At 58.5% G+C, this 57,671-nt stretch carries 51 protein-coding genes (1 of these 51 running past the window's edge); 21 read left to right on the plus strand and 30 right to left on the minus strand.

Going from position 1 to position 57,671, the window contains the following annotated elements:
* Positions 1-65: 65 nt before the first annotated feature.
* Together ACYJRZ_RS10535 and ACYJRZ_RS10540 are read right to left on the minus strand one after the other, a co-directional pair.
* Positions 66-917, minus strand: a complete 852-nt coding sequence (locus ACYJRZ_RS10535) for a D-alanyl-D-alanine carboxypeptidase family protein (protein ID WP_459458766.1) — start codon at positions 915-917, stop codon at positions 66-68.
* Positions 918-1,185: 268 nt separating this feature from the next.
* On the minus strand, positions 1,186-1,413 hold the full coding sequence (locus ACYJRZ_RS10540; protein WP_459458768.1) for a DUF1127 domain-containing protein: 228 nt from the start codon (positions 1,411-1,413) through the stop codon (positions 1,186-1,188).
* Between the two features lie 102 nt (positions 1,414-1,515).
* Here ACYJRZ_RS10540 and ACYJRZ_RS10545 point away from each other — a divergent pair, with 102 nt between their 5' ends.
* Positions 1,516-2,406, plus strand: coding sequence for a LysR family transcriptional regulator (locus tag ACYJRZ_RS10545; protein ID WP_459458770.1), 891 nt, complete (start codon positions 1,516-1,518; stop codon positions 2,404-2,406).
* A 36-nt stretch (positions 2,407-2,442) separates the two neighbouring features.
* On the opposite strand, the gene ACYJRZ_RS10550 is transcribed toward ACYJRZ_RS10545, so the two are convergent.
* Entirely contained in the window at positions 2,443-3,099 is a 657-nt protein-coding gene (locus ACYJRZ_RS10550) for a dihydrofolate reductase family protein (RefSeq protein ID WP_459458772.1), read from the minus strand.
* A 227-nt stretch (positions 3,100-3,326) separates the two neighbouring features.
* On the opposite strand from ACYJRZ_RS10550, the gene ACYJRZ_RS10555 reads away from it, so the two are divergent.
* From ACYJRZ_RS10555 to ACYJRZ_RS10565, 3 genes are read left to right on the plus strand one after another with little or no spacing between them, the layout of a single operon-like run.
* Entirely contained in the window at positions 3,327-5,219 is a 1,893-nt protein-coding gene (locus tag ACYJRZ_RS10555) for an ABC transporter ATP-binding protein (RefSeq protein WP_459458774.1), read from the plus strand.
* 2 nt (positions 5,220-5,221) lie between these two features.
* On the plus strand, positions 5,222-7,123 hold the full coding sequence (locus tag ACYJRZ_RS10560) for an ABC transporter ATP-binding protein (protein WP_459458776.1): 1,902 nt from the start codon (positions 5,222-5,224) through the stop codon (positions 7,121-7,123).
* 35 nt (positions 7,124-7,158) lie between these two features.
* On the plus strand, positions 7,159-7,749 hold the full coding sequence (locus ACYJRZ_RS10565) for an NADPH-dependent FMN reductase (RefSeq protein WP_459458778.1): 591 nt from the start codon (positions 7,159-7,161) through the stop codon (positions 7,747-7,749).
* A 20-nt stretch (positions 7,750-7,769) separates the two neighbouring features.
* Here ACYJRZ_RS10565 and ACYJRZ_RS10570 read toward each other — a convergent pair whose 3' ends face one another.
* Positions 7,770-8,261, minus strand: coding sequence for a GNAT family N-acetyltransferase (locus tag ACYJRZ_RS10570; protein ID WP_459458780.1), 492 nt, complete (start codon positions 8,259-8,261; stop codon positions 7,770-7,772).
* Between the two features lie 188 nt (positions 8,262-8,449).
* On the opposite strand from ACYJRZ_RS10570, the gene ACYJRZ_RS10575 reads away from it, so the two are divergent.
* From ACYJRZ_RS10575 to ACYJRZ_RS10585, 3 genes are read left to right on the plus strand one after another with little or no spacing between them, the layout of a single operon-like run.
* Positions 8,450-8,956 carry a winged helix-turn-helix transcriptional regulator gene (locus tag ACYJRZ_RS10575; RefSeq protein ID WP_459459577.1) on the plus strand — a complete coding sequence of 169 codons (507 nt, stop codon included), beginning with the start codon at positions 8,450-8,452 and terminating at the stop codon, positions 8,954-8,956.
* 18 nt (positions 8,957-8,974) lie between these two features.
* The gene (fabF, locus tag ACYJRZ_RS10580) at positions 8,975-10,240 is read left to right on the plus strand and encodes a beta-ketoacyl-ACP synthase II (RefSeq protein WP_459458782.1); all 1,266 of its coding nucleotides are present in this window, start codon (positions 8,975-8,977) and stop codon (positions 10,238-10,240) included.
* 57 nt (positions 10,241-10,297) lie between these two features.
* A complete protein-coding gene (locus tag ACYJRZ_RS10585) occupies positions 10,298-10,720 on the plus strand; it encodes a DUF4864 domain-containing protein (RefSeq protein ID WP_459458784.1) in 423 nt (140 codons plus the stop codon).
* A gap of 77 nt (positions 10,721-10,797) precedes the next feature.
* Here the strand turns inward: ACYJRZ_RS10585 and ACYJRZ_RS10590 are convergent, their stop codons facing one another.
* The 6 genes from ACYJRZ_RS10590 to coaD all read right to left on the minus strand — a co-directional run bounded on the left by ACYJRZ_RS10590 (position 10,798) and on the right by coaD (position 16,060).
* Positions 10,798-11,688: a cell wall hydrolase gene (locus ACYJRZ_RS10590; RefSeq protein WP_459458786.1), complete on the minus strand. Its 891-nt coding sequence runs from the start codon at positions 11,686-11,688 to the stop codon at positions 10,798-10,800.
* Positions 11,689-12,019: 331 nt separating this feature from the next.
* Complete coding sequence (tgt, locus tag ACYJRZ_RS10595) at positions 12,020-13,150, minus strand: tRNA guanosine(34) transglycosylase Tgt (protein WP_459458788.1); 1,131 nt, start codon at positions 13,148-13,150, stop codon at positions 12,020-12,022.
* A gap of 6 nt (positions 13,151-13,156) precedes the next feature.
* On the minus strand, positions 13,157-14,242 hold the full coding sequence (gene queA / locus ACYJRZ_RS10600; RefSeq protein WP_459458790.1) for a tRNA preQ1(34) S-adenosylmethionine ribosyltransferase-isomerase QueA: 1,086 nt from the start codon (positions 14,240-14,242) through the stop codon (positions 13,157-13,159).
* Positions 14,243-14,330: 88 nt separating this feature from the next.
* Positions 14,331-14,831 (minus strand): peptidylprolyl isomerase, encoded by a 501-nt coding sequence (locus tag ACYJRZ_RS10605; RefSeq protein WP_015339890.1) that lies wholly within the window; start codon positions 14,829-14,831, stop codon positions 14,331-14,333.
* A gap of 114 nt (positions 14,832-14,945) precedes the next feature.
* Complete coding sequence (locus tag ACYJRZ_RS10610; RefSeq protein ID WP_459458792.1) at positions 14,946-15,518, minus strand: peptidylprolyl isomerase; 573 nt, start codon at positions 15,516-15,518, stop codon at positions 14,946-14,948.
* A 29-nt stretch (positions 15,519-15,547) separates the two neighbouring features.
* Positions 15,548-16,060: a pantetheine-phosphate adenylyltransferase gene (gene coaD, locus ACYJRZ_RS10615; protein ID WP_459458794.1), complete on the minus strand. Its 513-nt coding sequence runs from the start codon at positions 16,058-16,060 to the stop codon at positions 15,548-15,550.
* A gap of 127 nt (positions 16,061-16,187) precedes the next feature.
* Between coaD and ACYJRZ_RS10620 the strand changes: the two genes are divergently transcribed.
* The 4 genes from ACYJRZ_RS10620 to ACYJRZ_RS10635 all read left to right on the plus strand — a co-directional run bounded on the left by ACYJRZ_RS10620 (position 16,188) and on the right by ACYJRZ_RS10635 (position 18,017).
* Positions 16,188-16,487 (plus strand): hypothetical protein, encoded by a 300-nt coding sequence (locus ACYJRZ_RS10620; RefSeq protein WP_459458796.1) that lies wholly within the window; start codon positions 16,188-16,190, stop codon positions 16,485-16,487.
* Positions 16,488-16,578: 91 nt separating this feature from the next.
* Positions 16,579-16,737 carry a hypothetical protein gene (locus ACYJRZ_RS10625; protein ID WP_015339886.1) on the plus strand — a complete coding sequence of 53 codons (159 nt, stop codon included), beginning with the start codon at positions 16,579-16,581 and terminating at the stop codon, positions 16,735-16,737.
* A gap of 39 nt (positions 16,738-16,776) precedes the next feature.
* Complete coding sequence (locus ACYJRZ_RS10630) at positions 16,777-16,911, plus strand: hypothetical protein (protein ID WP_257713997.1); 135 nt, start codon at positions 16,777-16,779, stop codon at positions 16,909-16,911.
* Between the two features lie 215 nt (positions 16,912-17,126).
* Complete coding sequence (locus ACYJRZ_RS10635; protein ID WP_459458798.1) at positions 17,127-18,017, plus strand: NAD-dependent epimerase/dehydratase family protein; 891 nt, start codon at positions 17,127-17,129, stop codon at positions 18,015-18,017.
* 138 nt (positions 18,018-18,155) lie between these two features.
* On the opposite strand, the gene gyrA is transcribed toward ACYJRZ_RS10635, so the two are convergent.
* Positions 18,156-20,948 (minus strand): DNA gyrase subunit A, encoded by a 2,793-nt coding sequence (gene gyrA, locus ACYJRZ_RS10640; RefSeq protein WP_459458800.1) that lies wholly within the window; start codon positions 20,946-20,948, stop codon positions 18,156-18,158.
* A gap of 224 nt (positions 20,949-21,172) precedes the next feature.
* Between gyrA and ACYJRZ_RS10645 the strand changes: the two genes are divergently transcribed.
* Positions 21,173-21,805 (plus strand): MarC family protein, encoded by a 633-nt coding sequence (locus ACYJRZ_RS10645; protein WP_069612164.1) that lies wholly within the window; start codon positions 21,173-21,175, stop codon positions 21,803-21,805.
* A 51-nt stretch (positions 21,806-21,856) separates the two neighbouring features.
* On the opposite strand, the gene ACYJRZ_RS10650 is transcribed toward ACYJRZ_RS10645, so the two are convergent.
* Entirely contained in the window at positions 21,857-22,417 is a 561-nt protein-coding gene (locus ACYJRZ_RS10650) for a single-stranded DNA-binding protein (RefSeq protein WP_459459579.1), read from the minus strand.
* Positions 22,418-22,689: 272 nt separating this feature from the next.
* Between ACYJRZ_RS10650 and uvrA the strand changes: the two genes are divergently transcribed.
* Entirely contained in the window at positions 22,690-25,611 is a 2,922-nt protein-coding gene (gene uvrA, locus ACYJRZ_RS10655; RefSeq protein ID WP_459458803.1) for an excinuclease ABC subunit UvrA, read from the plus strand.
* A 33-nt stretch (positions 25,612-25,644) separates the two neighbouring features.
* Entirely contained in the window at positions 25,645-26,451 is an 807-nt protein-coding gene (locus tag ACYJRZ_RS10660; RefSeq protein WP_459458805.1) for a DUF72 domain-containing protein, read from the plus strand.
* 2 nt (positions 26,452-26,453) lie between these two features.
* Here ACYJRZ_RS10660 and ACYJRZ_RS10665 read toward each other — a convergent pair whose 3' ends face one another.
* Positions 26,454-27,929, minus strand: coding sequence for an NAD(P)H-hydrate dehydratase (locus tag ACYJRZ_RS10665; protein WP_459458807.1), 1,476 nt, complete (start codon positions 27,927-27,929; stop codon positions 26,454-26,456).
* Positions 27,930-28,276: 347 nt separating this feature from the next.
* Between ACYJRZ_RS10665 and ACYJRZ_RS10670 the strand changes: the two genes are divergently transcribed.
* The 3 genes from ACYJRZ_RS10670 (at position 28,277) to hspQ (ending at position 30,624) form a co-directional block, all read left to right on the plus strand.
* Positions 28,277-28,615 (plus strand): P-II family nitrogen regulator, encoded by a 339-nt coding sequence (locus ACYJRZ_RS10670; protein WP_015339877.1) that lies wholly within the window; start codon positions 28,277-28,279, stop codon positions 28,613-28,615.
* A 62-nt stretch (positions 28,616-28,677) separates the two neighbouring features.
* Positions 28,678-30,087: a type I glutamate--ammonia ligase gene (gene glnA, locus ACYJRZ_RS10675; RefSeq protein WP_459458810.1), complete on the plus strand. Its 1,410-nt coding sequence runs from the start codon at positions 28,678-28,680 to the stop codon at positions 30,085-30,087.
* Between the two features lie 207 nt (positions 30,088-30,294).
* Positions 30,295-30,624, plus strand: a complete 330-nt coding sequence (hspQ, locus tag ACYJRZ_RS10680) for a heat shock protein HspQ (protein WP_459458812.1) — start codon at positions 30,295-30,297, stop codon at positions 30,622-30,624.
* Positions 30,625-30,773: 149 nt separating this feature from the next.
* Here hspQ and ACYJRZ_RS10685 read toward each other — a convergent pair whose 3' ends face one another.
* Positions 30,774-31,433 (minus strand): invasion associated locus B family protein, encoded by a 660-nt coding sequence (locus ACYJRZ_RS10685; RefSeq protein ID WP_092715437.1) that lies wholly within the window; start codon positions 31,431-31,433, stop codon positions 30,774-30,776.
* Positions 31,434-31,697: 264 nt separating this feature from the next.
* Here ACYJRZ_RS10685 and ACYJRZ_RS10690 point away from each other — a divergent pair, with 264 nt between their 5' ends.
* Positions 31,698-33,509, plus strand: coding sequence for an extracellular solute-binding protein (locus ACYJRZ_RS10690; protein WP_459458814.1), 1,812 nt, complete (start codon positions 31,698-31,700; stop codon positions 33,507-33,509).
* A 92-nt stretch (positions 33,510-33,601) separates the two neighbouring features.
* Positions 33,602-34,273: a DsbA family oxidoreductase gene (locus tag ACYJRZ_RS10695; RefSeq protein ID WP_459458816.1), complete on the plus strand. Its 672-nt coding sequence runs from the start codon at positions 33,602-33,604 to the stop codon at positions 34,271-34,273.
* 81 nt (positions 34,274-34,354) lie between these two features.
* On the opposite strand, the gene ACYJRZ_RS10700 is transcribed toward ACYJRZ_RS10695, so the two are convergent.
* Complete coding sequence (locus tag ACYJRZ_RS10700; RefSeq protein WP_459458818.1) at positions 34,355-34,942, minus strand: TetR/AcrR family transcriptional regulator; 588 nt, start codon at positions 34,940-34,942, stop codon at positions 34,355-34,357.
* A gap of 168 nt (positions 34,943-35,110) precedes the next feature.
* Here ACYJRZ_RS10700 and ACYJRZ_RS10705 point away from each other — a divergent pair, with 168 nt between their 5' ends.
* Positions 35,111-35,533 (plus strand): RidA family protein, encoded by a 423-nt coding sequence (locus ACYJRZ_RS10705; protein WP_459458820.1) that lies wholly within the window; start codon positions 35,111-35,113, stop codon positions 35,531-35,533.
* A 69-nt stretch (positions 35,534-35,602) separates the two neighbouring features.
* Here ACYJRZ_RS10705 and mfd read toward each other — a convergent pair whose 3' ends face one another.
* Together mfd and ACYJRZ_RS10715 are read right to left on the minus strand one after the other, a co-directional pair.
* Positions 35,603-39,103 carry a transcription-repair coupling factor gene (gene mfd / locus ACYJRZ_RS10710; protein ID WP_459458822.1) on the minus strand — a complete coding sequence of 1,167 codons (3,501 nt, stop codon included), beginning with the start codon at positions 39,101-39,103 and terminating at the stop codon, positions 35,603-35,605.
* On the minus strand, positions 39,100-39,414 hold the full coding sequence (locus tag ACYJRZ_RS10715; RefSeq protein ID WP_459458824.1) for an FAD assembly factor SdhE: 315 nt from the start codon (positions 39,412-39,414) through the stop codon (positions 39,100-39,102). The genes mfd and ACYJRZ_RS10715 overlap by 4 nt, the downstream gene beginning before the upstream one ends.
* A 173-nt stretch (positions 39,415-39,587) precedes the next feature.
* On the opposite strand from ACYJRZ_RS10715, the gene recG reads away from it, so the two are divergent.
* Positions 39,588-41,693: an ATP-dependent DNA helicase RecG gene (gene recG, locus ACYJRZ_RS10720; protein WP_459458826.1), complete on the plus strand. Its 2,106-nt coding sequence runs from the start codon at positions 39,588-39,590 to the stop codon at positions 41,691-41,693.
* 42 nt (positions 41,694-41,735) lie between these two features.
* On the opposite strand, the gene ACYJRZ_RS10725 is transcribed toward recG, so the two are convergent.
* From ACYJRZ_RS10725 to ACYJRZ_RS10785, 13 genes are all read right to left on the minus strand, one after another.
* The gene (locus ACYJRZ_RS10725; protein ID WP_459459581.1) at positions 41,736-43,223 is read right to left on the minus strand and encodes an esterase-like activity of phytase family protein; all 1,488 of its coding nucleotides are present in this window, start codon (positions 43,221-43,223) and stop codon (positions 41,736-41,738) included.
* Positions 43,224-43,460: 237 nt separating this feature from the next.
* Entirely contained in the window at positions 43,461-44,159 is a 699-nt protein-coding gene (locus ACYJRZ_RS10730) for a DUF502 domain-containing protein (RefSeq protein ID WP_459458828.1), read from the minus strand.
* A 176-nt stretch (positions 44,160-44,335) separates the two neighbouring features.
* Positions 44,336-46,162, minus strand: a complete 1,827-nt coding sequence (gene glmS / locus ACYJRZ_RS10735) for a glutamine--fructose-6-phosphate transaminase (isomerizing) (protein WP_459458830.1) — start codon at positions 46,160-46,162, stop codon at positions 44,336-44,338.
* 113 nt (positions 46,163-46,275) lie between these two features.
* The gene (gene glmU, locus ACYJRZ_RS10740) at positions 46,276-47,637 is read right to left on the minus strand and encodes a bifunctional UDP-N-acetylglucosamine diphosphorylase/glucosamine-1-phosphate N-acetyltransferase GlmU (RefSeq protein WP_459458832.1); all 1,362 of its coding nucleotides are present in this window, start codon (positions 47,635-47,637) and stop codon (positions 46,276-46,278) included.
* Between the two features lie 101 nt (positions 47,638-47,738).
* The gene (locus tag ACYJRZ_RS10745) at positions 47,739-48,485 is read right to left on the minus strand and encodes a FadR/GntR family transcriptional regulator (RefSeq protein WP_459458834.1); all 747 of its coding nucleotides are present in this window, start codon (positions 48,483-48,485) and stop codon (positions 47,739-47,741) included.
* 16 nt (positions 48,486-48,501) lie between these two features.
* Positions 48,502-49,470: a galactofuranose ABC transporter, permease protein YjfF gene (gene yjfF, locus ACYJRZ_RS10750; protein WP_459458836.1), complete on the minus strand. Its 969-nt coding sequence runs from the start codon at positions 49,468-49,470 to the stop codon at positions 48,502-48,504.
* Entirely contained in the window at positions 49,467-50,495 is a 1,029-nt protein-coding gene (locus ACYJRZ_RS10755) for an ABC transporter permease (protein WP_459458838.1), read from the minus strand. The genes yjfF and ACYJRZ_RS10755 overlap by 4 nt, the downstream gene beginning before the upstream one ends.
* Positions 50,492-52,015 (minus strand): galactofuranose ABC transporter, ATP-binding protein YtfR, encoded by a 1,524-nt coding sequence (ytfR, locus tag ACYJRZ_RS10760; RefSeq protein ID WP_459458840.1) that lies wholly within the window; start codon positions 52,013-52,015, stop codon positions 50,492-50,494. Before ytfR ends, ACYJRZ_RS10755 begins: the two co-directional genes overlap by 4 nt.
* A 131-nt stretch (positions 52,016-52,146) precedes the next feature.
* A complete protein-coding gene (ytfQ, locus tag ACYJRZ_RS10765; protein ID WP_459458842.1) occupies positions 52,147-53,109 on the minus strand; it encodes a galactofuranose ABC transporter, galactofuranose-binding protein YtfQ in 963 nt (320 codons plus the stop codon).
* A gap of 143 nt (positions 53,110-53,252) precedes the next feature.
* Positions 53,253-54,329: a BMP family ABC transporter substrate-binding protein gene (locus ACYJRZ_RS10770; RefSeq protein ID WP_459458844.1), complete on the minus strand. Its 1,077-nt coding sequence runs from the start codon at positions 54,327-54,329 to the stop codon at positions 53,253-53,255.
* Between the two features lie 53 nt (positions 54,330-54,382).
* Positions 54,383-55,303 (minus strand): ABC transporter permease, encoded by a 921-nt coding sequence (locus ACYJRZ_RS10775; protein ID WP_459458846.1) that lies wholly within the window; start codon positions 55,301-55,303, stop codon positions 54,383-54,385.
* Positions 55,300-56,385 carry an ABC transporter permease gene (locus tag ACYJRZ_RS10780; protein WP_459458848.1) on the minus strand — a complete coding sequence of 362 codons (1,086 nt, stop codon included), beginning with the start codon at positions 56,383-56,385 and terminating at the stop codon, positions 55,300-55,302. Before ACYJRZ_RS10780 ends, ACYJRZ_RS10775 begins: the two co-directional genes overlap by 4 nt.
* On the minus strand, positions 56,375-57,671 hold the 3' portion of the coding sequence (locus ACYJRZ_RS10785; protein ID WP_459458850.1) for an ABC transporter ATP-binding protein. Its footprint extends 278 nt past the window's final position; 1,297 of the gene's 1,575 nt are visible here — the last part of the coding sequence; its start codon lies beyond the right edge, outside the window — the gene reads right to left on this strand; the stop codon is at positions 56,375-56,377. The genes ACYJRZ_RS10780 and ACYJRZ_RS10785 overlap by 11 nt, the downstream gene beginning before the upstream one ends.

The raw sequence follows: 57,671 nt of genomic DNA on the forward strand, positions 1-57,671 counted from the left end.
TGGTGTGGTGTGTGGGTGGGTTCAAGGATGAAGTGCGACTTGCCTCCACCCTCCATGCGCCAAAATCAGTTGGTGGTGCTCTGCTTGATTGTCACTGTCGAACCTGTAGCGACGGCTGCTGTCGGCACATAGGCGTCAAGAAGGCTCGCCATCTTGTCGTCGCGAATCTGCGCCGTCTTTTCGCCCATCACGACGCCGACGATCCGGCGGCCGTTTTTCGAGGCTGACGTCACGAGATTGTAGCCGGAGGCGTCGGTATAGCCGGTCTTAATGCCGTCGGCGCCTGCGTAGCGATACATCAGATTGTTATGGCCCCGCAGCTTCATGCCGCGGAACTTCATGCCGCGTAGCGAGAAGAGTTTGAACTCCTCGGGAAAGTCGCGCATCAGCGCGACGCCGAGTGTTGCCATGTCGTGCGCAGTCGTGACCTGTTCGGGATCCGGCAGACCAGAGGGATTTTTGAAGACGGTCCTGCTCATGCCAAGCTCATGCGCCTTCGCAGTCATGAGCTTGCCGAAGCTCTCCTCCGAGCCGCCAAGCTGCTCGGCAATCGCGACAGCCGCATCATTGGCCGACAGGACGACGATACCTTCGACAGCCTCGCGCACCGTCACCTTGCGGCCAGCACCGATCGCGAATTTGAAGGGTTCCTTGCTTTCGGCATTTTCCGACATAGTCAGCTTCTGATCCCATTTCAGACGACCGTCATGCAACGCTCCGAAGGCGAGATAGAGCGTCATCATCTTGGTGAGCGAGGCTGGATAATTCAGCTCGTTCTCATTCGACGCTTCGAGCACCTGGCCGCTATGAGCATCCACGAGATAACTTGCTTGCCCAGCCTCCGCTACCGAAGCTGCACCGAGAAGCGATAGGGTCGAAATCGCCGCGGCGAGGAGCAGGGATTTTGTCGTGGGCATAAATTTGCGGTCTCGTACTTGGATGTTCTGGGTGAAACAGCACGCACCGAGGAAACAGGTGGCTTGCTTTCGAGCGGAAGGGATCGGGCAAATCTGTGGCGGAAAAAAGAACAACGGAATGAAAAAGGGGCGATTGGAAAATAGTCCCCAGCCCATTTTGCCCGCCCTTACCCGAACGGCCAAGCTTTCAGCCGCCCTCCGCTATCAATCGCGTTCAGAACACAGCTATTCGACGTGTGAGGCCGTTAGTCGAACGCCTTCCAGAGGCTTATCCCCAGAACCACGACTTATTGACCTCGATACGCGCTTGGGCGCGCGTCATCCCGATGTCGCGAAGCTGATCATCGGTCAGTTCGCGCAGGCTCCATCTTGTCTCGCGCTTTTCCAGGTAGCTCAGAAATCTCTGCAGCGCCTTTCGCCAAAATCCCCGCTTTCCCCGACCTCTGCCTGCTACGGTGGCCGCTCTTAACATTAGTCTATCGATATCGGTCGTCATTTTCCTGCTCCTCAAGCTCGTATGAACATGGGCTTAGGATGCACTGGCGCGGATAATGAATGAAGCTTATGGTGTTTATACAAACTATAAGGAATTCTTTTATTGCTCAACTTGGATCAGCTAGCCGCCTTTGTCAGTGTTGTCGATCTTGGCAGCTTTACGGCCGCTGCCGATAAGGTCGGGCTGACTCAGCCGGCCATCAGTTTGCAGGTGAAACTTCTGGAGCAGCGTCTCGGGGTAAAGCTGATCGAGCGCGTCGGACGGCGGGCGCAGCCCTCGCCGGCCGGACTTGACCTGCTTCCGCATGCCCGCCGCATCATCGAAGCCTGCTCCATAGCAGAGGAGGCGATGACACCTTTTCGGGAGGGATCAGTCGGGCGCGTGCGGATCGGCAGCGGTGGCACCGCTTCGATTCATCTACTGCCGCGCGCCATCGCCATAGCAAAGAGGCGCATGCCCGATCTCGAGATCATCGTCCGTGTCGGCAATATCGACGAGATTTTGCGCGACCTCGAAATCAATACGTTGGATCTCGCGGTCGTTGCCCTGCCCGCCTCCGGCCGTTCGCTCGAAGTCGAGCCATTCCATGAAGACGAGCTTCTGGCCGTGGCTCCCAATGGAAGCGTGATGCCGGAGGGCGGGCCGGATGTGGAATTCATGAAAACCAAGACGATGCTGCTTTACGAAGGCGGCAACACGCGTCGCGCCACGAACGAATGGTTCGAGGCTGGCGGGGTTCACCCCGAGCCGGCCATGGAATTTGGCAGCGTCGAGGCGATTAAGGAGTTGGTCGCCGCCGGCCTCGGATGGTCCATCCTTCCCGACATGGCTCTGAGACGGGATAGGTCGGACCAACTAGTTACCTCGCCGCTCAAGCCGAGACTCGTTCGGCAGCTCGGCATGGTGTTGCGCCGAGACAAGCATCTTACGAGAGGTCTTCGCGAAGTCATGAAAGCGCTGCGGGATTTTCAAACGTCGGAACATGCGATGTAAGCCTTGGCAGGACACCACACAGCGTCCCACGGCGACCTATTCGAGCCACCTACGGCGCTCCATCTCCTCTTCGGAGGGTTTCTGCCCGACGAAGGAGCCCGTCTTCACCGGTCCATCGGGTTCGTAGGTCGCAAAGATGACACCGGTCGGAGAGGTTTTGCTGTGCAGCAGCTTCATTGCGCCGGGCACTGTGCCGCCGGCAAACAACTTCTTGCCACCGCCCAGCACCAGCGGAAAGATCACCAGATTGTATTCGTCGATCAGACCGTAGCGGAGCAGGGTCTGAATGAAATCGCCGCTGCCCTGGATCAGCAGATCCGGCCCCTCACCCGCCTTCAATTCTTTGATCGCGGCAACGACATCCTTGCCGAGCGATCGGCTCTTGTTCCATTTCAATTCGGCATTGCCGCGCGTCGCCACATATTTGGTAACGCCGTTGAATTTATTGGCAATTGGATTGTCCTCATCGATATAGGGCCAATAGGCTGCGAAAATCTCGTATGTCTTACGACCGAGCAGCAGATCGAACGGTTTTTCGAACAGTTCGAAGAGCGTCTTGCCGGTTTCTTCGTCAGAGTGCGGGAAAACCCAGCCGCCATACTTGAAACCGCCGGTCGGATCCTCGTTCGGACCACCTGGTGCCTGCATGACGCCGTCGAGGCTGATGAATGTCGCTGCGATAACCTTGCGCATGATGCCCTCCTTCTCTGGCATGGTGTCCGAAGGACGCCCGATCGAGTCCAATTCCGACATATCGTCTGCAATTTTTTGAACACGCAATCTAACGTTCGCGTGTGACTTGTGACCGATTGACTCTTGAACGTCGCCATGGAATCGGCAAAATTCATCCTATCAATACTTTCCCTGAGATACGAACCCGTCAGCGGGCCCGCCTCGTTCAAACATGCCTGGATAAAAGCGTGAGCAGCGATTCAATAGGAAGCGCGGCGAAGCCATTGGCCTCGCGCGCGCATATCAATGCGGTCGGGTGGGGCCAAGGCCTGTCGACGATCGTTCGTATCACCCATATGACGCTGCGCCATCCCTGGCAGACAAGCTTGGCTATAGGGGCAACATTCGTAGCTGCAACGTTTCAGTTGACGATCCCGCGCCTGCTGGGTCGCGCGGTCGATCAGACACAGACGGCGGTAGCAGGCGGTGCCGCCGGCCAGATCGCCGAAAATGCTTTGATGACGACAGCTCTGCTGCTGCTTGTCGTCAGCATCCTGCGCGGTCTGTTCACAATGGTGCAGAACTATTACAGCGAGTCCGTCGGCCATCATATGGGCTACGAACTCCGCCTCGCCTGCTACGAGAAAATCCAGCAACTCTCCTTCAGCTTCCACGATAAGGTCCATTCCGGCGATCTCATTACCGTCGGCTTGCTCGATCTCGAAGGCGTGCGCATGTATTTCTCGACCGCGCTGGTGCGTATGGTGCTGCTCACCATGCTGATTGGTGTCGGCGCCTACATGCTGCTTACGACGGATGTAACACTCGGCCTCCTGGCCTTGAGCTTCGTGCCCTTCGTCGCCTGGCGCTCCTCCGTCACCCAGTTGCGGCTGCGTTCGACATGGCTCGAGCTGCAGGAACGGCTCTCGGTGCTGACACGCGTCATGGAGGAAAATCTCGGCGGCATCCGTGTCGTCCGTGCTTTTGCCGCACAGGCGCATGAAATCCTCAAATTCGATCGCGCCTCGCACAATGCGCTTTCCCTTGCCCATAAGCGCGTCGGCATCCGCGTCATTAATACCAGCGCGATGAATCTCTCCTTCTTCGTATCGATGGGGCTCGTGCTCTGGCTGGGTGGTCTCAAGGTCATTGCGGGCGAGATCAGCGTCGGCACGCTGGCCTCGTTCCTGACCTTCATGACCATCCTGCAGATGCCTGTGCGTCAGCTTGGCCTTATGGTGAATGCCTTCGCCCGCGCATCGACCTGCGGCTCGCGCCTGTTTGCGCTGCTTGATCTGGATATCCCCATCAAGGATGCCCCGGACGCCAAGCCGCTCGTCGTAACCGACGGTACGCTGCGTTTCGAGAATGTCGACTTCAGCTATCCAGGCGCTGAGGAGCGCCCGGTGCTGAAGAACATCTGTTTCGAGGCAAGACGCGGTCAAACGATCGGTATTGTCGGCCCGCCTGGCAGCGGTAAGTCCACCATCGCGCATCTTATCCCGCGTTTCTACGATGTCACGGTCGGGCGGATCACGCTTGACGGTCAGGATATTCGCAAGGCGACACTGCAATCGCTGCGGCAAAATGTTGCCGTGGTGCAGCAGGATTCCTTCCTGTTCACGACAAGCATCGAGAACAACATCGCCTATGGCGATCCCTGGGCAAAGGAAACCCGCATCGAACGGGCCGCCGAGTCGGCACAGCTGCATAATTACATTCTCGGTCTGCCCGCCGGCTACACCACGGTTGTCGGCGAGCGCGGCGTGTCTCTTTCCGGCGGCCAGCGCCAGCGCCTGACGATCGCCCGCACCTTGATGCTGAAGCCGGCCGTGATGGTCTTCGACGATTCCACGGCGGCGATCGACGCTGCAACTGAGCAGCGCATTCGCAGCGCCATGAAGCGTTTCGCTCGGGATCGCGTCACGCTAATCATCGCCCATCGACTGAGCTCGTTGATGCATGCCGACCAGATCCTGTTCATCGAGGACGGCGAGATCGTCGAGCGCGGCACCCATGAGCAGCTTTTGGCCGCTGGAGGCCGGTACAAGGCGCTTTACGATCTGCAGGTTCGCCCGGAGGACGATGTCATCAAGACATCCAGCGGCGGCGCGCTCGAAAGGGCGAAACGGGAGGTTTGACAATGTCGGAAATCACCGAAACCGAGCGCAACGATGTGCGCGAGGATGGTCGCCGCCCTCCCCGTGCCGTGGTCGGCTCACACCGCGTCGAAGAGGAAATCTTCGGCAAGGTCTTCGACAGCAAGATCATCCGCCGCATCTGGGCCTTTGTCAGCCCCTATCGTCGGCAGATTTATATTTCAGTCGTCGCCGTTCTGCTGTTCACGGGATCGCAGATCGTCATACCGCTCGTGATCCGTCATGCGATCGACAAGGCGATGGCACCCGGCGCTATCGATTATTCTGCGCTCTGGCTGTCCCTGGCGATTTTTGCTGCGGCAATTCTCGTCAATTACGGAGCAAGCTATGTGCAGGAGACCTTTGTCGGCCAGGTCGCGGAAGAAGTGCTGTTCGACATACGCCGGGCGATGTTTGCGCATCTCCAGCGCGTCTCTTTGTCCTTCATGGACAAAACAGAAGTCGGACGTTTGATGTCGCGCTTGCAAGGCGACGTGAACTCCATGCAGGAATTCCTTGAAACTTCGGTGCTTTCCGTCGGCGATATAGCTCTGCTTTTCGGCATCGTCATCGTCATGCTGTCGCTCGATTTCCGGCTCGGTCTGCTGACGCTCTCCGTCATGCCGATCCTCTTCATCGTGCGGCTATTCTGGCTGCCGAAGGCGCGCGTCGCCTTTATGAACGCGCATGAGACCAACTCCGTTACCAATGGAGCGCTGGCAGAGGCGATCCATGGCGTGCGCGCGGTTCAGGGGATGCATCGTCAAGCTGTCAATTTTGCTCTTTTCGACGAAAAGGCGCATACCAATCTTCAGTCGCATCTGACGGCAGCACGCTACGCCCAGATCATGGTGCCGATCGTCGATACGCTGACCGGCATGGCCATGGCGATCGTCATCATCGTCGGCGGCTCGATGGTGTTGAACCATAAGCTCGATGTCGGCATCATGGTCGCCTTCCTGTTCTACATCCAGCGCTTCTTCGATCCGATCCGCTCGCTCACCATGCAATATTCGGTCATGCAGCGCGCCATGGCCTCCGGGCAGCGCCTGACGGAAGTGCTTGATGTTCCGATCGACATCAAGGATGCGCCCAATGCCAAGGAGTTGTCGCCGGACATGGACGGCTCGGTGGAATTCCGCGATGTCGTCTTCGGCTACAATCCGAAGCATCCGGTGCTGAAGCATGTCAGCTTCAGGGTCAACCCAGGAGAAACGGTGGCACTGATCGGGCCTACAGGCTCAGGCAAATCGAGCTCGATGGCGCTTATTCACCGATTCTATGACGTGCAGCAGGGCCAGGTACTTGTCGGCGGTCATGACGTGCGCTCCCTCACCCAGGATTCGCTCGGCCGCCAGATTGCCATGGTGCTGCAGGAGCCGTTCCTCTTCACCGGTACGGTGCTGGAGAATATCCGCTATAACAAGGCGGAGGCAACGCGCGAGGAAATTATAGAAGCTGCCAAGGCCGTCGGTGCGCATGAGTTCATCATGCGTCTTCCGGATGGCTACGATTCTGTTCTCGGCGAACGCGGCGGCGGTCTTTCGCTTGGCCAGCGCCAGCTCGTCAGCTTCGCCCGTGCTCTTGTCGCCGACGCCAAAATCCTCGTGCTGGACGAAGCCACTGCGAATATCGACAGCTATACCGAAATGCTGATTCAGAAGGCCTTGGTGAAGCTGCTCGAGGGCCGTACCGGTCTCGTCATCGCCCATCGCCTAGCCACTATACGCGAGGCCGATCGCATCATCGTGCTGCAGAACGGCCAGTTGCTTGAAAGCGGCAACCACAATCAGCTCATGGCGAATGGCAAACTCTATTCGAAGCTCTATAATCTCAATTACGCGTCCTTCGACGATATTCCTGAGGAGGAAGTCTCTGCTTCAGTGCCGGCGGAGTCACACACGTAGAGTATTTCGCACAAACTGTGGGGGCATAATCAACAATGGCCGACAGTATTCTCGTCCTCTACGGTTCCTACCGCTCGGATCGCGCCGGCATCCGTCTAGCGAATTATATCGTAACCGGGCTTCGTGAGCGCGGAAACGATGTTGAACTCATCGATGCCAAGGCGGTTGGCCTGCCGATGCTGGATCGGATGTACAAGGAGTACCCCAAAGGTTCCGCGCCCTCGGCAATGGAGCAGCTTGCCGAGAAAATTCGGGCTGCCGATGCCTTTGTTTTCGTCACGGGCGAATACAACTGGGGTATGCAGCCCGGGCTGAAGAACCTGACTGATCATTATCTGGAGGAATGGTTTTGGCGCCCGGCGGCGATTGCCAGCTATTCCGCCGGTCGCCTTTCCGGCGCCCATGCAGCGGTCTCCTGGCACGGCACCCTTTCCGAGATGGGAATGGTCGTTATCTCAAGCACCCTCGCGGTCGCCAATATCTCGGCGGCGTTGGACGTTGACAGTAAACCGACCGGTAGCGGAGGCGATGCCCTTGCGCGAGCGTTTCCCCGTTTTGCCGAGGATCTCACCTGGTGGACTGAGGCGGCAAAACTCCAGCGCGCCCGTAAGGCGCCTCCCTATTGAAATCTCTTCGTGATGAACAACTAGCTCGTATAGACGACTTGTTCTGCTCCAAACCGATGCAATAGTCGTAGCTCCTTCATTCCTAACCTTTCGAGCAGACGACGAGACGCGGTGTTAGCAGACTGGGTTTCCGCTATCAGCCGCTCGAGCCGCAGATCATTCAGAGCAAATTCGATGACACGCATTGCTGCTTCGGTTGCATAACCGAGGCCCCATGCATCAGGATGAAGTTGGTAAGATAGTTCATAATCCTCGCCGTCTGTGTGGCGAGAAATGCTAATCAAGCCAAGAGGATGTTGCGTCCCCCGGGTTTCCACCAGCCATGCCAACTTCCCGTCAGTGGCCGAGAGATAATCAGATATCGCCGCTTCGCGCTGAACAATCGGAACAGGACCGCCGAGAAAGCGCCGCACCTCTTCATCGCTGATCAGCTCTCCGATGAAACAGGCGTCGGAGGCAAGAATTTCGCGTAGCTGTAGCCGCTCCGTGATGAAATATGGGGTCGTTGTCATATCGCTACGCCAGCAAGTTTCTCTCTTAATATCAGTCCTATAAGAACCTGAATATCTGGATTGAAATTATCGCAAACAGATTCCGATTCATTCCATTTTGTTGCTGATACCCTCATGCAAATTCCCGCAGATGTGCGCCAACTTAGTAACTTGCATAATGATAGTTACTCATGCTATCTGCCCTACCTATGCAGAGAACCAGCTTCAGCACCTTCAAATGCCCCGCGGCCCGTGCGCTCGAAAGCGTCGGCGACTGGTGGAGCATTCTGATCTTACGCGATGCCCTGCAAGGATTGAGGCGGTTTGATGAATTCCAGAAAAGCCTTGGAATTGCACCCAATATTCTGACGCGGCGGCTCAAGCATCTGACCGATGAAGGCCTCTTTGAGCGACGGCTCTATCAAGAGCGGCCACCCCGCTATGAATATGTCTTGACTGACAAGGGCCGGGATTTCTTCCCCGTGCTGATGGCACTCTTTACCTGGGGCAATCGGCACTTGCCTGCCGAAGAGGTCGCTGTGCGACTAGCCGACGTCCATACCGGCGAAGATCGCGACCCGCTTCTCATCGACCGCGTCACCGGTCGTGCCTTCCAGCCTGAAGACACGATCCTCGTGCCAGGGCCGGCAGCCGACGACGCCGTTCACGAACGCATCGCCCAGATGAAAGCATGGTTTCTGGGCTTCGACGCCTGAAATAATAGGAGCAAGAAGATGGATCGTATCGTCGTCACTGGCATGGGGCTGGTTTCTCCCCTGGGCGTGGGTGTCAATGCAAGCTGGAAAAGGCTGATCGAAGGCCGTTCCGGCCTCCGATTACTGCCTGAGGAAATGGTAGGCGATCTCACCGCAAAGATCGGCGGTGTTGTTCCCGATATATCGGAGGACCCCGAAGCCGGCTTCGACGCCGACCGCTATGTGCCGGTCAAAGACCAGAAGAAGATGGACCGGTTCATCCTGTTCGCCATGGCGGCCGCCGAAGAGGCAATCCTGCAGGCCGGCTGGCAACCGACTGACGTCAGCGCTCTGGAACGGACGGCCACAATCATCGCATCTGGCGTCGGTGGTTTTCCCGCCATCGCCGATGCGGTTCGCATAGCAGAAACGAAAGGTGTGCGGCGTTTGTCGCCCTTCACCATCCCCTCCTTCCTCGTCAATCTTGCCGCCGGCCAAGTGAGTATCCGCTATGGGTTCAAAGGCCCGCTCGGCGCCCCGGTCACCGCCTGTGCCGCCAGCGTCCAAGCGATCGGCGATGCCGCGCGGCTGATCCGCTCCGGAGAGGCCGATGTCGCCATCTGCGGTGGCGCCGAAGCCTGCATCGACAAGGTCAGTCTTGGCGGCTTCGCTGCAGCGCGCGCGCTTTCGACAGGCTTCAGCAATCGCCCCGAGGAAGCCTCCCGTCCCTTCGACAACGGCCGTGACGGTTTCGTCATGGGTGAAGGTGCCGGCATGCTTGTCATCGAGACCCTGGAGCACGCCCTTGCGCGTGGCGCCACGCCGCTGGCCGAGCTGGTCGGTTATGGCACTGCCGCCGACGCCTATCACATGACGGCAGGGCCGGAAGATGGCGATGGCGCGCGCCGGGCCATGCTTGCAGCGCTTTCCCAGGCTCGCATTTCGCGAGCAGAGGTCAAGCATCTGAATGCGCATGCGACATCGACCCAGGTCGGCGACCGAGGCGAGATGGAAGCAATCAAGACTGTCTTTGGCCGTGACGGTGCGATTGCCGTCAGCGGTACGAAGGCGGCTACCGGCCATCTTCTGGGCGCCGCCGGGGGCATGGAAGCGATCTTCACGATTATGGCTCTGCGAGACCAGGTAGCGCCGCCGACACGTAATCTACAGGATCCGGATCCGGCGGCTGAAGGCATCGATATCGTCGGTGGCACCGCGCGACCGATGGCCATGGACTATGCGATCTCCAACGGCTTCGGCTTCGGCGGCGTCAACGCCAGCGCCCTCTTCCGCCGCTGGCAGTAATCGCTTCTGCTTGCGATCAAAGCGCGCTAAGCTTTCTCCATATGGCTGGGGACGGATATGCGTGCTTTTTCTATCGCCGCTTTTCTCTGCTGCATCGCCTTTGCACCGGTCGCTTACGCGGAAGATCCGGTGCAGACGGCACAGAGCCTTATTGAGCAGCAGATCGAAGCTTTTCTGCACGATGATGCAGCGACGGCCTATTCCTTCGCCGCGCCTGGCATCAAGGCGCTCTTTCCCGACAAGGACAGCTTCTTCGCCATGGTGAGGAAGAACTATCTGCCGGTCTACCATCCTGGCAACTACGCCTTCGGCAAAAGCCGAGCGATCGACAACGGTGCTGTCGTCTATCAGGAGGTGCTGATCACAGGCATTGATCATAAGGATTGGACGGCGATCTATCAGATAACCCGTCAGCCAGACGGTAGCTACAAGATCAACGGCGTGCAGATTCTTGCCAAAACAGCAAGCGAGGGTATTTGAACTGCGGCCATGCCCAAACAGCAAAACAGCGCGCCTCTGAGAACGAGACGCGCTGATAAGGGTTTTGGCATTTGCTGCTAGCCGCGAATTCTAAGCGAATTTCCCGCCGACGCGTTGCCGTCGAACCCCGGGCGCGGCTGCGGAACGACAACCGTCGATGCCGGCATTGGCGTATTCGTATAAGTAGTTTCGCCGCTCGAAAGCGGTCCCGAAATTGCCATGTCCGTGGGCGCGGGCGTCGGGATCGGAACCGCAGTTGGGATAACGATCGCGCTCTGCGGCATGGTCACCGTCGGGTTCGAGACCGGCGTAAACGCTGCAACGGCAGACGTCGTGGACGCCGACTGCGTTTCCGGCAGGACGAACGGAGATTGCGGCGCGCCCTGTGTAGGCACATAATTCATCGCAACCTCGTAAGCCGGAAGCGGCGCAGGCGTTTGCAATTCGCCATCGCGACCACGCTTCTCATAGAACGCGTTGCCGCCGGCATAAGCGACGTAGTGCATATTATCGTATGGGAATCTCAGCCCCTCAGTATGAAAGAACATCGCGTCCTTTACCTGGGGATGCCGCTCGCCACGCAGGATCTTCGCGGCAGCAACTTCGAGATCCGGCTTTGCCTGATCCTTGACTTCCCTGGTCATCACGCCTGGCGCGAACTGCTTTTCCTGGGCAACGACGCCGCAGATCGTGGGCGGATATGCACCAGAGGTTAGCCTGTTCATCACGACCGTACCGACCGCCATGTAACCACTCGGGTCAGAACGCTCCGATTCAAAATACATTGCACGCTCGAGACAGTCCTTGTCCTTCGTCGTGTAATTGTATGTTACTTTAGCGCCACGAATGGGCTTGGTGGTATTGCTGGGGGTGGGTGTTGCCTTCTGCGTCGTCGTGCAGCTCGTAGCGGCCAAACCGACAACCAATAGTCCCGAAAGACATGCCCCGAATTTGCGTTGCGCCCTCAACGGCAAGTGCCTCCTATTTTCGGTAGTACAGCCCTTATCGATTAAGAGAATGCGTTTTAGCCGGATTCTTTCAAAATTCCAAGCGGCCACGCAATCAAATCAGCCAATGACGTTTTTCAAAGGCGGATGGACCGTTTATTCCGATTCGCTATTTTTCCCAATGCTTTATTGTCACCACGCTCATTTCGGCACACGGCTGAAAACAGAGATTGCTCTTGGCAAGCCTGTTTCAGCCGGCTCGAAACGATGTTTCTTAAAGATAGCAAGCAATCGATAATAAAGGATTTACCAAGCCACTTAGTCGATTGAGCGCATCCTCAGCGTAACTGAATCACACCGGCTCGAGATCGCCCCTCGCCCAGTTCTCCATCGTTTCCGCCATGAAATCGGCAAAGCGGCCTTCGGCGATCGACTGGCGGATGCCCTGCATCAGTTCCTGATAGTAGGCAAGATTGTGCCAGGAGAGCAGCATGCCGCCGAGCGCTTCGTTGGCGCGGACGAGATGATGCAGATAGGCACGCGAGTAATCCCGCGAGGCCGGGCAATTGGACTGCTCGTCCAGCGGCCGCATGTCTTCGGCATGGCGGGCGTTGCGGATGTTGACCTTGCCGCGACGCGTGAAGGCCAGTCCATGACGGCCCGAGCGGGTCGGCATCACGCAATCGAACATGTCGATGCCACGGGCGACGGACTTCAGGATGTCGTCGGGCGTGCCGACACCCATCAGATAGCGCGGCTTCTCCATCGGCAGTTCGGGCAAGGTTATCTCAAGCATGCGCAGCATGACTTCCTGTGGCTCGCCGACGGCAAGACCGCCGACCGCATAGCCCTTCAGGTCCATGCCGCTCAGCGCCTGCGCCGAGCGTACGCGAAGTTCCGGCACATCGCCGCCTTGCACGATGCCGAACATCGCCTTGCCGGGCTGGTTGCCGAAAGCGACCTTGCAGCGCTCCGCCCAGCGCAGCGACATTTCCATGGCGCGCTCGATTTCCTTCGGCGTTGCCGGCAGGGCGACGCATTCGTCGAGCTGCATCTGGATATCGGAGCCGAGCAGGCCCTGGATTTCGATCGAGCGCTCCGGCGACATGTGATGCAAGCTGCCATCGACATGCGATTTGAAGGTGACGCCCTGCTCATCGAGTTTACGCAGACCGGATAGCGACATCACCTGGAAGCCGCCGGAATCGGTGAGGATCGGATGCGGCCAGCGGATCAGCTCGTGCAGGCCGCCAAGGCGGGCGACGCGCTCGGCGGTCGGACGCAGCATCAGGTGATAGGTATTGCCGAGAATGATATCAGCGCCGGTTTCGCGCACCTGATCGAGATACATCGCCTTGACGGTGCCGACGGTGCCGACGGGCATGAAGGCCGGCGTGCGGATGGTGCCGCGCGGCATGGAAACTTCGCCGAGGCGCGCGCCGCCATCGATCTTCTTCAATTGAAACTGAAAGCTCTCGCTCATTTCGTCCTAGTCTTTCCGGTAGAGCAGGCTCCCATCGCCATAGGAATAGAAGCGATAGCCCGTCTCGATAGCATGGGTATAGGCAGCGCGCATCGTATCAAGGCCGGCAAAGGCCGATACGAGCATGAACAGGGTCGAGCGCGGCAGGTGGAAATTGGTCATCAGCATGTCGACCGCCTTGAAGCGGTAGCCGGGCGTGATGAATATGCCCGTGGCGCCTTGCCAGGGCTGGATGGTGCCGTCGTCAGCGGCTGCACTTTCGATCAATCGCAGCGACGTGGTTCCGACACAGACGATGCGCCCGCCCCTCGCCTTGACGGCATTGAGCCTAGCAGCGGTTTCCGCATCGACATAGCCGATCTCGAAATGCATCTTGTGGTCATCTGTATCGTCGGCCTTGACGGGCAGAAAAGTGCCGGCGCCAACGTGCAGCGTCACGAAATGCCGCTCGACGCCGAGAGCATCGAGTGCGGCAAACAGTGATGGCGTGAAATGCAGGCCGGCGGTGGGTGCCGCGACGGCGCCCTCTTCGCGCGCGTAGATCGTCTGGTAATCGGCGCGATCGCGCTCGTCTTCCGGGCGCTTCGCCGCGATATAGGGTGGCAGGGGAATATGCCCGACCGCGGCGATCGCTTCGTCCAGCGCTGGGCCGGATAGATCGAACCGCAGAGTAATCTCGCCGCCGTCGCCCTTTTCCTCGACCGTCGCATCGAGCGAACCGAGCGCGCACACATTCTCGCCGTGGCCGAACTGGATGCGATCACCGATCTTGATGCGCTTTCCGGGCTTGGCAAAGGCCTTCCAGCGATCGGGCGCGGCACGCATATGCAGCGTCGCCGAGATCTGTTGGCCAGGGGCGCCTTCGCGATGACGAATGCCTTCCAGCTGCGCCGGTATCACCTTGGTATCGTTAAAGACCATAGCATCACCGGGGCGCAGGAAAGATGGCAGATCCCGCACCTGGTGGTCGCTTAGCGTGTGTGTACCATTGTTCGGATCGATGACGAGCAGACGCGCGCTGTCGCGCGGCTCGGCGGGCCTGAGCGCGATACGCTCCTCCGGCAGATCGAAATCGAAAAGGTCAACACGCATTCAATTGGTCCAGGCAATTCATTCAGGCAAAGCGAAACCCGCCCCTCACGCCAGCGGCGCAAGAGGCGGGTTTCAGGAATAATCACGATCAGACGTCGGCGGCAACCCGCGCGGATACGATCGAATCCGGATCCTTCACCGGCTCGCCGCGCTTGATCTGGTCGACAAATTCCATGCCGGAGATGACCTGACCCCAAACGGAGTACTGCTTGTTGAGCCACGGAGCATCCGTAAAGCAGATGAAGAACTGCGAGTTGGCCGAGTTCGGGTTCTGCGAACGGGCCATCGAGCACGTACCGCGAACGTGCGGGGTGGCGGAGAATTCAGCCTTCAGGTCGGGCTTGGACGAGCCGCCGGTGCCGGCGCGGGCGGTATTGCCGCCAACCTTGCCATGCTCGACATCACCGGTCTGGGCCATGAAGCCATCGATGACACGATGGAAAACAACGTTGTCATAAGCCTTTTCGCGCGCAAGTTCCTTGATGCGGGCAACATGCTCCGGAGCGACCTGCGGCAGAAGCTGAATGACAACCTGGCCCTTGGTGGTTTCCAGGATGAGGGTGTTTTCTGGATCCTTGATCTCAGCCATGTTCGTTTCCTTGTTCTCTCTGTTTGTGCATGATCCTCGCAGGATCACGCAACTTGCCTTGGCTTGATCTCATCCCAAAGCCGCGACGCGCCTTTTGAGATCACGCCCGTGAAATCACTTCTTGGTGACGGTGACCTTGACCATCTTGTCAGGGTTGCTCACTTCGCCGTTCTGGCCTTCGCCGCGCTTGATCTTGTCTACGAGTTCCATGCCCGAGATGACCTTGCCGACGACCGTGTACTGGCCGTTCAGGAAAGCGCCGTCGGCGAACATGATGAAGAACTGCGAGTTGGCGGAATTCGGATCCTGGGCGCGCGCCATACCGACGGTGCCGCGCGTGAACGGAACCTTGGAGAATTCGGCCGGAAGGTTCGGCAGATCGGAACCGCCAGTGCCAGCCTTGTTCGGGTCAAAACCCTTAGAGGCATTGCCATACTGGACATCGCCGGTCTGAGCCATGAACCCATCGATGACGCGATGGAAGACGACGTTGTCGTAAGCACCCTTCTTCGCCAGCGCCTCGATCTGCGCGACATGCTTCGGAGCAACTTCCGGCATCAACTGTATGACTACCGGGCCGTCCTTGAGCTGGATGGTCAAAAGATCTGCGGCTGCGGCCGAGAACGCGCTGCCTGCGAAGGCGGCAAGGCTCAGGAATCCTGCCAATGCAATATGAAAGAGTTTCATGGATGCTCCGTTCGGGATTGGATTTCGGCTCAGCTGTTGCCGCTGGCCTTATTTTTAAGTTTGCCGTTCAGCGCTTCCAGAACCGCCGACGGCACGAAGGTACTGACATCGCCGCCCATGGATGCGATCTGCCGCACCAATGTGGCGGTTATAGGCCGCGAGGCTGTGCCAGCGGGCAGAAACAGCGTCTGAATATCCGGCGCCATCTGCCTGTTCATACCGGCCATCTGCATTTCATAGTCGAGATCGGTGCCATCACGCAGGCCGCGTACGAGCAAGGTCGCGCCGTGGGCGCGGGCGGCATCGACGACCAGATTGTCAAAGGCGACGACGGAAATATCGCCCGCCTTCTGCGGCAGAGCCTCGCCAAGGGATCTGCGAATGAGCTTCGCCCGCTCCTCGAAAGAGAAAAGCGGCTTCTTGCCGGGATGAATGCCGATCGCGACGATCACCTTGGCTGCGACATTCAACGCCTGCACGAGGACATCCAGATGTCCGTTGGTCATTGGGTCGAACGACCCTGGATAGAAGGCTGTCGTCATTATCAAGCCGGCTCGTTGTTTCGACGCCTTTTGTCATGGATGAGGCCGCGTCGCAAGTGATTTGCAACCCGACGGCCGCCTCTGAACTGCAGATGAATACGCCGTTCAAGCCTGTTTCAGCTCGACAATGCTTTACTGGCATCAACATCGAAACGGGCCTAGTTCAACGGCTCGCCGATCTCGGTTTCAGGGACATCATGCCATGCTCGTGTTCATCATTGCAGGCGCCATCATCGGTTCATTTTTGGTCGAATACCTCGTTCATCTTTTCTCCGACAATTATGAGATTGAATGGGATTCCGCCTCGGAAAACGGCAAGTATATCAATTTTGCCCAAGAAATCGCCACTGCCATGCGCAAAACGCATCGCGAATCTGAACGCCAGATGAACAAGGCATTCAAGGTCGCTTCAGGCACGCATTGCTAGATAGCTCTCAATATCGGCGGAACCATTTGGAAAACGCCGCGTTAACAGTCCGAAACTCAGATTGCACATTGCGGCAAGAAGGAAGAAGAGTATGCCCGACAAGATCACCCTTATTAACGTTGTTTGGATGGCCATGATTTCGGGAATGCTTGCAGCAACCGTTGCACTTTACGATCAGAAACCCGACCAGTCGAAGATCTACGGTCCCTTTGCTTCGGCTCGTCCCTTCGTTGCCTCGAGCCAGTACTAAGGGATCTGAACGCTAGTCCCACCTGAGGAGGGAGCGATCATGTTCACTATTTTGACGCTGCTTACACTTTTCATCAGCATCATGTTTGTCGTGTCAGTCGCATCCACCATTTCGGCGCTCCACCGCGAAAGCGAAGAGAGCAAGAGACTGCATAAGCGTCACAAGACGCTCTGATCTCCGCGTACTGAGCATCTCTCCCCGCCACATATGCTCGGATGGACCCTGAACCGGACGCTCTTCCCGCCAGCGTCCGGTTTTTTATTGTGTTACAATACGAATCCTCGCCTTTCATTCCCCTGTCGTATCGACACAAAAGCATGATTTTGCGAGTTGAAGCGTACCAGGCACTTCAATCATGCTATGGTGACGAGGGTTTTCGAGGGAGCGAGATGCGCATTGTCCTGACAGGCAGCTCTGGGCGACTTGGCCGGGCAATCTTTAATGCGCTGGCGCCGAGCCACACGATAATAGGGATCGATCGCTCGCCGTTTTCGACAACGCACTTCGTCGGAGATTTTACCGATGCCGCATTGCTGCATCAGGCGCTGACGGGTGCGGATGCGGTTATCCATTGCGCGGCCTTGCACGCGCCCCATGTCGGCAAATTTTCCGACGATGAATTTCGCCGCATCAATGTGGACGGAACCCGGCAGCTTGCGGAAGCAGCGCTGGCTGCCGGCGTGAAACGACTGGTGTTCACCAGCACGACTGCACTTTATGGTCGCGCCGTCGTTCCCGGTCATTGCACATGGATCGACGAAGACACCGTGCCGCAACCGAAAAGCATCTATCACCGCACGAAACTGGAAGCCGAGCAGATCCTCAAAGGCATGGTTGGCCCGGATCTGCAGGTCCGCGTTTTGCGCATGTCGCGAAGTTTTCCGGAATCAGCCAACGTCATGGCTGTTCATCGCCTGCATCGCGGCGTCGATATCCGCGATGTCGCGGATGCCCATGTTGCAGCGCTAACGAATGGCGGCAAAGATTTTCAACGACATATCGTTTCTGCCGGCACACTGTTCAAACCGGAAGATTGCGAGGCACTTGCGATAGACGCAACCTCCGTCATCCAGATGCGCGCGCCCGGCCTTGCAGCGAAATTTGCACAGCGAAACTGGCCGCTGCCTGACAAAATCGATCGCATATACGCATCGAAATCTGCGGGCACGGTACTCGGCTGGCATTTCCGTTTCGGCTATGACGAGGTTTTCGCGCAGCTCGAGCGGGAAAGCTTGGAGGTTCTGCCACCCCTTTTGCAAAACCGCGAACGTCCGGAATAAAGATTCAAGAATAGGCCGCGAGATCCGGCGCGCTATGCTCCAAATGACAATCGCATGAGCCTGTTGCCAAGCTCATGCGATTAAGAATCTTCAGTATGGTTCTGCCGAACCATTTCCGAGTGGGCACAGCGAAAACTATTATTCGCTGCTACCCTCGCTACCGGCATCTCCTGCCTCACCAGCAACGGTGTCATCCTCGGCTGCCGAAGCATCGTCCTCGTCGCCTTCCGGCTCGCTGATACGCTCGACGGACACGACCTTCTCATCCTTCGCAGTCGAGAAGATCGTGACGCCCTTGGTGGCGCGGCTGGCGATACGGATGCCGCCGACGGGAACGCGGATCAGCTGACCGCCATCCGAGACGAGCATGATCTGATCGCCATCCTCGACCGGGAAGGCAGCGACAAGCTCGCCGATCTCGCCCGTCTTCGATGTGTCGGTGGCGCGAATACCCTTGCCACCACGACCGGAGATGCGAAAATCGTAAGAAGACGAACGCTTGCCGAAGCCTTTTTCCGAGACCGTCAAGACGAACTGCTCGAGAGCCTTGAGCTCCTCATAACGCTCATCACTGAGCTGTCCCTCTTCAGTGACTTCTTCACCCACCAGCGCGATTTCCTCATCATCGCCCGTTGCAGAGCGGCGCTCGCTGACGGACCGCTTGAGATAGGCCGCACGCTCCCATGGCTCGGCATCCACATGCCGGACGATCGTCATCGAGATGATGCGATCGCCTGGTGCAAGCGTGATGCCGCGGACGCCGATCGAGTTGCGGCCGGCGAAGACGCGCACATCCGAAACCGAGAAACGGATGCACTGGCCTAGCGCCGTCGTCATAAGCACGTCGTCATGTTCCGTGCAGGTCTCGACGGATAGGATTTCATCACCCTCCTCCTCGAGCTTCATGGCGATCTTACCGTTGCGGTTCACCTGCACGAAATCCGACAGCTTGTTGCGACGCACGGTTCCGCGCGTCGTCGTGAACATGACGTCGAGATTGTCCCAAGTGCTCTCGTCCTCCGGCAACGGCATGATCGTAGTGATGCGTTCGCCGGGCTCCAGCGGCAACATATTGATCAGGGCCTTGCCGCGCGACTGCGGCGTGCCTATCGGCAGACGCCAGACCTTTTCCTTGTAGACGATACCGCGAGAGGAGAAGAAGAGGACCGGTGTATGCGTATTGAGAACGAATAGCCGGGTAACGAAATCCTCGTCGCGGGTGGTCATTCCGGAGCGGCCCTTGCCGCCGCGGCGCTGCGCACGATAGGTGGTCAGCGGCACGCGCTTGATGTAGCCGAGATGGGAAACGGTGACGACCATATCCTCGCGGGCGATCAGATCCTCGTCGTCCATCTCGAGACCGCCATCGACGATCTCGGTGCGGCGCGGCGTTCCGAACTCGTCGCGAACCGCCGCAAGCTCTGCTTTTACAATGGCTTGAATGCGGGCGCGCGATGAGAGAATATCAAGGTAGTCCTTGATTTCCGCACCGATCTGATTGAGTTCTTCATCGATCTCGTCACGGCCGAGAGCGGTTAGACGTGCCAGACGCAGTTCGAGAATGGCGCGCGCCTGCTCTTCCGAGAGATTATAAGTGCCATCTTCGTTGATGCGATGGCGGGGATCGTCGATTAGCCGGATAAGAGATTCGACATCCGCAGCATTCCAGCGGCGCGTCATCAGCTCTTCGCGGGCCGATTGCGGATCCGGCGCCTGGCGAATGACGCGGATGACTTCATCGATATTGGCAACGGCAATCGCCAGACCGACCAAGACGTGAGCGCGATCGCGCGCCTTGCGCAGCAGATACTTTGTGCGGCGGCTGATGACTTCCTCGCGGAACGCCACGAAAGCGCGCAACATGTCCATGAGGTTCATCAGCTCGGGCTTGCCGCCGTTCAGGGCCACCATGTTGCAGCCGAAGGAGGTCTGCAGCGGCGTATAACGATAGAGCTGGTTCAGTATGACATCGGCATTGGCGTCGCGCTTGAGTTCGACGACGACGCGATAGCCCTGACGGTCGGATTCGTCGCGCAGGTCCGAGATGCCCTCAATGCGCTTCTCGCGCACGAGTTCGGCCATCTTCTCGATCATCGACGCCTTGTTCACCTGATAGGGAACCTCGGTGATAATGATCTGCTCGCGATCGCCGCGCATCGGCTCGATGGTCGCGACACCACGCATTACCACGGAGCCGCGCCCCGTCTCATAGGCGGAGCGGATGCCGGCGCGGCCGAGAATTTTCGCACCGGTCGGGAAATCCGGACCGGGGATGATCTCCATCATCTCAGGCAGCTCGATCGCGGGATTGTCGATCAGCGCAATACAGCCGTTGATGACTTCGGAGAGGTTATGCGGCGGAATGTTCGTCGCCATGCCGACCGCGATGCCGCCGGAGCCGTTGACGAGCAGGTTCGGGAAGCGTGCCGGCAGAACCTTGGGTTCTTCCGTCGTCGCGTCATAGTTTTCCTGGAAATCGACCGTTTCCTTGTCGATATCCTCGAGAAGCTCGTGGGCAACCTTTGTCAGGCGGGATTCCGTGTAACGCATTGCCGCCGGCGGATCGCCGTCGATCGAGCCGAAATTGCCCTGCCCGTCGATAAGCGGCACGCGCATCGACCAGTCCTGCGCCATGCGGACCAAGGCGTCGTAGATCGAGGCGTCGCCGTGCGGGTGATAGCTACCCATGACGTCGGCGACGGGACGGGCCGACTTCACATATTTACGGTTCCAGTGATAGCCGCTCTGATGCGCCGCATAGAGAATGCGCCGATGAACGGGCTTCAAACCATCGCGAACGTCGGGAAGCGCGCGGCTGACGATAACGCTCATGGCGTAATCGAGATACGACCGCTGCATTTCCTCCATGATGGAAATCGGCTCGATGCCTGGCGGGAGCTTCCCGCCGCCGGGTGGTGTTTGCTCAGTCAAAACAGATCACGATCTCTTTTAGAATCACTGCGAAATTTATAGCCGAAAGGCCTGGCGAGCGCCAATTTTGGCCGGTGTTTTTGAACAGGTTTTGCCCCTTTAAGCCATGGAATCGAACATTTCCATGGCGAAATTGATCGACGTCAGCGCATGACGCTTTGCGAAAGCCCGTTCCTCGCATAACAATGCTTGATAACAGCGGCAGAACAAGCTTTGGGGACTATATGGCGAGCGCGGATACGCTGATCAATGCCTTCACGACTCTGCTTGTCACTGTCGATCCGCCGGGGCTCGCGCCGCTTTTCATCGGACTTACGGCTGGCATGAACCGTTCGGAGCGCAAGCAAGTGGCGCTGCGCGGCTCGCTGATCGCCTTCTTCATCCTGGCCGCCTTCGCCCTGTTCGGCGCGAGCGTTCTTGGCGTCCTTGGCATCTCCATCGGCGCTTTCCGCATTGCCGGCGGGCTGCTGCTCTTCTGGATAGCCTTCGAGATGGTGTTCGAGCGGCGCCAAGACAGGAAAGAGAAGACGACGGAAGTCGCCATTACCAAGGATCACATCCGCAATATCGCGGTCTTCCCCCTCGCCTTGCCCTTGATCGCCGGTCCCGGCGCCATCTCGGCGACAATCCTTTTGGCAGGATCGCTGCAAACCACGCTCGACCGCGCGCAACTGATCGGCGTCATCGCCGTCAATCTGGCCCTGGTCTTTGCGGCCCTTGCCATTTCAGACCGACTTGATCGAATGCTCGGCGCCACCGGCCGCGCTATTCTCACCCGGCTGCTCGGAGTTATCCTTGCGGCGCTTGCCGCGCAGTTCGTCGTGGATGGAGCAAAGGCGGCGCTCACGCTTTCATGAAAAAGCCCACCAATGCGGCGGGCTTTAAATCAAATGCTTAGGCGGCCCATCTTAGAACGGGATGTCATCATCCAGATCACGCGAGAAGTTGCCGCTGCCCTGACTGCCGCCACGGTTCCCACCGCCGCCGCGAGATGAGCCCTGCGACGAGGACTGGCCGTAATCGTCACCGCCGCCGTAATCCCCGCCGTAGCCACCACCGAAGTCGCCACCGCCGCGACCACCACGACTTCCGCCTTCGATGGAACCGCCGCCTTCACCCCGGCCATCGAGCATGGTCAGGGTCGAATTGAAGCCCTGCAGCACGACTTCGGTCGAGTAGCGGTCCTGACCATTCTGATCCTGCCATTTGCGGGTTTGCAGCGCGCCTTCGATGTAAACCTTGGCGCCCTTCTTCAAATACTGTTCCGCGACTTTGCAGAGACCTTCATTGAAGATGACGACGCGGTGCCATTCGGTTTTTTCCTTGCGCTCGCCGGAATTGCGGTCGCGCCAGGTTTCCGAGGTGGCAATATTGAGGTTGGCGATCGGGCGGCCGTCCTGCGTGCGGCGGATTTCCGGGTCCGCCCCGAGATTTCCAACCAGAATTACCTTGTTCACACTACCGGCCATGATACCACCCTGCTTGCCGCCCATCGACGGCTTTGAAATTCAATCGGAGCACCTTACCCCATAGCAGGCATAAGGTGCTATTTATGCGGCCTTCCCGGCTCCGTTCATCCACAAAGAAATCGCCGCGATAATTTTGTTCTTTCTTTGTTCTAATTTATCCCTATGATGATGTCAACGGAATCGAAAACACGGCTCCATCCCTTCATTTCAGCCTCGACTCGCGGGCTGACATCACTAAATAAAGGCAGACCTCAAAGGACCTGCAGACGACGATGAGCGAACTGAAGACTATTTCGATACGTGGTGCGCGCGAGCACAATCTCAAGGGCATCGATCTCGACCTGCCACGCAATAAGCTGATCGTCATGACCGGCCTTTCCGGCTCCGGCAAGTCGTCGCTCGCCTTCGACACCATCTATGCCGAGGGCCAGCGCCGCTATGTCGAAAGCCTTTCGGCCTATGCGCGCCAGTTCCTCGAGATGATGCAGAAGCCTGATGTCGACCAGATCGACGGCCTCTCGCCGGCGATCTCGATCGAGCAGAAGACCACGTCGCGCAATCCACGCTCGACGGTCGGCACGGTCACGGAAATCTACGACTATATGCGCCTGCTGTTTGCGCGCGTGGGCGTCCCCTACTCGCCGGTCACCGGCCTGCCGATCGAGAGCCAGACGGTCAGCCAGATGGTGGATCGCGTGCTCGCCTATGAGGAAGGCACGAGGCTTTATATTCTCGCGCCGCTCGTGCGCGGACGTAAGGGCGAATACAAGAAGGAACTGGCGGAGCTCATGAAAAAGGGCTTCCAGCGCGTCAAGGTTGACGGGCAGTTCTACGAGATCGCCGATGTGCCCGCGCTCGATAAGAAGTACAAGCATGACATCGATGTCGTGGTCGACCGCATCGTCGTGCGTCCGGACATGGCGGCGCGTCTTGCTGATAGCTTTGAGACATCGCTGCGCCTTGCCGACGGTCTTGCGGTCGCGGAGTTTGCCGACAAGCCCTTGCCACCGGAGGAGACTGCTGCCGGCGGTTCCGCCAACAAGTCGTTGAACGAGACGCATGAGCGCGTGCTCTTCTCGGAGAAGTTCGCCTGCCCGGTTTCCGGCTTCACCATTCCGGAGATCGAACCGCGCCTCTTCTCGTTCAACAATCCTTTCGGTGCCTGCCCGTCCTGTGACGGCTTGGGTTCGCAGCAGAAGATCGATCCGGAACTGATCGTGCCGGAGCCGGAACGCACGCTGCGCGATGGCGCGATCGCTCCCTGGGCCAAGTCGACCTCGCCTTATTACAACCAGACGCTGGAAGCGCTCGGCAAGCATTACGGCTTCAAGCTCGGCAACCGCTGGAACGAGCTGTCCGACAAGGCCAAGGATGTGATCCTGAACGGCACGGAAGACAAGATCGAATTCCATTACGCCGATGGCGCGCGCTCCTATACCACGCACAAGAATTTCGAAGGCATCGTGCCGAACCTCGAACGGCGCTGGAAGGAAACGGATTCCGCCTGGGCACGCGAGGAGATCGAACGCTTCATGTCGGCCGCCCCCTGCCCGGCCTGCAACGGCTATCGCCTGAAGCCGGAGGCTCTGGCGGTCAAGATCGACAAGCTGCACATCAGCCAGGTGGCGGAGATGTCGATCCGCGTTGCTCGCGACTGGTTCGATGCGCTGCCGGGAACTTTTACCGACAAGCAGAACGAGATTGCGGTCCGCATCCTCAAGGAAATCCGCGATCGCCTGCGCTTCCTCAACGATGTCGGCCTCGAATATCTGAGCCTGTCCCGCAATTCAGGCACGCTGTCCGGCGGCGAGAGCCAGCGCATCCGGCTGGCATCGCAGATCGGTTCAGGATTGACGGGCGTTCTCTACGTTCTTGACGAGCCCTCCATCGGACTGCATCAGCGCGACAATGCCCGCCTGTTGGAAACGCTGAAGCATCTGCGAGATATCGGCAACACCGTCATCGTCGTCGAGCACGATGAGGACGCCATCCTGACAGCCGACGATGTCGTCGATATTGGGCCGGCTGCAGGCGTTCATGGTGGCCAGGTGGTGGCACACGGCACGCCGCAGGATATCATGGCGAACCCGAAGTCACTGACCGGTAAATATCTTTCCGGCGAACTCGGTGTGCCGGTTCCGGATGAGCGCCGCAAGCCCAAGAAGGGCAAGGAAATCAAGGTCGTCGGCGCGAGAGGGAACAACCTCAAGAATGTCACGGCGTCTATTCCGCTCGGCGTCTTCACGGCGGTTACCGGTGTGTCCGGCGGCGGCAAGTCCACCTTCCTGATCGAGACGCTTTACAAGTCGGCGGCACGCCGCGTCATGGGTGCCCGCGAAATCCCTGCCGATCATGACCGCATCGACGGTTTCGAACATATCGACAAGGTGATCGACATCGACCAGTCACCGATCGGCCGCACGCCGCGCTCGAACCCGGCGACCTATACCGGGGCCTTCACACCGATCCGCGACTGGTTTGCCGGTCTGCCGGAAGCCAAGGCACGCGGCTATCAGCCGGGCCGCTTCTCCTTCAACGTCAAGGGCGGCCGCTGCGAGGCCTGCCAGGGCGACGGCGTCATCAAGATCGAAATGCACTTCCTGCCCGACGTCTACGTCACCTGCGATGTCTGCCACGGCAAGCGCTACAATCGCGAGACGCTTGATGTCACTTTCAAGGCCAAGTCGATCGCCGACGTGCTCGACATGACGGTCGAGGAAGGCGTCGATTTCTTTGCGGCCGTTCCCGCTGTGCGCGACAAGTTGCAGAGCCTGAAGGATGTCGGGCTCGGATATATAAAGGTGGGACAACAGGCCAATACGCTTTCGGGTGGCGAGGCGCAACGCGTCAAGCTAGCTAAGGAACTGTCGAAGCGATCGACGGGCCGCACGCTCTATATTCTCGACGAACCCACAACCGGCCTGCACTTCCACGACGTCGCCAAGCTTCTGGAAATGCTGCACGAACTGGTCAATCAGGGCAATTCGGTCGTGGTCATCGAGCACAATCTCGAAGTCATCAAAACTGCCGACTGGATCCTCGATTTCGGTCCCGAAGGCGGTGATGGCGGCGGCGAAATTGTTGCCGTGGGAACGCCGGAGACGATCGTCAAGGAGAAGCGCTCCTATACGGGGCAATTCCTGAAGGAGTTGCTGGAGCGGCGTCCGGTGAAGAAGGTTGCGGCGGCGGAGTGAGATTGACCCGGCCGAATGGCCAAGGAGGAGAGAATGAGCAAAGCGGGCGAAATCCGCACAGGTATCGGCGGATGGACCTTCGAGCCGTGGCGCGGGACCTTTTATCCCGAAACGCTGAAGCAGAAGGATGAGCTGCACTACGCCAGCCGCCAGCTGAAAGTGATCGAGGTCAACGGCACCTATTACAGTACGCAGAAGCCTGAGGTCTTCGCCAAATGGGCGGCTGACGTGCCTGACGGGTTCATCTTCTCCTTGAAAGCAACTCGCTTCGTCACAAATCGCCGTGTCCTCTCCGAAGCCGGTGAATCAATGCAGAAGTTTCTGGAGTCAGGTATCAGCGAACTCGGTAATCATCTCGGCCCGCTGCTTTGGCAGTTTGCGCCGACGAAGAAGTTCGATCCTGATGATTTCGAGGCTTTCCTCAAACTGCTGCCAGACAAGCAGGATGGTCTTGCGCTGAGACATGTCGTCGAAGTTCGTCACGATTCCTTCAAGGTGCCGGAATTCATTGCGCTACTCGAAAAATATAATGTGGCACCCGTCTGCGCAGAGCATTTCGAATATCCGATGATCGCGGATGTGACGGCCGATTTCGTTTATGCCCGGCTGCAGAAAGGGTCTGATGATATCAAGACCTGCTATCCACCGAAGGATCTGCAAGCCTGGGCGGGCCACCTGAAAACATGGGCGGAAGGCAAGGTGCCGGATGACCTGCCGCTGATCGATGGGAAGCGCAAGGTCAAAACCGAGCCGCGCGACGTCTTTGCCTTCATGATTCACGAAGGCAAGGTGAACGCACCCCAAGGCGCGATTGCATTGCAGGAAGAAGTTGCAAAGTAGCCTTACAGCGGCTTGACGGCCGCTACGAGATCTTCAGCCGTCAGCCCCTTGCCGGCATGCTGGCCCGCCAGACCATGCAGCCAGACGCCGGCCGCTGCAGCTTCGAAGGCCGGAACCCCCTGCGCCATAAGACCGCCGACAATGCCGGCGAGCACATCGCCAGAACCAGCGGTCGCCAGCCAGGGCGGCGCGTTGGCGTTGATCAAGGCCCTGCCATCGGGGGCGGCGATCACGCTGTCGGCGCCCTTGTAGATGATGGCGGCATGGGCTTTCTTTGCTGCCGCTCTCGCCTTGTCGATCTTGCTCAGTTTCTCATTGGCGGCAATATCGGGAAAGAGTCTCGCGAATTCCCCTTCATGCGGCGTCAGCACCAACCGCGTCGGTCCTTCGGCAAAGGCATCGAAGAGCATTTGAGGCTCGTCGCGAAACGAAGTGATGCCATCCGCATCCAGCACCAAATGGCGATCGGCGAGCGCGAGACAGAATTGCCGCGCCTTCTCGCCGACGCCAAAGCCCGGCCCGAGAATGAAGGTCGAAAGACGCTGGTCCGTGAGCCATTTCCGTAACGCGGCTTCGTCATCGACGGCATGCAGCATGATTGCGGTCAGCAGCCCCGCATTGACCCCCAGCGCCTCCGAGGGTGAGGCAATAGTGACGAGCCCTGCCCCGGCTCTCAGCCCCGCCATAGCCGACATGCGCGCTGCCCCGGTGGCATTCGGACCGCCTGAAAAGACGACGAGATGACCGCGCTTATATTTGTGCACATCAGCGCCAGCTGACGGTATTTTCGCCTGCCACTGCGCCGGCCTATTCTCTGCAACCAGGCCATCGGCGTTAGCACGGACGACACGGCCGGGAATGCCAATGTCGAAAACCTCAAGCTCCCCGCAAAGGTCACGACCGGGAAGGAGAAGATGCCCCGGCTTGCGCGTCATGAAGGTCACTGTTCGCACGGCGTGGAAGGCAGCGCCGAGAACCCGGCCACTGCGCCCATCGAGGCCCGAAGGTAGGTCGACGGCAATCACCGGAATGCCAGCCTCGTTGACCCTTGCGATAGTGGCCGCCACCTCATCCGGAACGGGACGGGAGAGTCCCGCGCCAAAGATTGCATCGATCACTACATCTCCGGCCTTCGGGGCGTAACCACCCATCGCTGCACCATCAATAGAGCACGCGGCGAAAGCGCGGGCGGCATCTCCCTTGAGCTGTTGCGGATTGCCCAAATGAAAGAACTCAACGTCGGCTCCGGCCTGTTGCAACGCACGTGCCGCGACGTAGCCGTCCCCGCCATTATTGCCAGGCCCGCAAAGAACGACGTAACGGAGCGCTCCGGAAAAATGCCGAAGTGCAGCGGCGGCGACAGCCTGTCCCGCCTTTTCCATGAGTCCATAAGAATCAATGCCCGAGGCAGCAGCAGCGCGATCGACAGCGGCCATATCATCTGGGGTGAGAAGCAAGTCTGCAAGCGGCAACGTCATGGAAACATTATAGATGCGAAATCTGCCTTAAAAACAACCGCTTTTCGGATACCCAATTTGATTTATAAACATGCATTTGCACAATAATTATACATTAACATTCAAGGCCTTGCCGAAGCACAAACATGACACGCACAGCACTTTTTTGCGAAATTTTGGTTATTCAACGCATTTCAGCGCGAAATCGCTTCCATTTTTCCGAAAAATCCTCATCAATTCATCGTCTCGGCGCGAATTCGCCGGGAATTTTTACGGCAGCTTGTTTTCAACTGGCATGATAAGTGCATTACGTTGGCCGAGCGGGAAATAGGCCTGCTGTAACAGGAAAAGCGGAGAGACATTTTCTCATGAAAAAGATCGAAGCGATCATTAAGCCCTTCAAGCTCGACGAAGTGAAGGAAGCCCTTCAGGAAGTCGGCCTGCAGGGCATCACCGTCACGGAAGCGAAGGGCTTCGGTCGTCAGAAGGGTCACACGGAGCTTTACCGTGGCGCCGAATACGTCGTCGACTTCCTGCCGAAGGTGAAGGTCGAAGTTGTATTGGCGGACGAAAATGCGGAGGCTGTGATCGAGGCCATCCGTAAAGCCGCGCAAACAGGGCGCATCGGCGACGGAAAGATTTTCGTTTCCAACGTGGAAGAAGTCATCCGAATTCGTACCGGCGAGACGGGCATCGACGCCATCTAATCCGCCCGGCCCTTCCGGCCGCGGCTCGTTCAATCGTCATCTATGTCAAGGGAAGTAATTTCATGACGACTGCAAGCGAAATTTTGAAGCAAATCAAGGACAACGACGTCAAGTTCGTCGACCTTCGCTTCACCGATCCGAAGGGCAAGCTGCAGCATCTCACCATGGATGTGGTCTGTGTCGACGAAGATATGTTCGCCGATGGCGTCATGTTCGACGGCTCCTCGATTGCGGGCTGGAAGGCCATCAACGAATCCGACATGGTGCTGATGCCCGATCCGGATACGGTCCACATGGATCCGTTCTTCGCGCAGTCCACGATGGTCATCCTTTGCGACATCCTCGACCCGATCTCCGGCGAATCCTATAACCGCGATCCGCGCGGCACCGCCAAGAAAGCTGAAGCCTATCTCAAGGCCTCGGGTATCGGCGACACCGCCTTCTTTGGCCCGGAAGCCGAATTCTTCGTCTTCGACGACGTCAAGTACAAGGCCGACCCCTACAATACCGGTTTCAAGCTCGATTCCAGCGAACTGCCGTCCAACGACGACACCGATTATGAGACCGGCAACCTCGGCCACCGTCCGCGCGTCAAGGGCGGCTACTTCCCGGTTCCTCCGGTCGACAGCGCCCAAGACATGCGCTCGGAGATGCTGACGGTTCTCGCCGAAATGGGCGTTGTCGTCGAAAAGCATCATCACGAAGTCGCAGCCGCCCAGCACGAACTCGGCATCAAGTTCGAGACGCTGGTCCGCAGCGCCGACGGCATGCAGATCTATAAATACGTGGTGCATCAGGTCGCCAATGCCTACGGCAAGACGGCGACATTCATGCCGAAGCCGATTTTCGGCGACAACGGCTCGGGCATGCACGTTCACCAGTCGATCTGGAAGGGCGGCAAGCCGACGTTTGCCGGCGACGAATATGCGGGCCTCTCCGAAACCTGCCTCTATTACATCGGCGGCATCATCAAGCATGCCAAGGCGATCAATGCTTTCACCAACCCGTCGACGAACTCCTACAAGCGTCTCGTTCCAGGCTACGAAGCTCCGGTTCTGCTCGCCTATTCGGCTCGCAACCGTTCCGCTTCCTGCCGTATCCCGTTCGGCTCGAACCCGAAGGCAAAGCGCGTCGAAGTCCGCTTCCCTGACCCGACCGCCAACCCCTATCTCGGTTTCGCCGCCATGCTGATGGCCGGTCTCGACGGCATCAAGAACAAGATCCATCCCGGCAAGGCCATGGACAAGGATCTCTACGACCTGCCGCCGAAGGAACTGAAGAAAATCCCGACGGTCTGCGGCTCGCTGCGCGAAGCACTGGAAAGCCTCGACAAGGACCGCAAGTTCCTGACCGCCGGCGGCGTTTTCGACGACGATCAGATCGATGCCTTCATCGAACTGAAGATGCAGGAAGTCATGCGCTTCGAAATGACCCCGCATCCGGTCGAATACGACATGTACTATTCGGTCTGATATAGGTTGCGAAAGCCCCGGCCTTGCCGGGGCTTTCCTCATTATAAGGACGCCGGTGGCGGGCGTCCTCCAAATATCGTCTTCACATTGAGCTGTTGTTCGGAGCAGAACCGAGCCGAGTGTGACAGTCCGATGAAGGAATCAGGGCAAAATCCTTGATATCAGTGGTGAAAGTCACCACATGATTACCTGAAAGGAAGTCGTGCCATGAAACAACGCAACGCAAAATTCAATATTGGCGACGTGGTTCGACACCGGATGTTCCCCTTCCGCGGTGTCATCTTCGATGTCGATCCGGAATTCGCAAATACAGAGGAGTGGTGGAATTCCATTCCGGCCGAGGTGCGGCCCGATAAAGACCAGCCCTTCTATCACCTTCTCGCAGAAAACGACGAGACGGAATATGTCGCTTACGTGTCGGAACAGAACCTCATCAACGATGAGAGCGGCGTTCCCTTACGCAATCCGCAGATCGCTCAGATCTTCGATCAAGCTCCGACGGGACAGCTCAAGCCCAAGATGAGCTTTGCCCACTAAGCGGCTGAAAATATATCCTATTCCAAAGGGAAGGCGCTCCCAACGTCTTCCCTTTTTATTTTGTTTCCGCGCATAGCGTGCTGTCATTGCCGTAAAGAAAAGCCCGGATTACTCCGGGCTTTTCTTCAACGGTATGGAACTTTGCACGATTACTGCTGCTTGGCAGCTTTCTGCGCGTCTTCCAGCTTCTTGCGTGCTTCTTCGGCCTTCTTCTGCATGCTGTCCTGCAGGCTCTTCTGGCTTTCGGCAAGCTTGCTATCGGAGATCGCCGGGCCGTCATAGGCAGCGCCGAAGCCGGTCAGGGAAATCTTGATCGGATTCGGAGCGCGGCGGAAGTTCACCGAGGTGAAGGTGACGTCTGTACCCTTCTTCAGCGAAGCGATCATCGCGTCCGTTACCGGAACTTCCGCGGTGCACTTGTCCGGAAGGCAGACGGCGTAATCAAGCTTCTGACCCTTGCCGCCATCGACCTGCATGGTGATGCCGGGCGGAATGAGGCGTGCCGTCGGAACGGAGATCTGCAGGATCTTGCGGTTTACCTTGCCGTCCACGGAGATGAGGCCGACAGCCGTGACGAGCTGGCCATTGTTTGCCATGATTAGGTTCTGCACGATGCAGATGTCGGCATCGTCCTGCTTGGTGCAGGTCTTGTACCAGCCGAGACGCGGCTGATTGGGATCACCACCGCCATCAGCTGGCGCTGCGTTGGACGCATCCTGCGCGAAAGCGGCAGCCGGCATGGCCGCGCCGATCATGAGAGCCAGAGCAGAAAGACCTGCCCGCATTTTGTTGTCAGTCTTGAACATCATAGCGAAACCGCCTCCTGAAATCCGCTGTGGGACGACAGCGCGCCGTCCCATGCAATTCGGGTCAAACCGTCGTCCACCTGTCGAATGAATAAGGCAAATACATGACCCGAGAAACCCGGCACCCCTGTTACATCGCGCTGGCACGGATATCCAGCTTTTCTTTGGTCTTTTCTGTTCAGTCCTAAGATTTCCGCAGTCGCGTGTTGAATTCGGCACGCTCATGATAATGTTCGGCCGAATCGTACCCTTACCGGAAAGGATGCCATGCAAGCGCTCCGGATCGCTGCCCTCCTGTTCTTCGCAACCTTGTGCAATGCCGCGGCGGCTGAGCCGCTTTACGGCATCGCCATGCATGGAGATCCGGCGTTGCCGGCGGACTTCAAGCATTTCCCTTACGTCAATCCGGATGTCAAAAAAGGCGGCCGCATCAGCTACGGCGTCGTCGGCACTTTCGACAATCTCAATCCCTTCATTCTGAAAAGCATGCGCACGACGGCGCGCGGCATGTGGGACCCGGAATATGGCAATCTCGTTTACGAATCGCTGATGGTGCGCTCGCGCGACGAGCCTTTCACCCTTTATGGCTTGCTGGCACAGACGGTAGAATGGGACGAAAGCAGGAGTTTCATCAGATTCAACCTCAATCCCGATGCCAAATGGTCGGACGGGCAACCTGTAACGCCGGAAGACGTGATCTTCACGTTCCAGCTTCTTCGCGACAAAGGCCGCGTTCCGTTTTCATCGTGGCTTCAGACCATCGCCAGCATGGAGAAGGTCGGTGAGCACAGCGTGCTGATCCGCTTCAACGAAAAGGCCAATCGCGAAACGCCGCTGATTATCGCCTCGTCGCTGCCGATTCTGCCGAGGCACGCCGTCGACCCCGATGGTTTCGACCAGACTTCGCTTCGTATTCCCGTCGGTTCCGGCTCCTACAGGATCAAGAGTATCGATCCCGGCCAGCGCATCGTCTTCGAGCGCCGTAACGACTATTGGGGCAAGAACCTCCCGTCAAAAATCGGCATCGACAATTATGATGAGATCGCCGTCAATTATTTCCTGCAGGACACCACCCTGTTCGAAGCCTTCAAGAAAGGCGATGTCGATATCTATCCGGACGGCAGCCCCAGCCATTGGCAGCAGGCTTACAACTTCCCGGCAGTAACCTCCGGCGCCATCGTCAAGGAGACCTTTAGGCCGAAAACGCCAAGCGGCATGCTCGGTTTCGTCTTCAACACGCGGCGGCCGATGTTTGCCGACAAGAATGTGCGCAAGGGACTGACGCTTGCCTTCGATTTCGAATGGATGAACCGCAATCTCTACTCAGGCGCCTACCAGCGCACGCAGAGCTATTGGCAGAATTCTGATCTTTCGTCCTTCGGTGTTCCTGCGAATGCGCGCGAACTCGCGATGCTGGGTCCGATCAAGGACCGCATCGATCCGGACGTGCTCGATGGTACCTATAGGCTGCCCGTCAGCGACGGTTCCGGGCGTGACCGCAAGATCCTGCGTAAGGCGGTAGCTTTGCTCAAGGAGGGTGGCTACGCGATCCATGGCGAGAAGATGGTCGATAAGAACGGCCGCCAGCTCAGCTTCGAGATATTGACGCAGAATGCAGACCAGGAGCGCATCGCGATCCCCTACCGCCGGTCTCTGGAACTGCTTGGTATCGCGGTGACGATTCGTACGGTCGATGATTCACAGTATCAGCTCCGGACGATCAACTACGACTACGACATGATCATCAAATCCTACCCCTCGTCGTTGTCGCCGGGAATCGAACAGGTGGCCCGATGGGGATCCGCCGCTGCGAAAATGCCGGGCAGCTTCAACTTTGCCCTCGTCGAAGATCCCGACGTGGATATGTTGATATCGCATTTCCTGACGGCACACTCGGCCGAGGATTTCCGCGACGCCGTGCGTTCGTTCGATCGGATGCTGATCTCCGGCTATTATCTTGTGCCGCTCTATCATGTCGACCAGCAATGGGCTGCGCGGCGCAGCCACATCGATCACCCCGCGGCTTTGCCGCTCTATGGCTACTATTTACCTGCTTGGTGGGACGCCTCGGCGCAATAGCGTCGCAATGGTTCCCTTTCGGTAACCGGTTGAACCCATCGGTACAAAGGCCTAGATGGAGCTGACAGCCCAAAAACCGAAAGGACGGAACCATGGAACGCATCACTATCGACATCGTCTCGGATGTCGTTTGCCCATGGTGCTATCTCGGCAAGGCGCGCCTGGAGCTCGCCATTGCCGAGGTGCAGGATGAAGTGGGTGTCGACCTCAACTGGCGACCTTATCGTCTGAACCCCGACTATCCGCCAGAAGGCGTCGACCAGAAGAAAGCGCTCGAGCAGAAGCTCGGCGGCGCGGAACGCGTGGCGCAGGGACATAAGATGCTGACTGAGCTCGGCCGCGAGGTGGGCATCAAATTCGATTTCGACGCTATCAAGATCGGTCCGAACACGCTCGACGCCCATCGCCTCATCCATTGGTCCGTCACCGAAAGCCGCGAAAAGCAGGATAAAGTGGTGGATGCCCTCTTCAAGGCCAATTTCGAAGAGGGCCGCAATGTCGGCGATCACGCCGTGCTGCTCGACGTTGCCGAAGAAGCCGGGCTCGACCGGTCCGTCATCGCCACCCTGCTGGCTTCCGATGCGGATCGCGATCTCATCATCGGCGAAATCGACGCCGCCCAGAAGATCGGCGTCAACGGCGTGCCCTTCTTCATCTTCGACCAGCAATATGCCGTTAGCGGCGCCCAGACGCCGGATGTGCTTGCCGGCGCGCTGCGAGATATCGCCAAGATGAAGGCGGAGGCACGGGCCGGGATGAACTAAGCGGGATTCCGCTTTTTCGATCATAGCTGCAAGAGCTTCCGCGATCTTCGATTCGCGGAAGCAGCTGAGCCATAATCGGCATCAGGTCTTTGCCAGCAATCCCGAAGCCATCGCCCGGAAGGCTTCTATCGCCTTGGGCAGCACTTCCGTTGGATTATCGCTGGCAGCAACCCAGAGGGCAGCATTCAGCGCTGCGCCGGAAATGAGCCGGGCGGCGGCCTCGGGATCGACCGGCTTGACCACCTCTTGCTCCAGAAGCTTTGCCACCGTCTGCCGCGTGCCGGCGAGACAGCTGTTCTGGCTGGGCCATTTCGAGGGGTCACCCAGAACGGCCGGGCCGTCAAGCAAGACGATGCGCTGCACTTCGGGATCGAGCGCCATTTTGATATAGGCCTCCCCCTCGGCAAGCAGACCCTGCCAGTCACCCTCCGCCTGCGCGCCGATCTCCTTCGCCCGCAACGCCAGCTCATTGTCGATCTGATCAACGACGGCTGCGAGCAATCCACGCTTGTCACCGAAATTGTGATAGAGGGCACCTCTCGTCAGGCCGACATCCGCCGTCAATTCATCCATTGAAGCCGCCGCAAATCCTTTCTCCGCGAAGGCTTTTCTGGCAGCGGCAATCAGCTTGTTGCGGTTTTCTTCCATCGTTTCCAGGCGCTTTGCCATATCGCTCTCAAATTTCACATACGTTTCGTATTTGAAATATTGACATACGCTACGCATATGAATATCTCGCATACACGTCGTATATCAAATAAGACGGCGCTTTGGAATGGCCGCGCAAGCTTGGGCCCTCCGATCTTTTCACGTCGACACGAATGAGAGGCGAATATAATGAAGACCAGGAATGCAATTTTCCCGAAGAACAGACATGCCCTTTACGAGGAGCACGGCTATTCCGCCGCGATCCATTCCGGCGATCTGCTGTTCGTCTCCGGTCAGGTCGGCAGCCGTGCAGATGGAAGTCCTGAGCCAGATTTCGAAAAGCAAGTCCAGCTTGCCTTCGACAATCTGCAGGCAACCCTGGAAGCCGCAGGCTGCACCTTCGACGATATCATCGATGTCACGACGTTCCATACAGACCCGGAGCGGCAGTTCGGCGCGATCATGACCGTCAAGAATCGGATCTTCTCCGAAAAGCCCTATCCGAACTGGACGGCGGTCGGCGTCACCTGGCTTGCGGGCTTCGATTTCGAAATCAAGGTCATTGCGCGCATTCCGAACAAGGATGAAGAACACCGGCCTCAAGAAGCCTGACCGCAGTCTATCGTTATCAAAGGCCGAGACCGGTCCCGCCACCGACCCCAAAATGAAGTGCCGGAGTCCCTACTTCGCCAACTCCGCCAGCTGTGTCATTACCACAGCCGCGCCCTGCAGTCGCTTCTCCGGCGTCGGCAGGTCGCGTGTGAGGAAGACGCTCTGATCCGGGCGGATCTTGGCCATCGTGCCCTGTTTGGCGATATAGCCGACAAGGTTGGCGGGGTTCGGGAATTCCTTGTTGCGGAACTGCACGACGACGCCCTTCGGGCCGGCATCCAGCTTCTCGACATTGGCGATGCGGCAAAGCGACTTGATATAGACGATCTTGAGGAGATGCTGCACCTCGATCGGCAGCGGGCCGAAACGATCGATCATTTCCGCTCCGAAACTGTCAATCTCCTTCAGTTCGGTGATCTCGCCGAGGCGGCGATAGAGCGCCATGCGCAGATGCAGGTCGGGCACGTAATCATCGGGAATCATAACAGGTGTACCGACGGAGATCTGCGGCGACCAGCCGGTATCCTGGATTTCGTCGACGCCCTTGACCTCGGCAACGGCCTCCTCGAGCATCTGCTGGTAAAGCTCGAAGCCGACTTCCTTGATATGACCCGACTGTTCCTCGCCAAGCAGATTGCCGGCGCCGCGGATATCGAGATCGTGGCTCGCAAGCTGGAAGCCGGCGCCGAGTGTGTCCAGAGACTGCAGCACCTTGAGCCGGCGCTCCGCCGTTGTGGTCAGCACCTTGTTGACCGGCAGCGTGAAGAGCGCAAAGGCGCGGACCTTGGAGCGACCGACACGGCCGCGTAGCTGATAGAGTTGCGCAAGACCGAACATATCGGCGCGGTGGACGATCAGCGTATTGGCCGTCGGCACGTCGAGGCCGGATTCGACGATGGTCGTTGAGAGCAGCACGTCATACCGGCCTTCGTAGAAGGCGTTCATGATGTCTTCCAGCTCGCCGGCCGGCATTTGGCCATGCGCGACCGCTACCTTCAACTCCGGCACATCGGATTGCAGGAAGGCGTGGATATCGGCGAGATCGGCGAGACGCGGACAGACATAGAAGCTCTGGCCGCCGCGATAATGCTCGCGCATCAACGTTTCGCGGATCACGAGGGAATCGAAGGGTGAAATGAAGGTGCGCACCGCCATGCGGTCGACCGGCGGCGTGGTGATGAGCGACAGTTCGCGCACACCCGTCATCGCCAGCTGCAGCGTGCGCGGGATCGGCGTCGCCGAAAGTGTCAGCACATGCACGTCGCTCTTCAGTTCCTTCAGGCGCTCCTTGTGCTTCACGCCGAAATGCTGCTCTTCATCGATAATGAGCAGGCCGAGATTGGCGAAGTGGATGCCGGCGCCGAGCAGCGCATGCGTGCCGACGACGATATCCGTCTTGCCTTCCGCCACCTCCTTCTTGGTGAGCGCCAAATCCTTGGCGCCAACCAGCCGGGATGCCTGTTGTACCCGGATCGGCAGGCCGCGGAAACGCTCGGAAAAGGTCTTGAAATGCTGCCGGGCAAGCAGGGTCGTCGGCACCACGACGGCGACCTGCACACCATTCATGGCGGCGACGAAAGCTGCACGAAGCGCTACCTCCGTCTTGCCGAAGCCGACGTCGCCGCAGACGAGGCGATCCATCGGCCGGCCGGCGCCAAGATCCTCGCGCACCGCCTCGATGGCGTTCATCTGATCGTCGGTCTCATCATAGGGGAAGCGTGCGGCGAATTCGTCGTAGAGCCCTTCGGCAGAGGTCAGCACCGGCGCATGGCGCGTCAGGCGCTCGGCCGCAACGCGGATCAAGTCACCAGCGATATCCAGAAGGCGCTTCTTAAGCTTCGCCTTCCGCATCTGCCAAGCGCCGCCGCCGAGCTTGTCGAGCTGTGCCTCGGTGCCCTCGCCGCCAAAGCGCGACAGCAGATCGATGTTCTCGACCGGCAGGAAGAGTTTGGCATCATCGGCATATTGTAGCTCAAGACAGGCATGCGGTGCGCCGGCAGCCTCGATGGTCCTCAACCCGACAAAGCGGCCGATGCCATGCTCGGCATGGACGACGATCGAGCCTTCATCCAGGCCGGCCACTTCCGAGATGAAATCGGCCGCGCGCTTGCGGCGCTTAGATCGGCGCACCATACGGTCGCCGAGAATATCCTGCTCGCCGATGACAATGAGATCGCCGGCCTCGAAGCCGGCCTCGAGGCTGAGCACGGCCGCCGCCGCCTCGCCCTTCGCCAGGCCGCTGAGATCCTTGAATGCCTCGATCGTCTTGACGCGCGCCAGCCCATGTTCGGAGAGCACCTGCAGCAGGCGATCGAGTGAGCCTTCAGTCCAGGCCGAAATCAGCACCTTGCCGCCTGCCGCCCGCTTGTCGGCGATATGCTTGACGACGGCGTCGAAGACGTTGACTCGCTCGCTGTCGGTACTCTCGGTCGCGGAACGCGCCCAGCGTGGTCCCTGCCGGGCATCAAGCTCGATAACGCGACGCGCCTCGCCCTCGTGTTCGTTGAAGGGCGAAACGCGGATGGCGCCGAACGCATCGAGCGCATTGCCGAAGGCCTTGCCGTCGAGATAGAGCTGGCCGGGCGTTACGGGCTTATAGGGTGTGCCCTGCGCCATCTGTCCCTTGGCGGGCTGGCCGGATTGGAGGCGGGCGTCGTAATAGTCGAAGACGAGCTTGGAGCGCTCTTCGGCCGCTTCGCGCACGGTGTGATCCGTGACCAAGCGAAAGCCTTTAAGGTAATCGAAGACGGTCTCCAGTTTCTCGTAGAAGAGCGGCAGCCAATGTTCCATGCCGGCATAGCGACGGCCTTCCGACACGGCGAGATAGAGTGCGTCATCGCGCGTGGCGGCGCCGAAGGCGGAGAGATAGTTTTTGCGAAAGCGGCTGATCGTATCCGGCGTCAGCGTCACTTCGCTCATCGGATTGAGATCGAGCGAGCGCACTTGCCCTGTCGTGCGCTGGCTTGCCGGATCGAAGCTGCGGATGCTTTCCAGCGTATCCCCGAAGAAATCCAGGCGCACCGGCTCCTCCGTGCCGGGAACGAAGACGTCGAGAATGCCGCCGCGCACCGCATATTCACCGACCTCACGTACGGTTGCGACACGATCGAAGCCGTTGCGCTCCAGGCGGGTCGCGATGTCGTCCATCCGCACCTGGTTGCCCGGTCGGGCTGAGAACGCCAGGCTTTCAATGATATCCTGAGGGGCGACCTTCTGTAGCATGGCGTTGACGGTCACCAATACGATAGCCGCATGCGGCTTGCGATGATGCGCGATCAGGCCGGACAAAGCCGCCAGGCGCCGGGCCGAGGTGTCGGAGCTTGGAGAAACGCGGTCATAGGGAAGGCAATCCCAGGCCGGCAGGGTAAGCACCGGAATTTCAGGCGCGATGAAACCGAGCATCTGTTCGACATCGGCCATATGCTGGCCGTCGGACATGACATAGGCGATCGGCTCACCGGCCTTTGCCATTTCAGCAATCAGAAACGGCTCCAGGCCGGCCGGCACATGACCGATCGTCATCGGCTCGCTTGCGGCAAGCAGCTTCTTCGCGTCGAAACCGGGGATCATTTCGTTAATCCGAACCTTTCGGCGATTTCTTCGAAATCGGGCTTGTAGGATGCCAGTCGCTCAAAGAGCGGCGTCTGCAGATGCTGCGGCGTCGGCTGGCTGCCCAGAATCCACTTGAGGAGATCATTGTCCTCTTCGGCCATAATGCGCTCGAGCTCATCCAGTTCAGTTTCAGAGAGCCCCGGCAGCTCATTATCGGCAAACTGGCCGAAGACCAGATCCATCTCGCGGATACCGCGATGCCAGCAACGGAAAAGGATGCGCCGACGGCGAGGATCGAGATCGGCACTGCTGAGGGTCAGCCCAGTCATCAAAAACACCTTTATGTAGATGCGTCTCTATAAAACCAGCGCTCACAGGTGGGAACCGGTTTTTCAGAAAAAAACACCTACAATGCAATTTTCCGGGGAGTGTTTGATACAATGGTGCCGAGTTCCCTACCGCCCCTTGCCAAATGCGCCCTGCCCGTCGCATTTTGCCGGACATGCGTCCCGCTATCCTCGACCCGCTGTTTGCCTCCATCTCTTCGCTGCCCGGCGTCGGGCCGAAGGTGTCCGAGCTGCTGGTGAAGCTGCTCGATCGCGAGACGATCGACGATTGTCGGGTCATCGACCTCATTTTTCACGCGCCGCATTCGATCATCGACCGACGCGAGCAGCCCGGTATCGCGAGGGCGCCGCAAGGCGCCATCGTCACCATCACCGGCCGTGTCGACCGACATCAGCCGCCGCCCAATCCGCGCAGCAACGTGCCCTATCGCGTCTATCTGCATGACGAAACGGGCGAACTTGCTCTAGTCTTCTTCCGCGGAAAGGCGCAATGGCTCGAAAAGCAGCTGCCGATCGATGAGACCGTCACCGTCAGCGGCAAGGTCGACTGGTTCAACGGCCGGCCATCCATGGTGCATCCGGATTACATCATGCGCGAGAGCGAGGCGGAAAACCTGCCGTTGGTCGAACCGGTTTATCCGCTAACGGCTGGACTTACACCAAAGTTCCTACGCAAGACCATCGAGGCGGCGCTGCCGCGCATCCCGCAGTTGCCCGAGTGGGATGATATTGCCCTTACTCAAAAGCAGGGCTTTCCCTCGATCTCCGACGCCTTCCACATGCTGCATGCGCCGCGGGATGCCGCCGATATCGATCCGCAGGCACCGACCCGCCGCCGGCTTGCCTATGATGAATTCCTGGCAGGGCAATTGTCGCTCTCCCTGGTTCGCCAGCGGCTGCGCAAGGTTGCGGGACAGCCGGTGCATGCTACTGGAGAAATCAGCGGCAAAATACTGGAATCTCTTCCTTTCTCGATGACGAACAGCCAGCGTGATGCGGTCGCCGATATTCTGAAGGATATGGCAGGCACCGAGCGCATGCTTCGGCTGCTGCAGGGCGACGTCGGCGCGGGCAAGACGCTGGTGGCGCTGATGGCTATCGCCGCCGTGATCGAAAGCGGTGGTCAGGCTGTGCTCATGGCACCGACCGAAATTCTGGCTCGCCAACATCATGCTACGATTTCAAAATTCGCAGCGAGCGCAAACCTTTCCGTCGAAGTTCTCACAGGTCGCACAAAGGGACGCGAGCGTGACGCTATCCTGGAGCGCATTGCCTCCGGCGAAGCGCAGATCATCATCGGCACTCATGCTCTCTTCCAGGACAGCGTCGCCTATGCCAACCTCATGCTGGCTGTGGTCGACGAGCAGCACCGTTTCGGCGTTCACCAACGCCTGCGCCTGACCGCGAAGGGTATCTCTCCCCATATGCTCGTCATGACCGCAACGCCCATACCGCGAACGCTGGTGCTTGCCGCTTTCGGGGATATGGATGTTTCCAAGCTCACCGAGAAGCCGGCGGGGCGCAAGCCGATCCAGACGATCACCATTCCGAACGAGCGAACCGGCGATATCGTCACGCGTCTGAGGAGCGCGCTATCCGAAGGTAAAAAAGCCTATTGGGTATGCCCACTTGTGGAGGAATCCGAAGAATCCGATTTAATGTCCGTCGAGGAGCGTCATGAGACATTGACCAAGGCACTCGGACCGGGCATCGGCCTCATCCATGGGCGAATGAGTGGCCCGGAGAAAGACGCCGTGATGATGGCGTTCAAGAATGGCGAGATCCGCCTGCTGGTTGCGACGACGGTCGTCGAAGTGGGCGTCGATGTGCCGGACGCAACGATCATGGTCATCGAACATGCCGAACGTTTTGGCCTCGCGCAGCTGCATCAGCTGCGCGGACGCGTCGGTCGTGGTGACGAAGCCTCCACCTGTATTCTTCTCTACAAAGGCCCCCTCGGCGAAACCGGGCATGCGCGGCTGTCGATTATGCGCGAGACGGAAGACGGCTTCCGCATTGCCGAGGAGGATTTGAAGCTGCGCGGCGAAGGCGAGCTTCTCGGCACGCGCCAGTCCGGCACGCCAGGCTTCCGCATCGCCAGCCTGGAAGCCCATGCCGATCTCCTGGAAATCGCCCGTAAGGATGCCGCCTATCTGATCGAGCGCGATCCGGAACTGACCAGCGAGCGTGGCAGTGCGGTACGCACCCTACTCTACCTCTTCCGTCGCGATGAGGCGATCCGATTCCTGCGAGCGGGGTAAGCGGATGGACGCGTTAGCCGCGTCCATCCCGGTTTCATCCGATCACTTGGCAGCAAGGCCAGGAATGGTGACCTGGAATACCTGGAACATAGTATCGACATCGGCACCGCTATCATCTTTGTAGGTGGCTCCGACCTGAAAACCGTCCTGGGTAATGAAGTCGTTGTCATTGGCGACGAACAGGAAATAATCGTCGGGCAGCTTCGGATCCTGAACGCTGACGATCGACATGGCCTCCCACTTTTCGGAGAGGTTGTTGCGGTCGTTCGGCGCGCCATTATGTAGACCGAAGCGCGCAAGATCGGCGCTATCGTTGATGTCGATGAACTGGCTGAGGACAGCCGGCTTGACGGAGGGATCAAGGACGCCCTTTGGCGCGACAGCCGTGTCGCTGTCGAACTTGCCGCCGGCAATATCGGTGGCAGCGGACACATCGACGGCAACGATGCTGCGATAGAGCGACTTGTCGCCCTTCTGGCCATAACCATTGTTGCTGTCGCGCGCCAGCATCAGGAAGCTTGTCGGTGAGAGCGCCACGATTTCGCTTTGCGCGGCAACGGCCGTCTTGCCCTTGTCATTGGTGAAAACCGGCAGAGGCACGACATATTCGTGCACCAGTTTCAGATGGTCGAGATCGGTGGCATCGTAAACCAGCGCGCGGGTGTTCTGCCGCGTCGAGCTGGAATCGCCGCCATCCTGGCGGGTCGCGGACTGAAGCACGACGATCAGGAACTTGCCGTCCGGGGTCAGGGACATCCCCTCGAAGCCCTGATTATTTTGGCGCCCGCTGGTCGGATCCTTCGGATCGGGCGCGGCTTCGCCTGGACCGGGGTTGTTCGAGGAAAAATTCACGGCGCCGTGGCGCATCGGCAGAAACGCGGCCGGCGGCGCCGTGGCCGAGATCATGCGCCCATCCGCCGAGAAGCGGTAGATATAGGGACCGTATTCATCGCTGATGAACATCGAACCATCGGGCAGCCGGGCAATAGCTTCGTTGTCGAGCGAGATCTTGCCGTTCGGCGCTTGCGGCAAAAGCGGCATGCCGCCTTCTGCCTGGCGGACGCCGTTAGCGGGGTCGAGGCCGGTGGTTTCGTTGCCCTTGTTGTCTTTCAAAAGCAGCGTATCCGCCAGCTTGGCTTCAATGCCCGCCTGCTCCTGGCCGGCCGGCGGCGTTGCACCGGGAGCAACCGGCGACAGCTTGATATCGATGGTGTTGAGACGCCCGCGATAATCGGTGGTGCCGGCGACATTATAGCCCCGGTCCGGCAGCAGCCACAGCGAGCCCTTATAGGTGCCGTCGGTGTTGCGGGTCCAACTCTTGATGTCGATCGACATGCCCGAGCCTGAACCAAAGGTTTCGCCGAACTTGTCACGCTGATTGGCAGGAATTCGGCCGACAGCGACGCGGCCCTTATTGACGAGCGTCACACCCTGAATGGTGACGGATGTATCAGCGAGTGCCGCGACCGGCGCGGCGAAAACGAATGTGGCCAGTGCAGCCGATAAGAGCAGGAATTTCTTCGAACGCATATATTTCAAGATGTTATCCTCCTGATGAAAACCTTTGTGGAGATAATGGCATTCATCTCCGGCCCGTTTTCGGGCCGCGCTAAGAACCGCAGCCCGGCGCCGGTGCTCCGAACATTCGATGCTGAGATACATGCAATTGTCTGCCCCGACTGACGATCTAAGGCGTCAATATGATAGAGGCATGACAATTCGCGTGAAACGCGAAGCTATTGATTCAACAATTGGAAGATGAGCAATTTAGCTCAAAGAATTCATGGGAACCGGCTGCTGCAGTTTCTTGGCTGCGACCAGTTCCTTGTATTCAGGCACAACGAGACCGCCCGATATCAGAAGCTTGGCGCCGTCCTCGGGGCTCATGTCTAGCAACGTGATTTTTTCGCGAGGAACGAAGACTAGAAAACCCGCGGTAGGTACAGGTGTCGGCGGCAGAAAAACCGCAACCATGTCCTGACCCATCGCATTGAATTTCGAGGCGATCTCGCCTTTGGCATCGGTCGATATGAAGACCATGGACCATAAGCCTGGGCTTGGATACTCGATCAACCCCACCTTCTTGAAGGATGTGCCCTGCTCCTTCAGCACGGTTTCGAAGATTTGCTTGACGCTCTTATAGATGGTCCGTACCAGCGGCACTCGATTGACGATCGACTCGCCGAAGCGGACGATGCTCTGACCAATCAAGTTCTTGGCCAGAAAGCCTACGATCGTGATGAAGATCATCGCGATGACCAGGCCGGTACCGGGTACGGCGAAGTTCAGATAGCTTTCGGGATCGTAGCGTGCAGGAATATAGGGGCGAACCCAGCTGTCGGCCCAATGGACGACTGACCAAGTCAGCCATAGCGTAATGGCGATCGGGGCGCAGAGAATCAGGCCGGCCAGGAAATTGTTTCTGATCCGCGTCGTCACGGACATTTTGATGAGTTTTTCAGTCATTCGCCGCTCGAAAACTCCGTCCCGTCGCTACCGCTCCCCGGCAAATCCTCCCCACCATCTCCGTGGACGAATCGTGCCAGAAATCGGCGCGGCATACAACCCGTCAGACACGTCTGCGAGCCGAGTAAGCGGTCGGCTCACGACGACGTGACGGTAAATGTGCGACAGAAGGAATCCTATTCCACGGTGACCGATTTGGCGAGATTGCGCGGCTGATCGACATCCGTGCCCATAAAGACTGCGGTATGATAGGCAAGCAATTGAATGGGCAGCGAAAAGATGATCGGTGCGATGATCTCGTCGACGACCGGGAGAGTAATGGTCGCCATGGTCGGCAATGTCGATGCGGCAGCGCCCTTCGCATCCGTTATGAAAATGATTCGCCCGCCGCGTGCCGCGACTTCCTGCATGTTGGAAACGGTCTTGTCGAAGAAACGGTCATGCGGGGCAATGACAATGACGGGCATGTTCTCGTCGATGAGCGCGATCGGACCATGCTTGAGCTCGCCGGCGGCATAGCCTTCGGCATGGATGTAGGAAATCTCCTTCAGTTTCAGCGCGCCCTCCATGGCGAGCGGGAAGCTGGTACCGCGGCCAAGATAGAGCACATCCTTGAACTTCGAGATTTCGCGTGACAGGCTTTCCATCTGCGGCTGGATGATGTTCAACACCTGAGCCATGATGCGTGGCATCTCAACGAGATGGTGCACCAGCTCCTTCTCGTCTTCGGCACTGATGATGCCGCGAGCGACACCGGCTCCGATCGCCAGCGAAGCAAGGACGGCAAGCTGGCAGGTGAAAGCCTTCGTCGAGGCGACACCGATTTCCGGACCGGCCATGATCGGAAACACCGCATCGGATTCGCGCGCGATGGTCGATTCCTTCACGTTGACGACAGCGCCGATCTTGAGGCCGTTGTCCCGGCAATAGCGAAGCGACGCGAGCGTATCGGCAGTCTCGCCGGACTGCGAAATGAACAAGGCCGCCTGCGACGGTGATAGAGGCATTTCGCGATAGCGGAATTCGGAAGCAACATCGATTTCGACCGGCAGCCGCGCATAGCGTTCGAACCAATATTTACCCACAAGGCCGGCGAGATAGGCGGTGCCGCAGGCTGATATTGCGAGCCCGGAAACACTGCTGAAATCGATGGCCGAAATATCCGGGCGTACCCGATGGCTGGCGAAATCGACATAGTGGCTGAGCGCGTGGGAAATGACTTCCGGCTGCTCGTAGATTTCCTTCTCCATGAAGTGGCGATGGTTGCCTTTATCGACCACATAGGCGGTCGCTTGGGAAATCTGCCTTGGCCTCGTCACCTCATTACCGTTGAAATCGAGAATGGTTGCACCCGCATGCGTGACAATCGCGCAGTCGCCATCGACCAGATAGGTGATCTCATTGGTGAAAGGTGCGAGCGCGATCGCATCCGAACCGAGGAACATCTCGCCCTTGCCATAACCGACGGCAAGCGGCGGGCCGGAGCGTGCCGCCATCAGCGTGTCAGGATCGTTCTGGAACATCACGGCCAGTGCATAGGCGCCCGTCACACGGTTCAGCATTTTCAGCATGGCCGCCCGCGGGCCCAGGCCCTCACGGACGTATTTTGCCAGAAGATGGGCGACGACTTCCGTATCCGTCTGCGAGGCAAATTCCCGCCCTTCGGCCTTCAGCTCTTCGCGCAGTTCGGAGAAGTTTTCGATGATGCCGTTATGGACGACGGCAATGCCTTCGACGAAATGCGGATGAGCGTTGGTTTCATTCGGAACACCGTGCGTGGCCCAGCGCGTATGCGCAATGCCTGTCGTGCCCGGCAATGGGTCCGCTTCGAGACGCTTTTCCAGATTGAAGAGCTTTCCCTCCGCCCGGCGACGATCCATCACACCGTTGTGGATCGTCGCGACACCGGCCGAATCATAGCCGCGGTACTCGAGCCGCCGCAGCGCATCCACCAAGCGCTCCGCCACGGGCTTCGTTCCAACGATCCCAACAATACCGCACATACAGCTCTCCGTCTGGCCTCAGATATGAAGGCAAGTCCTAATCATTCTTGCAATTTTCTCAATTGCCATCACGGTCACTTTCGATTTCGGACCGTTACGTCAACGCGCGAGTTTTAGTGGCTGCCCTTCTTCGTTGCCTTGATGGCAAGAGCTCGCTCGCGGATTGCTTTAGCTCGCTCCGGCTTTACTTCCTGGCGAGCCCGGCCGAAGGCCAGCGCATCGGCTGGAACATCCTCGGTGATAACGCTGCCGGAGGCAATATAAGCGCCGTCACCGATGCGGATGGGAGCCACAAGCGAGGAATTGGAGCCGACGAAGGCGTTAGCGCCGATATGGGTCTCATGCTTGTTGACCCCATCATAGTTGCAAGTGATCGTGCCCGCGCCGATATTACTGCCGGCTCCGATCGTCGCATCGCCGATATAGGTCAGATGATTGACCTTGGCGCCTTCGCCGATCTTGCCGTTCTTGACCTCGCAGAAATTGCCAACCTTGGCACCGCCGGCCAGATCCGCGCCCGGACGCAGCCGCGCAAAGGGCCCGACCGTCGCGCCGGCGCTGATATGGGCACCCTCGATATGTGAGAAGGCATGGATGACCGCGCCGCCCTCGATAACGGCACCGGGGCCGAAGACGACATTCGGTTCGATCAACGCATCCTGGCCGATCACAGTGTCATAGGCGAGGAAAACGGTTTCCGGCGCTATCATGGTCACGCCCGACAGCATCACCTCATGCCGCCGGCGCTCCTGCCAGAGGCGCTCAATGACGGCAAGTTCGGCGCGGTTGTTGCAGCCGGTCATCTCGACTTCGGGCGCATCGACGGCAACGGTGCGTCCGCCAAGCGAACGGGCGATCTCGACGAGATCGGTGAGGTAATATTCGCCCTTGGCATTGTTGTTGCCGATGCGATCAAGGAGGTCCAGCGCCTTGCGGCCATTGATCGCCATTAGTCCGCTATTGCACCACTTTATCGCCAGCTCGGCATCCGTCGCATCCTTGGCTTCTCGAATGGCGATCAGTTCGCCATCCTTCACCAGCAATCGGCCATAGGCATTGGGATGCTCCGTATGAAACCCGATAACGACGATATCGTTGCCATCGGCCAGTCCCCGGCGGGCGGCGCGAAGCGGCACATCGGTCAGCAGCGGAACGTCTCCATAGGCAACAATAATATCGTCATATCCGCGAGCAATCGCCTCGCGAGCCGCCAGCACCGCATGGCCAGTGCCGAGGCGTTCTTTCTGAAGATAGGATTCGATGGTGATGCCGCCGATCGATGCTGCGGCGCCGACCTCATCCGCATTGCGCCCGACAACCAGAGCCGCCGCAGAAATCCCGGTCTTAGCAATCGCATCCATGACATGGGCGATCATCGGGCGCCCGGCAATCGGATGCAGGACCTTCGACATCGATGACTTCATGCGGGTACTGTCGCCGGCGGCGAGGATGATGGCGAGACAGCTGCGTTCCATTTCAAGCTCCGAGAGATACAGTCAGGCGTCGGCGCTGGCCGAACGACTCCCCTCATATCAACAAGTCGAGCGATGAACCACGGCGAAATTCGAGGCGGCTTTCAGGCTTCGGCGAGAGCCTCGAAAGCTTGGAGGACATGCTGACGCCCATCGATAATCACGAATTCCATCGCCTTATGGGCGGAAAGGCTGTCTCGCGCCGCTATCGCGTCCACTATGGCCATATGCGTATCAGCAATATTGGCAAAACCATTGGTTGACGGCGGCGCGCTCATGCGAAACATGCCAACGAGTGCGGCTTTGATAAGTCCACCGAGCGACCGCATGAACGGATTCTGCGAAGCCTCTGTAATTGCCAAGTGGAAATGCAAATCGGCGACTGCGAGGCTATCGGAAGTATGGTGCGGCGCCGCCATGGCGGCCGCAAGGTTGCGAAGCAGTTCGATATCCTCTCGGCTGGCCCTTTCCGCCACCAGACTCGCCGCAAAAGGCTCGAACGCCATGCGTATGTCGTAAAGATGGAGAAGAAATTCCTTGTTGACGCCGCTTTCGAAATGCCAATTGAGCACTTCATTATCGAACATGTTCCAATGGATCTTTTCGGTGACGCGCGTGCCGACGCGGGCGCGCGGCACCACCAACCCCTTCGCCGCCAGAGTCTTCATGCTTTCACGCAGGACCGTGCGGGATACCTTGAACCGTTGCAGAAGCTCGCTGTCGCCGGGAAGAATGCTTCCGATCGGAAATGCGCCAGAAACGATCGCCTTGCCTAACTCATCAACCACCTGAGCGTGGCTCGTGCGTGATTTTCCCTCGGTTTTTCCGGTCTCAAGCAATCGGTTTCGCAAGAGCTCTGTCCCTCCCTCAGACATATCGTCGATTCAAGCGGGAAAGCAGCAGAAGTCCCTTCTGCATCAGAATAAAAGCAAACAGCAACAAGCCGATCAATATCTTCGTCCACCAACTGGAAAGCGTTCCGTCGAAGGTGATGTAGGTCTGAATCAAGCCCTGTATGAGAATTCCGATGAGTGTTCCCCCGACGAACCCCGCTCCTCCCGTCAGCAGTGTCCCCCCTATGACCACGGCAGCGATCGCATCGAGTTCGACACCGACTGTGGCAAGCGAGTACCCGGCAGATGTATAGATAGAAAAAACGATTCCGGATAGGCCAGCAAGAAATCCAGAAAGGGCATAAATCTGGATCGTCGTCTTGCCGACAGGCACACCCATTAACACTGCGGTCTGAGTGCCGCCACCGAGAGCGTAGACATTAGCACCGAAGCGGGTGCGCTGCGCCAGGACAATGCCGCCTGCAAAGACGAGCAGCATGAGGCCGCCGATCAATGTCAACCGGCCGCCGCCGGGCATCAGCCAATAGAGGTCGTTGAGCTGTGAATAGAAATCATGCTCGATCGGGATGCTGTCGATCGACAGCACGAAGGCGAAGCCGCGCGCCAGAAACATACCGGCCAGCGTCACGATGAAAGGCGGCATGCTGAGATAGTGAATGATGGCGCCCATGCCGGCACCGAAAATCGTCGTAATGACAAGAACAAGAACGAATGCGATCATCGGATGGATCGCCGTATCGCGCAGAATGACGGCCAAGAAAACGCCGGTAAAGGCAATGATCGAACCGATGGACAGGTCGATGCCGCCAGAGATAATAACGAAGGTCATGCCGACAGCAGCTATTCCCAAAAACGCGTTATCAGTCAACAGGTTGCCCACCACCCGTGTCGACAGCATATTCGGATACTGCGTTACGCAGGCGATATAGGCCAGGATGAAAATAAGGATCGTCGCAAGCAACGGAAGATATTTCGAATTCACTTTGCCTGCTCCTTTTGCACCATCTGCCCCTCGTCTCGGCGACGCCAAAAGAATGACGTGGCGGATTGCACTGCCGGCGACTGGATGACCAGAATGACAAGGACGATAATCGCCTTGATCACCAGATTGAATTCCGGCGGAAAGCCGGAGAGCAGGATGCCTGTATTGACCGATTGAATGATCATCGCGCCGATCAGCGAACCGACGATGCTGAAACGGCCGCCGAGCAGCGAATTGCCGCCAACCACGACAGCAAGGATAGCGTCCAGCTCAAGCCATAGACCGGCATTATTGGCATCCGCACCCTTGATGTCGGCAGAAACGATGATGCCCGCGATGGAAGCACAAAGGCCGCTCAAAGCGTAAACCGCGATGAGCAGGACCGGAGTCCGGATACCGGACAAAGTGCTTGCCCGGCGATTGATGCCGATGGCTTCGACCAGCATTCCGAGAGCCGTGCGCCGCACCAGAGCGATCACCAGAAGCGCAGCGACAATCCAGATGACGACAGGCATCGGCAAGGCGGCGAACGAGCCGCTGCCAAGGAAGATCAGTCCGTCATTGTTGAAGGTGAGGATCGCGCCCTCAGTGATCAATTGCGCAATGCCTCGGCCCGCCACCATCAGCACCAGCGTCGCGATGATGGGCTGGATATCGAGTACGGCGACAAGGAATCCGTTCCAGAGGCCACATGCCAGACCGACGCCGATCGTCAACAGCAGCGTATAGGAAAGCGAATAGCCGGCAACGATCGAGGAAGCCGCGACAGCACCGCAGATCGCGATGACTGCGCCGACGGACAGATCGATCCCTTTCGTGGCGATGACCAGCGTCATGCCGATGGCGAGCAGCGCTACCGGAGCACCACGATTGAGTACGTCTACCAAGCTCCCGTAGAGCCTTCCATTCTGAACCTCCAGATGAAAGAAATGCGGGAACATGATGAAATTCAATAGAAGAATAACCGCGAGCGCGATGAGCTGAGGCATCAGCCGAAGCAAGGAGGTTTTGATTGGCGAGCTCATGCGTTCTCCCGCGTCTTTTGAGCCGTGGCGATAGCCTCGACGATATTTCCGGCCGTTATCTCACTGCCGGTCAACTCAGCAATATGTTCGCGGTCGCGCAGGACGATGACTCGCGAACTATAGGCGACAAGCTCCTCGAGTTCGGATGAAATAACCACCAGGGACATTCCTTGCCGGCAAAGATCCTCGATCAATCGGATGATTTCCGCATGGGCACCGACATCGATGCCGCGCGTCGGCTCATCCAGGATGAGGAAACTCGGATTGGTTGCCAGCCAGCGAGCAAGGATCGCCTTTTGCTGGTTACCGCCTGAAAGGAGCCTGATCGGCTTTTCCCTGTCGGTCGTGCGGATGTCCAACGCCTTGATATAGCGATCGGCGATGGCGTTCTGCTCGCTGCGCGGCAAGGGCCTTGCCCAGCCCCGCCTTGCCTGCAGCGCCATGACGATATTTTCGCGAATGGAGAGATCCCCGATGATCCCATCGGTCTTGCGGTCTTCCGGGCAAAAGCCGAAGCCGCTCTTGATCGCGGCGCGTGGGCTGTAAAGCGCAACGGGTTTGCCTTCGATCTTCGCTTCCCCGCTGTCGGCTCGCTCGACGCCGAAGAGCACTTCGGCTGTCTCCGTCCGCCCGGAGCCAAGCAGGCCGGCAATACCGACTACTTCACCGACGCGCACCTCCATGTCGAACGGCTTGATCTTGCCGCGTTTGCCGAAATTCGTGAAATGATATCTGACTGGGCCGCTTTCCGTCTCGCTCTGCCTTATAGTACCTTCCGCTTCGGCCAGTTCGCGGCCGAGCATCATGGCGATCAGAGTCTGCCGCGGAAGCCCCTCCGCGTCACGCGTGCCGACCAGGCGGCCGTTGCGCAGAACGGTAATGCGATCGCAGATTTCGTAAACCTGCTCCAAGAAATGCGTGATGAAGACAATTCCCAGCCCGCGCTGTTTCAATCGCCTGACGATACCGAACAGCATTTCGACTTCATGCGTATCCAAGCTCGCTGTGGGCTCATCGAGGATGAGAACCTTGCCGGAGAGATCGACCGCGCGGGCGATAGCGATCACCTGCTGAATGGCGACCGAAAAGCGATCGAGCTGGCGGCTAACATCGATATCCAGGCCATATTGCGACAGCAGATCTCTCGCCATCTTGTTCATGACGCGGCTGCTGACCATCCCGAACCGCCGCGGCTGGCGGCCCAGAAACAGATTTTCCGCGACGCTGAGATTGGGTAGCAGGTTCACTTCCTGGTAGACCGTTCCAATACCGAGCTTCTGAGCGGCAAGCGTATCATGCGGATCGATCTCGGCGCCATCGAGAACCAGAGTACCCGCGTCGCGGCGATAGGCGCCGGTCATGCATTTGATCAAAGTCGATTTTCCGGCACCGTTCTCGCCGAGAAGCGCATGGACCTCGCCGCGCATCAATGTGAAATCAACATGATCGAGAGCGGTGGAACCGGGGAAGTATTTACAAAAACCTGTCGCTGTCAGAAGTCGCTCTACGTCGTGAGCCATGAAGCGCGAATTTCCTTGAAATGAATCAAATTGCGAAAGCGATAACCGGCGCATTCCGTGGATGCGCCGGCATCTTGCACAAGATATCGCACCGGCGCGGCATTGCCGATCCAGCGCGATGGGCTTTCGTCTTAGTAGCCGAGGTCTTTCTTCTGCTCGTAGACCTTCTGCGGATCATCGGCCTGGGTATAGAGCTTGGATTCCGTCTGGATCCACTTCGGCGGCTCTTTCTTGGTCTTCAGGTAGGCATCGAGCGCATCGAAGGCCGGACCAGCCATGTTCGGCGTCAGCTCCACGGTTGCGTTGGCTTCACCGGCCGCCATGGCCTTGAAGAGATCCGGAACCGAATCGATCGACACGGTCAGGATGTCCTTGCCCGGCTTCAAGCCGGCTTCCTTGATAGCCTGAATGGCGCCGACGGCCATATCGTCGTTATGAGCATACAGCGCGCAGATATCCTTGCCGCCGTTTTCAGCCTTCAGGAAGCTTTCCATGACTTCCTTGCCCTTGGCGCGGGTGAAGTCGCCGGTCTGGCTGCGGACGATCTTCAGGTTGTCGTGGCCCTTGATGGCTTCCTCGAAGCCCTTCTTGCGGGCGATGGCCGGCGAGGAACCGGTCGTGCCCTGCAACTCGACGATGTTGCACTTCTTGTCGCCGACTGTCTTTACAAGCCAGTCGCCGGCAACCTTGCCTTCATGAACCAAGTCGGATGTAACAGCCGTCAGATAGAGGTCCTTCGGCGCGGCGACCGTGCGGTCAAGCAGAATGACCGGGATCTTGGCTTCCTTGGCTTCCTTCAGGACGGCATCCCAGCCGGTTTCCACGACTGGCGCCAGCAGGATCGCATCAACGCCTTGCGCGATGAAGGACCGGATCGCTTTGATCTGGTTTTCCTGCTTCTGCTGCGCATCGGCGAACTTAAGGTCGATGCCGCGCTTTGAAGCTTCCTGCTTGGTCAGCGTCGTCTCAGCCGCGCGCCAGCCGGACTCCGAACCAATTTGCGAGAAGCCGACAACAAGCTGCTTTGCCGACGCCGACGTAAACATGCAGGCAGCAAGAATCGTAGCACTAACGAGTGCGGTCTTAAACTTCATGATTATCTCCCAATGGCCATCTCCTAGGGCCGCAGTCAAAAAAATCATATAGTAATACTTTTGTAAATCGACATTCGATGATGCAACGCAACAAAAAAGGGCGTTCGAGACGCCCTTTTTCAACTTTACCTATTTGGCCGGGATTACTTCGAAGCCGGCAGCTTGTCGTCCACGCCTTCGATGTAGAAGTTCATACCGAGCAGGGTGCCGTCGTCGGCCTTTTCGCCAGCCTTGAGCCAAGGCGTGCCATCTTGCTTGTTGATCGGACCGGTAAAGGGAGCAAGCTCGCCGGACTTGATCTTGGCTTCGGTTTCCTGAGCCATCTTCTTCACGTCGTCAGGCATGTTCGTATAGTCGCCCATCTTCAGGATGCCATCCTTCAGGCCGTCCCAGCTCTGTTCGGACTTCCACTTGCCATCGAGCAACGCGTGAACGCGCTTGGAATAGTAGTTACCCCAGGTATCGATGATCGCTGTCAGCTGTGCTTTCGGGCCAGCCTTGATCATGTCGGAAGCCTGACCGAAAGCGTGGATACCGCGCTCCTCGGCAACCTGCATCGGCGCCGTCGTATCGGTGTGCTGCGTCAGGATATCGACGCCTTGGTCGACCATGGCCTTGGCAGCGTCAGCTTCCTTGCCCGGATCGAACCAGGTGTTGACCCAAACGACCTTGAGCTTGAAGGTCGGATCGATCGAACGGGCGCCCTGTTCGAAGGAATTGATACCCATCACGACTTCCGGGATCGGGAAGGAAGCGATGTAGGCGGCACCATGATTCTTTGACATCTTGGCGGCGATCTGGCCGAGGATGTAACGGCCTTCATAGAAGCGCGAGTTGTAGGTCGCGAGATTCGGGCCGCTCTTGAAGCCGGTCGCATGCTCGAACTTCACCTTCGGGAACTTGGCGGCAACCTTGACCGTCGCATCCATGAAGCCGAACGAGGTGGAGAAGATCAGCGAGCAGCCCGAGCGGGCGAGACGCTCGATGGCGCGCTCCGCGTCCGGGCCTTCCGGAACGTTTTCGAGATAAGGCGTCTCGATCTTGTCGCCGAATTCCTTCTGGATCTGCTGGCGGCCGAGATCATGCGCCTGGGAATAACCGCCGTCCGTGTGCGAACCGACATAGACGAAGCAGACCTTGGTCGGCGCTGCTTCAGCAGCGGCAGCGAAACCAACGATGGCGGCGGCTGTCGTTGTGAGGGCGAGTGCTAGTTTTTTCATGTGTACCCCTGTTGGTTTGACATGTTTTGCAGAAATCGGTCCGGCTGTTGCGATCAGCGCTCCGGAACGAAGGCCTTGCCGAGCGACGCTGGCGTGTTGATCAAGGTCGCGCGGCGATTTTGAGAGATGATGACGAGAACTACAATAGTCGACGCATAAGGCAGCATCGACAGGAATTGCGAGGGAATGCCGACGCCGAAGCCCTGGGCATGGAATTGCAGGATTGTTACGGCGCCAAAAAGATAACCGCCGGCCATCACGCGCATCGGCCGCCACGAGGCGAAGACCACCAAAGCCAGCGTCACCCAACCGCGGCCGGCCGACATGTTCTCGACCCATTGCGGCGTATAAACCAACGACAGTTGCGCGCCGGCAAGCCCCGCGCAGGCGCCGCCGAACATGACGGCGAGATAACGGGTGCGGATAACATCGATACCCAGCGCATGGGCCGAGCCATGGCTATCGCCGACGGCGCGCAGCTTCAGACCGGCACGGCTGCGGAAGAGGAACCAGTTGACGCCAATCAGCAGCGCGATCGAGAGATAGAAGGTCAGGTCCTGCTTGAACAGCACCGAGCCGATCAGCGGAATATCCGACAGCAACGGGAAGACGATCTCGTGCAGCTGCACGCCCGGCACGCTGACATAACCTTCGCCGATCATGCCGGAAAGGCCGAGCCCGAGGATGGTCAGCGCCAGACCGGTCGCGACCTGGTTCGTGACTAGTGTCAGCGTTAGAAAGCCGAACAGCAGCGAGAAGAGAGCGCCTGCAACAATGCCGCTCAGCAGGCCGACATAGGGCGACCCGCTCATCTGGGCGCCCACGAAAGCGGCGACCGCACCGATAATCATCATGCCTTCGACGCCGAGATTGAGAACGCCCGAGCGCTCCACCACCAGCTCGCCCAGGCCGGCAATGACAAGCGGCGTCGATGCGGTGATGATTGTCAAAAGAATTGCTTCGAAAACGCTCATGCCGCACCTCCACGGACCCGCGACCAGATCACACGGATTTTGTAATAGATCAGCGTGTCGCAGGAGAGCACGAAAAACAGCAAGAGACCCTGGAAAACGCTGGCCGCCTTGGCTGATATCCCCGGCGACAATTGCGCGGCTTCACCGCCGAGATAGGTCAGCGCCAATACGAGACCGGAGAGAATAGCTCCGAGCGGATTAAGGCGCGCAAGAAAGGCGACGATGATGGCGGTGAAACCATAACCCGGCGAGATCGCCGGCTGCAGATGGCCGATGGAGCCCGAAACTTCGGATATGCCGGCCAACCCCGAGAGCGCTCCCGAAACGAGGAAGGCGAACCAGACCATTTTCCGCGAGGAAAAGCCCGCAAAGCGCCCTGCCCGCGCCGACTGGCCGAGCACGCTTATCTCAAAGCCTTTCAACGTATATTTCATAACGAACCAGGCAAGGATCGCCGCGACCACGGCAAAGACGATGCCCCAATGCGCGCGCCCCGAATCCTCCCAAATCGCCGGCAGGACGGCTTCCGGCGGAAAGTCGATGCTCTGAGGAAAATTATGGCCCTGCGGATCGCGCCACGGCCCGCGCGACAACCAGTCCAGGAAGAGCTGCGCGATATAGACAAGCATCAGGCTCGTCAGGATCTCATTGGTATTGAAATGCGCCTTCAGAAGCGCCGGAATGGCGGCATAGAGCGCGCCGCCGATGGCGCCGGCGATCAGCATCAGAGGCAAAATCATCGGCGAATGCCAATCGGTGAAGACGATCGGGATGAATGATCCGGTGATCGCACCCATCGTGAACTGGCCTTCGGCACCAATATTCCAATTGTTGGAACGGTAGCAGAGGCAAAGGCCGACGGCGATCAGGATCAGCGGCCCAGCCTTGATTGCCAGTTCGTGCAGCGACCACACTTCCAGCAGAGGCTCGACAAAGAAGGCGTCGAGCGCCTCGACGGGATCCTTGCCCATGATGGCGAACATGATGGTGCCGGCGATCAGCGCCAAAACGAGAGCAAGCAGAGGCGATAGCAAGCCGAACAGCTTCGAGACCTGCGGGCGCTTTTCAAGTTCAATGCGCATGTGCAGGCTCCGAATGCGTCTTCGATTCATGCAGCCCGCCCATCAGCAGGCCGATCTTTTCGCGCGTCAACTCACCGGCGGGATAAGACGGCGACAGCCGCCCTTCCGAAATGACGGCAATATCGGTCGCGACCTCGAAAATCTCATCCAGATCCTGGCTGATGACGAGCACGGCCGAGCCATCGCGAGCGAGATCGACCAGCGCCTGGCGGATGCGGCTCGCGGCGCCGGCATCGACGCCCCAAGTCGGTTGGTTGACGACGAGCACGCTCGGCTGGCGATCCAGCTCGCGGCCGACGATGAACTTCTGCAGATTCCCGCCGGACAGCGCGCCGGCAGCCGGATCCTCGCCGCTCTTGCGCACATCCATCGCCTCGCAGATGCGCTTCGTCGCCTGCTTGACCGCGCCATGCCTGATGACATTGAAGAAGCCACCACCCAGGAACGACTTGCGATCCGACTGATGCCGGGCGAGCACGAGGTTATCCGACAACTTCAATGCGGATACCGCAGCATGACCATGGCGTTCCTCGGGCACGAAACCTGCGCCGATCAGTCGGCGCGCATTAATGCCTTTGGTGCCGACGGACTTGCCGCGCAATTGGACGAGATCGTCCGCTGCGACCGTGTATTCGCCGGAAATAACATCGAACAATTCGCCCTGGCCGTTACCGGCGACACCGGCAATCGCCAGGATCTCGCCGGCGCGCACACGCAGGGAAACTTCCTTTAGTGCCATGGCAAACGGGGTTCGTGCCGGTGCCGAAAGGCCGGCAATCTCCAGGAGAATATCTCCCTTCGCGCCAAGGCCCCCGTGCTGCACGCTGGCGACATCGTTGCCGACCATCATACGAGCGAGCGAACCGGTCGTTTCCTGGCGCGGATCGCAGGCGCCCGTAACCTTGCCGTGACGCAGGACAGTGGCGCGCGAACAGATGCGCTGCACCTCCTCCAGCCGATGGCTGATGTAAAGCACCGAGCGTCCCTCGTCTCTCAACTTAAATAGGGTCTCGAAAAGTCGATCGGCCTCCTGCGGTGTCAAAACGGAAGTGGGCTCGTCGAGAATGATCAGCTTGGGGTTTTGCAGGAGCGCGCGGACGATCTCGATACGCTGACGTTCGCCGACCGAGAGATCGGCCACATGCGCGTTCGGATCGAGCGGCAAGCCATAGGCATGGGAGAGCTTCGCGGCTTCCTCGGAAATTTTTGCGAGCGGGATATTGCTGTCGAGCGAGAGCGCTATATTTTCGGCGACAGTCAGCGCTTCGAACAAAGAAAAATGCTGG

It is taken from the genome of Rhizobium sp. No.120 (genome assembly GCF_054558365.1).

Bases quoted from the DNA above. Each gene is read 5' to 3' on its own strand.
- ACYJRZ_RS10660 (WP_459458805.1), top strand. From the start codon at position 25,645: ATGAGCAAAGCGGGCGAAATCCGCACAGGTATCGGCGGATGGACCTTC.
- ACYJRZ_RS10575 (WP_459459577.1), top strand. From the start codon at position 8,450: ATGCAGAGAACCAGCTTCAGCACCTTCAAATGCCCCGCGGCCCGTGCG.
- ACYJRZ_RS10705 (WP_459458820.1), top strand. From the start codon at position 35,111: ATGAAGACCAGGAATGCAATTTTCCCGAAGAACAGACATGCCCTTTAC.
- ACYJRZ_RS10690 (WP_459458814.1), top strand. From the start codon at position 31,698: ATGCAAGCGCTCCGGATCGCTGCCCTCCTGTTCTTCGCAACCTTGTGC.
- ACYJRZ_RS10625 (WP_015339886.1), top strand. From the start codon at position 16,579: ATGCCCGACAAGATCACCCTTATTAACGTTGTTTGGATGGCCATGATT.
- ACYJRZ_RS10650 (WP_459459579.1), bottom strand. From the start codon at position 22,417: ATGGCCGGTAGTGTGAACAAGGTAATTCTGGTTGGAAATCTCGGGGCG.
- uvrA (WP_459458803.1), top strand. From the start codon at position 22,690: ATGAGCGAACTGAAGACTATTTCGATACGTGGTGCGCGCGAGCACAAT.
- ACYJRZ_RS10715 (WP_459458824.1), bottom strand. From the start codon at position 39,414: ATGACTGGGCTGACCCTCAGCAGTGCCGATCTCGATCCTCGCCGTCGG.
- ACYJRZ_RS10770 (WP_459458844.1), bottom strand. From the start codon at position 54,329: ATGAAAAAACTAGCACTCGCCCTCACAACGACAGCCGCCGCCATCGTT.
- ACYJRZ_RS10670 (WP_015339877.1), top strand. From the start codon at position 28,277: ATGAAAAAGATCGAAGCGATCATTAAGCCCTTCAAGCTCGACGAAGTG.
- ACYJRZ_RS10630 (WP_257713997.1), top strand. From the start codon at position 16,777: ATGTTCACTATTTTGACGCTGCTTACACTTTTCATCAGCATCATGTTT.
- ACYJRZ_RS10685 (WP_092715437.1), bottom strand. From the start codon at position 31,433: ATGATGTTCAAGACTGACAACAAAATGCGGGCAGGTCTTTCTGCTCTG.
- ACYJRZ_RS10550 (WP_459458772.1), bottom strand. From the start codon at position 3,099: ATGCGCAAGGTTATCGCAGCGACATTCATCAGCCTCGACGGCGTCATG.
- ACYJRZ_RS10565 (WP_459458778.1), top strand. From the start codon at position 7,159: ATGGCCGACAGTATTCTCGTCCTCTACGGTTCCTACCGCTCGGATCGC.
- ACYJRZ_RS10755 (WP_459458838.1), bottom strand. From the start codon at position 50,495: ATGAGCTCGCCAATCAAAACCTCCTTGCTTCGGCTGATGCCTCAGCTC.
- ACYJRZ_RS10695 (WP_459458816.1), top strand. From the start codon at position 33,602: ATGGAACGCATCACTATCGACATCGTCTCGGATGTCGTTTGCCCATGG.
- hspQ (WP_459458812.1), top strand. From the start codon at position 30,295: ATGAAACAACGCAACGCAAAATTCAATATTGGCGACGTGGTTCGACAC.
- ACYJRZ_RS10610 (WP_459458792.1), bottom strand. From the start codon at position 15,518: ATGAAACTCTTTCATATTGCATTGGCAGGATTCCTGAGCCTTGCCGCC.
- ACYJRZ_RS10635 (WP_459458798.1), top strand. From the start codon at position 17,127: ATGCGCATTGTCCTGACAGGCAGCTCTGGGCGACTTGGCCGGGCAATC.
- ACYJRZ_RS10665 (WP_459458807.1), bottom strand. From the start codon at position 27,929: ATGACGTTGCCGCTTGCAGACTTGCTTCTCACCCCAGATGATATGGCC.
- ACYJRZ_RS10605 (WP_015339890.1), bottom strand. From the start codon at position 14,831: ATGGCTGAGATCAAGGATCCAGAAAACACCCTCATCCTGGAAACCACC.
- ACYJRZ_RS10585 (WP_459458784.1), top strand. From the start codon at position 10,298: ATGCGTGCTTTTTCTATCGCCGCTTTTCTCTGCTGCATCGCCTTTGCA.
- ytfQ (WP_459458842.1), bottom strand. From the start codon at position 53,109: ATGAAGTTTAAGACCGCACTCGTTAGTGCTACGATTCTTGCTGCCTGC.
- tgt (WP_459458788.1), bottom strand. From the start codon at position 13,150: ATGAGCGAGAGCTTTCAGTTTCAATTGAAGAAGATCGATGGCGGCGCG.
- coaD (WP_459458794.1), bottom strand. From the start codon at position 16,060: ATGACGACAGCCTTCTATCCAGGGTCGTTCGACCCAATGACCAACGGA.
- glnA (WP_459458810.1), top strand. From the start codon at position 28,678: ATGACGACTGCAAGCGAAATTTTGAAGCAAATCAAGGACAACGACGTC.
- glmS (WP_459458830.1), bottom strand. From the start codon at position 46,162: ATGTGCGGTATTGTTGGGATCGTTGGAACGAAGCCCGTGGCGGAGCGC.
- ACYJRZ_RS10645 (WP_069612164.1), top strand. From the start codon at position 21,173: ATGGCGAGCGCGGATACGCTGATCAATGCCTTCACGACTCTGCTTGTC.
- queA (WP_459458790.1), bottom strand. From the start codon at position 14,242: ATGCGTGTTGACCTTTTCGATTTCGATCTGCCGGAGGAGCGTATCGCG.
- fabF (WP_459458782.1), top strand. From the start codon at position 8,975: ATGGATCGTATCGTCGTCACTGGCATGGGGCTGGTTTCTCCCCTGGGC.
- ACYJRZ_RS10780 (WP_459458848.1), bottom strand. From the start codon at position 56,385: ATGCGCATTGAACTTGAAAAGCGCCCGCAGGTCTCGAAGCTGTTCGGC.
- ACYJRZ_RS10730 (WP_459458828.1), bottom strand. From the start codon at position 44,159: ATGACTGAAAAACTCATCAAAATGTCCGTGACGACGCGGATCAGAAAC.
- ACYJRZ_RS10700 (WP_459458818.1), bottom strand. From the start codon at position 34,942: ATGGCAAAGCGCCTGGAAACGATGGAAGAAAACCGCAACAAGCTGATT.
- ACYJRZ_RS10620 (WP_459458796.1), top strand. From the start codon at position 16,188: ATGCTTTACTGGCATCAACATCGAAACGGGCCTAGTTCAACGGCTCGC.
- ACYJRZ_RS10560 (WP_459458776.1), top strand. From the start codon at position 5,222: ATGTCGGAAATCACCGAAACCGAGCGCAACGATGTGCGCGAGGATGGT.
- ACYJRZ_RS10725 (WP_459459581.1), bottom strand. From the start codon at position 43,223: ATGCGTTCGAAGAAATTCCTGCTCTTATCGGCTGCACTGGCCACATTC.
- recG (WP_459458826.1), top strand. From the start codon at position 39,588: ATGCGTCCCGCTATCCTCGACCCGCTGTTTGCCTCCATCTCTTCGCTG.
- mfd (WP_459458822.1), bottom strand. From the start codon at position 39,103: ATGATCCCCGGTTTCGACGCGAAGAAGCTGCTTGCCGCAAGCGAGCCG.
- ACYJRZ_RS10535 (WP_459458766.1), bottom strand. From the start codon at position 917: ATGCCCACGACAAAATCCCTGCTCCTCGCCGCGGCGATTTCGACCCTA.
- ACYJRZ_RS10570 (WP_459458780.1), bottom strand. From the start codon at position 8,261: ATGACAACGACCCCATATTTCATCACGGAGCGGCTACAGCTACGCGAA.
- ACYJRZ_RS10540 (WP_459458768.1), bottom strand. From the start codon at position 1,413: ATGACGACCGATATCGATAGACTAATGTTAAGAGCGGCCACCGTAGCA.
- ACYJRZ_RS10775 (WP_459458846.1), bottom strand. From the start codon at position 55,303: ATGAGCGTTTTCGAAGCAATTCTTTTGACAATCATCACCGCATCGACG.
- ytfR (WP_459458840.1), bottom strand. From the start codon at position 52,015: ATGGCTCACGACGTAGAGCGACTTCTGACAGCGACAGGTTTTTGTAAA.
- glmU (WP_459458832.1), bottom strand. From the start codon at position 47,637: ATGGAACGCAGCTGTCTCGCCATCATCCTCGCCGCCGGCGACAGTACC.